The sequence below is a fragment of the Rhodovulum sp. FJ3 genome (assembly GCF_032918305.1).
Lineage (GTDB): Bacteria > Pseudomonadota > Alphaproteobacteria > Rhodobacterales > Rhodobacteraceae > SAT37.
In genome coordinates this window covers 57466-115136 of the sequence record NZ_JAWJUU010000005.1, presented here as the reverse complement: position 1 = coordinate 115136, position 57671 = coordinate 57466, and the positions used below count along the sequence as shown (strand labels likewise).

52 protein-coding genes and 1 tRNA gene (2 of these 53 only partly in view) are annotated in these 57671 nt (G+C 60.5%); 23 read left to right on the top strand and 30 right to left on the bottom strand.

Annotated elements, in window-relative coordinates; translation table 11 throughout:
* The 3 genes from R1W00_RS14505 to R1W00_RS14495 all read left to right on the top strand — a co-directional run.
* Positions 1–105 carry the 3' portion of a trypsin-like serine peptidase gene (locus R1W00_RS14505; RefSeq protein ID WP_317263481.1) on the top strand. Its footprint begins 720 nt before the window's first position, so 105 of the gene's 825 nt are visible here — the last part of the coding sequence; its start codon lies beyond the left edge, outside the window; it ends in the stop codon at positions 103–105.
* Between the two features lie 138 nt (positions 106–243).
* The gene (locus R1W00_RS14500) at positions 244–708 is read left to right on the top strand and encodes an Hsp20 family protein (RefSeq protein WP_317263480.1); all 465 of its coding nucleotides are present in this window, start codon (positions 244–246) and stop codon (positions 706–708) included.
* 134 nt (positions 709–842) lie between these two features.
* A complete protein-coding gene (locus R1W00_RS14495) occupies positions 843–1265 on the top strand; it encodes a contact-dependent growth inhibition system immunity protein (protein WP_317263479.1) in 423 nt (140 codons plus the stop codon).
* 555 nt (positions 1266–1820) lie between these two features.
* Here R1W00_RS14495 and R1W00_RS14490 read toward each other — a convergent pair.
* Positions 1821–3983, bottom strand: a complete 2163-nt coding sequence (locus R1W00_RS14490; protein ID WP_410901563.1) for an esterase-like activity of phytase family protein — start codon at positions 3981–3983, stop codon at positions 1821–1823.
* Positions 3984–4143: 160 nt separating this feature from the next.
* Between R1W00_RS14490 and R1W00_RS14485 the strand changes: the two genes are divergently transcribed.
* Entirely contained in the window at positions 4144–5352 is a 1209-nt protein-coding gene (locus R1W00_RS14485; RefSeq protein WP_317263477.1) for a PLP-dependent aminotransferase family protein, read from the top strand.
* A gap of 51 nt (positions 5353–5403) precedes the next feature.
* Here the strand turns inward: R1W00_RS14485 and R1W00_RS14480 are convergent, their stop codons facing one another.
* Together R1W00_RS14480 and R1W00_RS14475 are read right to left on the bottom strand one after the other, a co-directional pair.
* Positions 5404–6867, bottom strand: a complete 1464-nt coding sequence (locus R1W00_RS14480) for an NAD-dependent succinate-semialdehyde dehydrogenase (RefSeq protein WP_317263476.1) — start codon at positions 6865–6867, stop codon at positions 5404–5406.
* Positions 6868–6975: 108 nt separating this feature from the next.
* Positions 6976–7965: a P1 family peptidase gene (locus tag R1W00_RS14475; protein ID WP_317263475.1), complete on the bottom strand. Its 990-nt coding sequence runs from the start codon at positions 7963–7965 to the stop codon at positions 6976–6978.
* Positions 7966–8265: 300 nt separating this feature from the next.
* Here R1W00_RS14475 and R1W00_RS14470 point away from each other — a divergent pair, with 300 nt between their 5' ends.
* From R1W00_RS14470 to panC, 3 genes are all read left to right on the top strand, one after another.
* A complete protein-coding gene (locus R1W00_RS14470; protein WP_317263474.1) occupies positions 8266–9489 on the top strand; it encodes an aminopeptidase P family protein in 1224 nt (407 codons plus the stop codon).
* Positions 9490–9637: 148 nt separating this feature from the next.
* Positions 9638–10462, top strand: coding sequence for a 3-methyl-2-oxobutanoate hydroxymethyltransferase (panB, locus tag R1W00_RS14465; RefSeq protein WP_317263473.1), 825 nt, complete (start codon positions 9638–9640; stop codon positions 10460–10462).
* Positions 10459–11301, top strand: coding sequence for a pantoate--beta-alanine ligase (gene panC / locus R1W00_RS14460; protein WP_317263472.1), 843 nt, complete (start codon positions 10459–10461; stop codon positions 11299–11301). The genes panB and panC overlap by 4 nt, the downstream gene beginning before the upstream one ends.
* Here panC and R1W00_RS14455 read toward each other — a convergent pair.
* Positions 11298–12599: an acetylornithine deacetylase/succinyl-diaminopimelate desuccinylase family protein gene (locus R1W00_RS14455; protein ID WP_317263471.1), complete on the bottom strand. Its 1302-nt coding sequence runs from the start codon at positions 12597–12599 to the stop codon at positions 11298–11300. The two genes, panC and R1W00_RS14455, sit on opposite strands and share 4 nt — an antisense overlap.
* A 124-nt stretch (positions 12600–12723) precedes the next feature.
* Between R1W00_RS14455 and R1W00_RS14450 the strand changes: the two genes are divergently transcribed.
* Positions 12724–12990 carry a hypothetical protein gene (locus R1W00_RS14450; RefSeq protein WP_317263470.1) on the top strand — a complete coding sequence of 89 codons (267 nt, stop codon included), beginning with the start codon at positions 12724–12726 and terminating at the stop codon, positions 12988–12990.
* A 15-nt stretch (positions 12991–13005) separates the two neighbouring features.
* Positions 13006–13662, top strand: a complete 657-nt coding sequence (locus R1W00_RS14445) for a DUF1523 family protein (protein ID WP_317263469.1) — start codon at positions 13006–13008, stop codon at positions 13660–13662.
* Here R1W00_RS14445 and R1W00_RS14440 read toward each other — a convergent pair whose 3' ends face one another.
* A complete protein-coding gene (locus R1W00_RS14440) occupies positions 13663–15270 on the bottom strand; it encodes a choline dehydrogenase (RefSeq protein WP_317263468.1) in 1608 nt (535 codons plus the stop codon).
* A gap of 111 nt (positions 15271–15381) precedes the next feature.
* Here R1W00_RS14440 and R1W00_RS14435 point away from each other — a divergent pair, with 111 nt between their 5' ends.
* The 3 genes from R1W00_RS14435 (at position 15382) to R1W00_RS14425 (ending at position 17783) form a co-directional block, all read left to right on the top strand.
* Entirely contained in the window at positions 15382–16281 is a 900-nt protein-coding gene (locus tag R1W00_RS14435) for a LysR family transcriptional regulator (RefSeq protein ID WP_317263467.1), read from the top strand.
* A 68-nt stretch (positions 16282–16349) separates the two neighbouring features.
* Positions 16350–17606: an NAD(P)/FAD-dependent oxidoreductase gene (locus R1W00_RS14430; RefSeq protein ID WP_317263466.1), complete on the top strand. Its 1257-nt coding sequence runs from the start codon at positions 16350–16352 to the stop codon at positions 17604–17606.
* A 102-nt stretch (positions 17607–17708) separates the two neighbouring features.
* A tRNA-Phe gene (locus tag R1W00_RS14425) sits at positions 17709–17783 on the top strand.
* A 273-nt stretch (positions 17784–18056) separates the two neighbouring features.
* Here the strand turns inward: R1W00_RS14425 and R1W00_RS14420 are convergent.
* The 3 genes from R1W00_RS14420 to R1W00_RS14410 form a co-directional block, all read right to left on the bottom strand.
* Positions 18057–19292 (bottom strand): hypothetical protein, encoded by a 1236-nt coding sequence (locus R1W00_RS14420; protein ID WP_317263465.1) that lies wholly within the window; start codon positions 19290–19292, stop codon positions 18057–18059.
* 354 nt (positions 19293–19646) lie between these two features.
* Positions 19647–20057 carry a hypothetical protein gene (locus R1W00_RS14415; protein ID WP_317263464.1) on the bottom strand — a complete coding sequence of 137 codons (411 nt, stop codon included), beginning with the start codon at positions 20055–20057 and terminating at the stop codon, positions 19647–19649.
* A 274-nt stretch (positions 20058–20331) separates the two neighbouring features.
* Positions 20332–21342, bottom strand: coding sequence for a LacI family DNA-binding transcriptional regulator (locus R1W00_RS14410; RefSeq protein WP_317263463.1), 1011 nt, complete (start codon positions 21340–21342; stop codon positions 20332–20334).
* Positions 21343–21616: 274 nt separating this feature from the next.
* Between R1W00_RS14410 and R1W00_RS14405 the strand changes: the two genes are divergently transcribed.
* The 9 genes from R1W00_RS14405 (at position 21617) to R1W00_RS14365 (ending at position 32267) form a co-directional block, all read left to right on the top strand.
* The gene (locus R1W00_RS14405) at positions 21617–22885 is read left to right on the top strand and encodes an ABC transporter substrate-binding protein (protein ID WP_317263462.1); all 1269 of its coding nucleotides are present in this window, start codon (positions 21617–21619) and stop codon (positions 22883–22885) included.
* 86 nt (positions 22886–22971) lie between these two features.
* Complete coding sequence (locus R1W00_RS14400; protein ID WP_317263461.1) at positions 22972–23817, top strand: sugar ABC transporter permease; 846 nt, start codon at positions 22972–22974, stop codon at positions 23815–23817.
* Positions 23814–24647, top strand: a complete 834-nt coding sequence (locus R1W00_RS14395) for a carbohydrate ABC transporter permease (protein ID WP_317263460.1) — start codon at positions 23814–23816, stop codon at positions 24645–24647. The genes R1W00_RS14400 and R1W00_RS14395 overlap by 4 nt, the downstream gene beginning before the upstream one ends.
* A 23-nt stretch (positions 24648–24670) precedes the next feature.
* Entirely contained in the window at positions 24671–25714 is a 1044-nt protein-coding gene (locus R1W00_RS14390) for an ABC transporter ATP-binding protein (protein ID WP_317263459.1), read from the top strand.
* An 8-nt stretch (positions 25715–25722) separates the two neighbouring features.
* Complete coding sequence (locus R1W00_RS14385) at positions 25723–27003, top strand: amylo-alpha-1,6-glucosidase (RefSeq protein ID WP_317263458.1); 1281 nt, start codon at positions 25723–25725, stop codon at positions 27001–27003.
* Between the two features lie 85 nt (positions 27004–27088).
* A complete protein-coding gene (locus R1W00_RS14380; RefSeq protein ID WP_317263457.1) occupies positions 27089–27961 on the top strand; it encodes an alpha/beta hydrolase in 873 nt (290 codons plus the stop codon).
* Positions 27962–28135: 174 nt separating this feature from the next.
* Positions 28136–29206 (top strand): TIGR03032 family protein, encoded by a 1071-nt coding sequence (locus tag R1W00_RS14375; RefSeq protein WP_317263456.1) that lies wholly within the window; start codon positions 28136–28138, stop codon positions 29204–29206.
* On the top strand, positions 29203–30963 hold the full coding sequence (locus tag R1W00_RS14370) for a type I secretion system permease/ATPase (protein ID WP_317263455.1): 1761 nt from the start codon (positions 29203–29205) through the stop codon (positions 30961–30963). The genes R1W00_RS14375 and R1W00_RS14370 overlap by 4 nt, the downstream gene beginning before the upstream one ends.
* Positions 30960–32267, top strand: coding sequence for an HlyD family type I secretion periplasmic adaptor subunit (locus R1W00_RS14365; protein ID WP_317263454.1), 1308 nt, complete (start codon positions 30960–30962; stop codon positions 32265–32267). Before R1W00_RS14370 ends, R1W00_RS14365 begins: the two co-directional genes overlap by 4 nt.
* Before the next feature lie 5 nt (positions 32268–32272).
* Here R1W00_RS14365 and R1W00_RS14360 read toward each other — a convergent pair whose 3' ends face one another.
* The 20 genes from R1W00_RS14360 to R1W00_RS14265 all read right to left on the bottom strand — a co-directional run bounded on the left by R1W00_RS14360 (position 32273) and on the right by R1W00_RS14265 (position 53979).
* A complete protein-coding gene (locus R1W00_RS14360) occupies positions 32273–33574 on the bottom strand; it encodes a TolC family protein (RefSeq protein WP_317263453.1) in 1302 nt (433 codons plus the stop codon).
* 17 nt (positions 33575–33591) lie between these two features.
* On the bottom strand, positions 33592–36861 hold the full coding sequence (locus tag R1W00_RS14355; RefSeq protein ID WP_317263452.1) for a hypothetical protein: 3270 nt from the start codon (positions 36859–36861) through the stop codon (positions 33592–33594).
* Positions 36862–37147: 286 nt separating this feature from the next.
* On the bottom strand, positions 37148–38896 hold the full coding sequence (locus tag R1W00_RS14350) for a hypothetical protein (protein ID WP_317263451.1): 1749 nt from the start codon (positions 38894–38896) through the stop codon (positions 37148–37150).
* A 39-nt stretch (positions 38897–38935) separates the two neighbouring features.
* Positions 38936–39547, bottom strand: coding sequence for a serine protease (locus R1W00_RS14345; RefSeq protein ID WP_317263450.1), 612 nt, complete (start codon positions 39545–39547; stop codon positions 38936–38938).
* Between the two features lie 116 nt (positions 39548–39663).
* Entirely contained in the window at positions 39664–40515 is an 852-nt protein-coding gene (locus R1W00_RS14340; protein WP_317263449.1) for a hypothetical protein, read from the bottom strand.
* A 28-nt stretch (positions 40516–40543) separates the two neighbouring features.
* The gene (locus R1W00_RS14335) at positions 40544–42451 is read right to left on the bottom strand and encodes a formylglycine-generating enzyme family protein (RefSeq protein WP_317263448.1); all 1908 of its coding nucleotides are present in this window, start codon (positions 42449–42451) and stop codon (positions 40544–40546) included.
* A gap of 2 nt (positions 42452–42453) precedes the next feature.
* Positions 42454–43638, bottom strand: coding sequence for an FtsX-like permease family protein (locus R1W00_RS14330; RefSeq protein ID WP_317263447.1), 1185 nt, complete (start codon positions 43636–43638; stop codon positions 42454–42456).
* A gap of 31 nt (positions 43639–43669) precedes the next feature.
* Positions 43670–44410, bottom strand: coding sequence for an ATP-binding cassette domain-containing protein (locus tag R1W00_RS14325; protein WP_317263446.1), 741 nt, complete (start codon positions 44408–44410; stop codon positions 43670–43672).
* Positions 44407–46833, bottom strand: coding sequence for a vWA domain-containing protein (locus R1W00_RS14320; RefSeq protein ID WP_317263445.1), 2427 nt, complete (start codon positions 46831–46833; stop codon positions 44407–44409). Before R1W00_RS14320 ends, R1W00_RS14325 begins: the two co-directional genes overlap by 4 nt.
* The gene (locus tag R1W00_RS14315) at positions 46833–47615 is read right to left on the bottom strand and encodes a hypothetical protein (RefSeq protein WP_317263444.1); all 783 of its coding nucleotides are present in this window, start codon (positions 47613–47615) and stop codon (positions 46833–46835) included. The genes R1W00_RS14320 and R1W00_RS14315 overlap by 1 nt, the downstream gene beginning before the upstream one ends.
* The gene (locus R1W00_RS14310) at positions 47612–48169 is read right to left on the bottom strand and encodes a hypothetical protein (RefSeq protein WP_317263443.1); all 558 of its coding nucleotides are present in this window, start codon (positions 48167–48169) and stop codon (positions 47612–47614) included. The genes R1W00_RS14315 and R1W00_RS14310 overlap by 4 nt, the downstream gene beginning before the upstream one ends.
* A 33-nt stretch (positions 48170–48202) precedes the next feature.
* Positions 48203–48745 carry a hypothetical protein gene (locus tag R1W00_RS14305; RefSeq protein WP_317263442.1) on the bottom strand — a complete coding sequence of 181 codons (543 nt, stop codon included), beginning with the start codon at positions 48743–48745 and terminating at the stop codon, positions 48203–48205.
* Entirely contained in the window at positions 48742–49653 is a 912-nt protein-coding gene (locus R1W00_RS14300) for a hypothetical protein (protein ID WP_317263441.1), read from the bottom strand. The genes R1W00_RS14305 and R1W00_RS14300 overlap by 4 nt, the downstream gene beginning before the upstream one ends.
* Positions 49644–50309 carry a hypothetical protein gene (locus tag R1W00_RS14295; RefSeq protein ID WP_317263440.1) on the bottom strand — a complete coding sequence of 222 codons (666 nt, stop codon included), beginning with the start codon at positions 50307–50309 and terminating at the stop codon, positions 49644–49646. Before R1W00_RS14295 ends, R1W00_RS14300 begins: the two co-directional genes overlap by 10 nt.
* Positions 50306–50779, bottom strand: a complete 474-nt coding sequence (locus R1W00_RS14290; RefSeq protein ID WP_317263439.1) for a hypothetical protein — start codon at positions 50777–50779, stop codon at positions 50306–50308. The genes R1W00_RS14295 and R1W00_RS14290 overlap by 4 nt, the downstream gene beginning before the upstream one ends.
* A gap of 3 nt (positions 50780–50782) precedes the next feature.
* Complete coding sequence (locus tag R1W00_RS14285) at positions 50783–51436, bottom strand: MotA/TolQ/ExbB proton channel family protein (RefSeq protein ID WP_317263438.1); 654 nt, start codon at positions 51434–51436, stop codon at positions 50783–50785.
* Positions 51433–51807, bottom strand: a complete 375-nt coding sequence (locus R1W00_RS14280) for a hypothetical protein (RefSeq protein ID WP_317263437.1) — start codon at positions 51805–51807, stop codon at positions 51433–51435. The genes R1W00_RS14285 and R1W00_RS14280 overlap by 4 nt, the downstream gene beginning before the upstream one ends.
* 4 nt (positions 51808–51811) lie before the next feature.
* Entirely contained in the window at positions 51812–52429 is a 618-nt protein-coding gene (locus R1W00_RS14275) for a hypothetical protein (protein ID WP_317263436.1), read from the bottom strand.
* 27 nt (positions 52430–52456) lie between these two features.
* Complete coding sequence (locus R1W00_RS14270; RefSeq protein ID WP_317263435.1) at positions 52457–53107, bottom strand: hypothetical protein; 651 nt, start codon at positions 53105–53107, stop codon at positions 52457–52459.
* A 2-nt stretch (positions 53108–53109) separates the two neighbouring features.
* A complete protein-coding gene (locus R1W00_RS14265) occupies positions 53110–53979 on the bottom strand; it encodes a hypothetical protein (RefSeq protein ID WP_317263434.1) in 870 nt (289 codons plus the stop codon).
* A gap of 233 nt (positions 53980–54212) precedes the next feature.
* Between R1W00_RS14265 and R1W00_RS14260 the strand changes: the two genes are divergently transcribed.
* Positions 54213–55310 (top strand): hypothetical protein, encoded by a 1098-nt coding sequence (locus R1W00_RS14260; protein WP_317263433.1) that lies wholly within the window; start codon positions 54213–54215, stop codon positions 55308–55310.
* Positions 55311–55469: 159 nt separating this feature from the next.
* On the top strand, positions 55470–56036 hold the full coding sequence (locus R1W00_RS14255) for a hypothetical protein (protein WP_317263432.1): 567 nt from the start codon (positions 55470–55472) through the stop codon (positions 56034–56036).
* A 37-nt stretch (positions 56037–56073) separates the two neighbouring features.
* On the opposite strand, the gene R1W00_RS14250 is transcribed toward R1W00_RS14255, so the two are convergent.
* A complete protein-coding gene (locus R1W00_RS14250; RefSeq protein WP_317263431.1) occupies positions 56074–56856 on the bottom strand; it encodes a hypothetical protein in 783 nt (260 codons plus the stop codon).
* 94 nt (positions 56857–56950) lie between these two features.
* Positions 56951–57671, bottom strand: partial view of a CHAT domain-containing protein gene (locus tag R1W00_RS14245; protein WP_317263430.1) — the end only. The gene runs 1628 nt beyond the window's last position; 721 of the gene's 2349 nt are visible here — the last part of the coding sequence; the start codon falls outside the window, past its right edge — the gene reads right to left on this strand; the stop codon is at positions 56951–56953.

Here is a 57671-nt window from a genome sequence, read left to right as displayed (position 1 = left end):
AAGATGGGCGAAAACGTGTTTTTCACGGCGACGCCGGTCGTGCGCCGGTTTGGTCAGGGTGCGTCGGCACAGACCTCTGGCGGGGCGAAATTCGTGCGTCCCTAAACGCGCGCACCGGGGTCTTGAAACCCCGAAAATCCATTCCCACATTGAGGATGCGGGCGCCAATAGGGCCCGCGAAATGACCAAGGTCCCGTCCATGCGGAGGGGCCGTACCATACATCGCTCAATGGAGGATGACCTATGCGAAACTATGATCTTTCGCCGCTTTACCGTGCCACCGTCGGTTTTGACCGTGTGGCCGATTTGATGGACCGCGTGCTGGCCGGTGAAACCACCCAGCCCACCTATCCCCCCTATAACATCGAAAAAACCGCCGATGACGCCTATCGTATCACGTTGGCCGTAGCGGGTTTTTCGGCCGAGGACCTGACCGTCGAGGTCAAGGAAAACGCCCTCGTCATCGCCGCCAAAAAGGCCGAGGACGACGCGCCCCACAGCTATCTGCACCGTGGCATCGCCACCCGCGCGTTCGAACGCCGGTTCCACCTTGCCGATCACGTCAAAGCCGTTGGCGCGACGCATAAGGACGGGTTGCTGCACATCGATCTGGTGCGCGAAGTGCCCGAAGCGCTCAAGTCCCGCCGCATCGAAATCACCCGTGGCGGTCAGATCGAAGGCAAAGCCGTCGAGACCGCCGAGGTCTAATCGCATAGCTGCGAAATATGGAAATGAAACGCAGCCCCCAAAGGAAACTTTGGGGGCTGCTTTGTTTGTCAACGCGCCGTCATTCCGATCAGCTTGGCGTTGACCGTTTCCGGCTCGTTTGAGAACGTGTGGCCATGAAAAATATTGAACACATGACCTTGGAACAGTTGGAAAAAGACGTTTGGCCAGAGCCTGGTTTCCAATCAAACCTGACCATGACCTGCTACGAACTACGCAAAAAGGAACTGTCCAAGTTCACGGTGGAAGATCTGCGCATCATGCTGGGTCAATCCATTGGTGCAAAGTATTTGCTTCCGATGGCGATAAAGATTTTAAAGGAAAATCCGTTTGCCGATGGTGACTTTTATGAGGGGGATTTGCTGGACGCCATTTCAAGGCACCCCAAAGATACGCATTTTCTGACACCCCCCGAGAAAGAAATTTTGGCTGGTGCTTGCGAAGTCGTGCTTGCGTCGAACACACTGCCCGTCAAATCGGGGCCGCAAGTCGAAGAGTTGCTGCAGTACATACGTGGCATAAACGAGCGTTTCAATTGAGCTGACAAAACCGCCGTTGATCCGCGCAATGGCAATGACAGCTAACGGAACACTACATTGTTGCTGTAATAGCTCCCCGCCAGTACGAGTATTCAATGACCTTTATTCTGACCAGCATGGCAAACAGTTCCAGCGACCTTCAACTCAGGAACATAGACTGGCGGCCCGTAGCTTCCGAAATTGTTCGGGCAGGAATTATAGACGACGAGCGAGGACAGACGCTTGCGTACCATCTAGGTACACAAGTGACCCCGTCAGAGGCGGCTGCGATCTGCGAACACCTGACGAGACTTATCAGCGCTGACGCTCTTCCAGATGACATTGACAAGAAGACGGCGGCGTTTGTGGCGAAATTCGCCGGAGCATCATCTGGCTTTGACGTTAGCTAGCTGCGGTTTCAGACCTGCCATTCCGGCAGCCCGCAGCATCGGTCACTCTGGGCTCAAAGCGGTCAATGGCTGCGTCGCGTGTTTCGGGATGACGCGGGCCGGTTTGCAAAAGGAAAAGCGGGGCCGGGGCCCCGCTTTGTTGTTTTTGTTGGATTGGCGCGCTTGATTAGCGGACGGCGCCAATCGACCAGAAGAAGGTTTCGCCCGAGCTGTCGTCGACACCGTCGTTGTCGGTCGAGACGAACATTTCACCGGCGGGGGTGATGGCGAGGCCTTCGACCTTGTCCACGACATAGCCGTTGTAGGCGGCCAGATCGGGGATCAGGTCGCGGACCAGTTCCTTGGACACGGTGGGCAGATCGCCGCCCAGCGGGGCCGCAACCATGTCAGTCGCCGGAATGCGGTAGACCGATTTCACGGCGGCGTTCGCGCCGATCTGGTTGTCGCGTTCGATGACGTAGAACCAGTCACCGTCGGCCACGATTTCCGACAGACCGACCCAGCCCTTTTCGGCCGCGTTCGTGGGATAGCGCACGGCGCCCCATTCTTCGGTCTCGATGTTGTAGGACACCAGTTTCACGGTGTTCTCGGGGTCGTTTTTCCACTGACGCTGAATAGCGATCCAGAGGGTGTCGCCGACGCGGGTGATGCCCTCGGACGCCCAACGCTTGGACACGTCCAACAGTTCGGCAGGGAAGGGGATTTCCTTTTTGATCTGGCCCTTGGCGTTCACGTTATAGATCGCGTGGGGGACCAGGCGGTCGGGGCGGCCCTCAGAAGCGATCCAGAACCCGCCTTTGCCGTCCAGCGTGATGCCTTCCATGTCCAGTTTCTGGGCGGGGAAGCCTGCGCGCGTCACCTCGGTTGCGGCAGTGATGCGGGCCGGTTTGGTCGAGGGATCGATGGTAAAGATCGTGGGCTGGTAGCCATAAAAGCTATCGTTGACCGCGTAGATCAGGCCGTTTTCGTCGGCAACCATGCCCGACAGCGCGCCCCAACCGATCAGGGTTTCGGCGCCGGCGGAGGTCAGCGTCGGGTAGACCGGCGCGGCGTCCTGATATTCGAAAAGCATGACGTGGCTGCGGATGCCGCCATCCTCAATCAGGTCGACCTCATTTGCGGAAACCAGCAGGTTACGCTCGGGGATGGCGACATAGCCTTCCGGTCCGATGCCCGAGGCGAGGATCTGTTTCAACACTGGGTTGGCCAAATCGGTGACGTCATAAACGCCCACGGCCGAGCCGCGCTCCGACCCGACGAACACATAGGGTGTGTCGCCAAAGGTGGCGGTTTCGATCGACTCGGGCTCAACCCCTTTGCTGTCCGAGCGTTTGTCGGGGTAGTGGCCGATCTGGATCAGGGCGTGCTCGAACGAGGTGCCGGATTCATAGACCACGGTGCCGTTCTTGTTGAAGATGGTCCAGCCGCGGGAGCCACCCTCATAGTCACCTTCGTTGGCGGTGGCGAAATGGTTGTCGTCGATCCATTTGACCGCATCGGGTTCGCGCTTGCGGCCCTCTTGGGTTTCGGTGAAACGCAGCGCGCCGCGCTCATCCGTGGCGTCGATGCCGGTCAGGTCAACCGCACCGGCGGAGAAATGGTTGATGACGTGACCCTGTGCGTCGACAACCGCAAGGTGGTTGTTTTCCTGCATCGTGACGACGGTTTCGCCAAGGCCGTTGACGTCCACGAACTCGGGTTCGGGGTCGGTGGGGGCGACGTCGGCCAGACCGGTCATGTCGGCGGCGACGTGTCCGTCACAGGTCAGGTTGCCGTCGGTGATGCGGAACATGTCCAGCGTCCCTGCAGGGGCCTGCGGGATGATGCCGTCGTTCAGGTCTTCGTCACGCTCGTTTTCGATGGCGACCACGACGAACGAGCCGTCCTTGGACAGGGCGATCGAGTCCGGCTGACCCGAGGTGGCACAAGAGGCCAGTTCTTCGCCCGATTTGACGTGGATCGCCTTGAGCATCCCCGAGGGCGACACAAAGTCGGGCGAGGTGTTCACGCCGACAAAGGCCACGTCGCCCAGAACGGCAACCGAGGTGGGCTCACCCGGCAGGGCGATGTTGCCGGCGGGTTTGGGGGCGTGGGGATCGGTGATGTCGATGCGACCCAGAACCTCAAGCGGGCTGTCGGTATAGACAAGCATCATGCCGTCGGCGGTGACGTCGATGATCTCGGCCGAGCTTTCACGTTCGTGATCCTCGCCAGCGGCCATGTTTTCGACGGTCGAAAAGGCCGAGATGCGGTTGAAGTTCATTTCGGCATGTGCCGCACCAGCGCCAAGCGCCAGAGCCGAACACGCCATCAGCAGACGATGCATGATATGTCCCCGTGGGTTGCGAATGGTAAATCCGTCTTGCAGGTGCACGCGGGACGTTTCGGTTTGGTGACGGAAATGTTTCGGATTTATGAAATCCTGAATTTATGTCAGCATGATTGACTTACCTTGCGGAATCGGCACAGATACGCCATCGGAGGATGCCATGAATCTGCAATCCATTTTTGCCAGTCGTATATCGGGCATGAAAGCGTCCGAGATCCGCGAGCTGCTCAAGCTGTTGGATCAGCCCGACATCATTTCTTTTGCTGGCGGGATCCCCGATCCGGCGCTGTTTCCGCAAGAGGCGTTTCAGGACGCGATGCAGGCGGCACTGACTGGGGCGACGGGGCGGGTGGCCCTGCAATACGCGCCGTCCGAGGGGTATTTGCCCCTGCGCCAATGGATCGCGGATCATATGGGCACGCTGGGCATTCCTTGTGATGCGGATAACATCCTGATCACGGCGGGCTCGCAACAGGCGCTGGATTATCTGGGCAAAATGTTCCTGAACAAGGGCGACACGGCGCTTGTGGGCTGGCCCACCTATCTGGGCGCGCTAGGGGCGTTTAACGCCTATCAGCCGCGCTATGACCGACTGGACCCAAGCGCGAACCGCCCTGTGACCGACATCATGGCCGATGCGGCGGCGGGGGGCGGCACGGTGAAATTCGCCTATGTCTCACCTGACTTCGCGAACCCCACCGGCGTGACCTTGAACGCCGTTCAGCGCGGCGCGATTTTGGACATGGCCGCGCAGATGGATTGCGCGGTGATTGAGGACGCGGCCTACCAATCCTTGCGCTATCGCGGCGATGACATTCCGCCCCTGTTGGCGATGGATATCGAGCGTTCGGGCGGGATCGAAAACACGCGCACGGTGTATCTTGGGTCGTTTTCGAAAACCCTGTCGCCCGGTTTGCGGGTGGGCTGGGCCGTGGCGGCGAAACCGGTGATCCAACAGATGGTTCTGTTGAAACAGGCGGGCGATCTGCAAACCGCGACGTTGAACCAGATCGCGATCGCCGATGTAGCGCGCCGCGTGTTTGACCCGCATATCCGTGTGCTGCGCGAGGCTTATGGCACGCGGATGCAGGCGATGCTGGCCGCGCTCAGCCGCACCATGCCCGAGGGCGTGACGTGGACCGATCCGGATGGCGGCATGTTCATCTGGGTGACGTGGCCCCGCGCGATGGACGCCAAGGTGGTGTTGCAAAACGCCCTAGCGGCCAAAGTCGCCTTTGTCCCCGGTCAAGCGTTTTTCGCGGACGGGTCGAACGAAAACTCTCTGCGCCTGAACTTTTCACTGGCGATCGAGGACACGATCAACACCGGCATTGAACGTCTGGCCGGTGTGATTGCAGACATGATGTGAAAAAGGCCGGGTGCGATGCCCGGCCCTTTTGAAGTGCGTTCACTCTGCCCGTCAGACCGACATGCAGATGTATTTCAGCTCCAGATAATCCTCGATCCCGTGGTGCGATCCCTCGCGCCCTAGACCCGATTGCTTGACGCCGCCAAACGGCGCAACCTCGGTCGAGATGATGCCGGTGTTCACGCCGACAATCCCGTATTCCAAGGCCTCGGCGACCTTGTAAACGCGGCTCAGGTCATTGGCGTAGAAATACGAGGCGAGACCAAAGATCGTGTCATTGGCCATTTCGATCACATCATCCACCGTGTCGAATTTGAACAACGGGGCAAGGGGGCCGAACGTTTCATCCGTGGCAAATTGCATGTCCTGCGTCGCGCCGGTCACGATGGTCGGCTCAAAGAACGTCCCGCCGAGGTCGTGGCGTTTACCGCCTTGGATCACGGTCGCGCCTTTGGCGGTGGCGTCGGCGATGTGCTCTTCGACCTTGTCGACGGCCTTGGGCGTGATCAGGGGGCCCAAATCCGCACCGTCAAAGCCGCTGCCGACCTTCATCGCGGCGACGGCGGCGGCCAGTTTCTCGGCAAAGGCATCATAGACCCCCGCCTGTACGTAGATGCGGTTCGCGCAGACACAGGTCTGGCCGTTGTTGCGGAACTTGCACATGATTGCGCCCTCGACCGCCGCGTCCAGATCGGCGTCGTCAAACACGATGAACGGCGCGTTCCCGCCTAGTTCCATGCTGCACTTCATCACCTGCGCCGCTGCTTGTTCCAACAGGATCCGACCCACCCCGGTTGACCCGGTAAAGGTCAGTTTGCGCACGGTCGGGTTTTCGCAGAACTCCTTGCCCATGCCGATCGCGTCGGTGGTGGGCAGGATCGACAGAAGACCGGCGGGCAGGCCCGCGCGCTCGGCCAAGACCGCAAGGGCCAGCGCCGACAGGGGCGTCTCTGCCGCGGGTTTCACAACGGCGGCACATCCGGCGGCCAAAGCGGGCCCCACCTTGCGCGTGATCATCGCGTTGGGGAAATTCCACGGCGTGATCGCGGCCACAACGCCGATGGGTTGCTTGATCACGGTGATGCGTTTGTCCGCCTGATGGCCCGGAATGGTTTCGCCATAGATGCGGCGCCCTTCCTCGGCGAACCAGTCGATGAACGACGCGCCATAGGCGATTTCGCCGCGCGATTCCGCCAGAGGTTTGCCCATCTCGGCGGTCAGGATGATCGCCAGATCCTCTTGGTTCGCCATCATCAGATCATACCAGCGGCGCAGGATCACCGCGCGATCCTTGGCCGTACGCGCGGCCCAGTCCTTTTGCGCAATGCGGGCGGCCTCAATCGCGGCGGCGGTGTCGTCGCGGGTCATGTCCGGAACGGCGCAAATTACCTCAGCCGTGGCCGGATCATCGACATTGAACGTCGCGCCCGATTGCGATTGCACCCATTTCCCCGCCGAATAGGCGTCCTGCACCAGCAGCGTTTTATCAGATAGACGATCGATCAAAGCGGTCATGGTGTTCCCTTCCTTTGGGCCAAGGCAAATCACGCGCGGCCCGCCATGTCCATATGATCATGCGAACCGCATGGGGTCATTTTTACGTTAGGTCATTTTCCGCGCAGATCATCCGCCAAACCGCTGGGACCATGCGGGTTGAACATCGTTCTCTGCTGGTGTCGCGGCATAAGCACCCCGCGCCACGGCGCGCGACAAACAGGTCGCTGCCGCCTCGCCAATGCGTAAAACATCGTAATCCGGCGCGGCCACTTTGCGCCGCCCACTGGCCGCCGCAAACACCAAATCACCGTCAAACATCGTATGGCTGGGAATAATCGCGCGGGACAATCCATCATGCGCAGCAACGGCCACGCGATGCGCCTGCGCCTGCGTTAGATCGGCGTCGGTTGCCACAATCGCGATGGTGGTGTTCTCAGGGCGCGCGCCCTTGATCACAGTTTCGGCCAGCGGGTCGTTCCGCCCGATGCCACGCCCGCCAAACTCGCCCCCGATTTCAAACGGCGCGGCCCAAAACTCCGGCCCGCCACCCATCAACGGGCTGCCTACTGCGTTTACCGCCACCATGGCCCCAACGGTGATCCCGCTTGGCAAAACCACGGACGCGGTCCCGAACCCGCCCTTTACATCGGCACAGGTCGCCCCCAACCCCGCACCGACACTACCAATCGCGACATCGGCCCCGACGGAGGACACGGCGCGCCGCCCCAAATCCGCGTAAAACCCGTCACCGAAATCCTTCTCCCCGCCGTTCAGCAAATCAAACAGGATCGCCGCAGGCACAATCGGCACCCGCATGTCGCCGACGGCATAGCCGCGCCCCATCTCGCGCAGGGCATGCGCAACCCCGCTCGCCGCCTCAAGCCCAAGCGCCGAACCGCCCCCCAACACCAACGCATCGACCTTTTGCACCAAACGATCCGGTGCCAACAGGTCCGTCTCACGCGTCCCCGGTGCGCCGCCCATCACATGGACCGCCGCCACAAACGGGGCATCCGACATCAACACACTGACCCCGGTTTTGACCCGCGCATCCCCCGCGTGACCGACCAGAAACCCGCCAACATCCGTAATCGCATTCCGTGGCCCGGGACCCATCGCACACTCCTCTCTTCATCTTGGCAAAAATACTCAACGGCCCAGACCTGACCAACGGCGCGCCGCGCGGCAAAGGCCCTGAAACTGTGCACCGAAATTCCACCTCCGCCAATGGGCCTCACGCGATGCAAAATTCCTTGCCAAACTCCACGCCTTCGGCAAATCTCGCCCCAAGCTGTGGCGATGGCGTCGCCACGGGGTCCCTGCACCCCCGCTTGGCAGAGGTATCTGCCTGTCGTCCTGAACGCCGGGACCTTTTTCGCGGTGCGCCGCAAAAGGCGCCCGTTTCAGGAGGTCATGATGACACAACCAACCGTTTCAACCCGCACTGAATTCTATCGTTTGCACAACGGGCAAAAGGTGCCGCTGCCCTTTGCCGATCAGGAATATGAAAACCGTCTGATGGGGCTGCGCACGATTATGGACCGCACCGGCGTTCAGGCCGTGGTCCTGACGTCCATGCACAACATCGCCTATTACTCGGGGTTCCTCTACTGCAGCTTTGGCCGCCCCTATGGCCTTGTGGTGACGGCCACCGAAGCCGTAACGATCAGTGCCGGTATCGACGCGGGTCAGCCGTGGCGCCGCTGTTACGGGGACAACATCACCTATACTGACTGGGGCCGGAATAATTTCTGGCGCGCGGTGCGCTCGGTCGCTGGCACGGGCCGCGTGATCGGGGTTGAGGGCGATCATATGACCATGGCTGCGCGGATGCTGGTGGATGAGTTCCTGTCCCCGTCCCAAGTCATCGACATCGCGCCCGATACGATGCGCCAACGGATGCACAAATCCCCCGCCGAACTGGACCTGATCCGCGCGGGCGCGAATGTGGCGGATGTGGGCGGCTATGCGATCCGCGATGCGGTGGCCGTGGGCGCCCGTGAGATCGACGTCGCTATGGCAGGTCGCGACGCGATGGAACTGGAAATCGCGCGCCGTTTTCCCGATGCCGAATATCGCGACACATGGGTGTGGTTCCAATCGGGACTGAACACCGACGGCGCGCATAACCCCGTGACCGCGCGGGCGCTGGAACGCGGTGATATCCTCAGCCTCAACACTTTCCCGATGATTTCGGGCTATTACACCGCGCTGGAGCGCACGATGTTCGTGGGCGAGGTCGATCAGGCCTCTCTGGACATCTGGCAGGCCAATATCGGCGCGCATGAATTGGGCATGTCGCTGCTGAAACCCGGTGCGACCTGCGCCGAGGTCACGCATAAGATCAACGATTTCTTTGCCGAGCGCGACCTCTTGCAATACCGCAGCTTTGGCTATGGGCATAGCTTTGGCGTTCTCAGCCACTATTACGGGCGCGAGGCGGGGCTTGAACTGCGCGAGGATATCGACACCACCCTCGAACCCGGCATGGTCATTAGTATGGAGCCGATGCTGACCATTCCCGAGGGGCAGGCGGGCGCGGGGGGCTACCGCGAACATGACATCCTGATCATCACCGAAGACGGGGCCGAGAACATCACAGGCTATCCCTATGGTCCCGATTTCAACGTCGTAGGTTGATCCCTGCGTGGGGGCGTTTCGGCGCCCCCGAATGCGCCTAACGTCACGCTTGCACCCCCATTCGAAACCTATGGATAATGCGAAAGGGCTGTTATTTCTGCAACGCAGCGCTATAACACGCCGACGCAAAAGGATGGGAGGACAGCCTGTGAGCGCCACCAATGTGATCAAATCCCTGACCGCCTCGGACATCCGCGGCATGAAGGGCGATACGCCGATTGTCTGCCTGACGGCCTATACCACGCCCGTGGCGGAAATCGCGGACACCGCCTGTGACCTGATCCTTGTCGGGGACAGCGTGGGTATGGTGTTGCATGGTCTGCCCTCGACCTTGGGCGTGACGATGGACATGATGGTCATGCACGCCAAGGCCGTTGCCCGTGGCACCAAGCGCGCCCTGATTGTCGTGGATATGCCCTTCGGCTCGTACGAGCAAAGCCCCGAGCAGGCGTTCGAAAACGCATCGCGTTTGATGGTGGAAACCGGCTGTGGCGCGGTCAAGCTGGAGGGCGGTGTCGATATGGCCCCGACCATCGCGTTTCTGGTCAAACGCGGCATCCCCGTGATGGCGCATATCGGTCTGACCCCGCAGGCGGTGAATACCTTTGGCGGGTACAAGGTTCAGGGCCGTGGCGATGATGGCGACCGTCTGATGGCGGACGCCCGCGCCGTGGATGAGGCCGGTGCGTTTTCGGTGGTCATCGAAAAGGTTCCTGCGTCCTTGGGCGATAAAATCACCGCCGAGATTTCTATCCCGACCGTGGGCATCGGTGCGGGTGCCGGTTGTGACGGTCAGGTTCTGGTTGTGGATGACATGATGGGCATGTTCACGAACTTTAAACCCAAGTTCGTCAAACGCTATGCCACCGTCCGTGCCGAGGGCGAACGCGCCGTGGCTGAATACGCCGAAGAAGTGCGCGCGCGCACCTTCCCTGGCCCCGAACATACCTTTGCCGACGAGGTCAAGAAATGAAACGCATCCGCGTTTTGAGCGAACTGCGTGCGCTGAACCGCACGTGGCGTTGTGATGGCGCAACGGTGGGGGTCGTCCCGACCATGGGCGCGCTGCATCAGGGGCACCTCAGCCTTGTGAAACAGGCCAAGGCCGCCTGTGACCGCGTCATCGTGACGGTGTTTGTGAACCCCAAACAGTTCAACAATGCCGAGGATCTGGACAAATATCCCCGCACCGAGGACGCCGATGCCGAGGCATTGGCCCCGTTTGATGTGGATGTGATGTACCTGCCGACGCCGGATCAGATTTACCCCGACGGGTTTTCCACCAACGTGTCCGTCAGTGGCGTCAGCGAGGGCCTGTGCGGCGCGCATCGCCCCGGTCATTTCGATGGCGTGGCGACGGTTGTGGCCAAACTGTTGCTGCAAACCGGTGCGGATCGCGCGTTTTTCGGGGAAAAGGATTTCCAACAGCTGCAGGTCGTCAAACGTCTGGTGCGTGATCTGGACATCCCGACCGAAATCGTCGGCTGTGCCACCGTGCGCGAAGAGGACGGTCTGGCCCTGTCGTCGCGCAACGTCCGCCTGTCCGAAACCGCGCGCAACACCGCGCCGCGTCTTTATGCGATCCTGCAGGATGTCGCGGATGAGTTGCGCCGTGGGGCCACCGCCGAGGCCGCGATCTATACCGCCAAGGCCCGTATCGAACTGGCCGGTTTTTCCGAGGTCGAATATCTGGAACTGCGCGCCGAGGATGGATTGACCCCGACGACGGTTCTGGATCGGCCCGCGCGCCTGTTGGTGGCGGCGTGGCTGGACGGGGTGCGGTTGATCGACAACATCCCCGTCGCGCCCTAGGGCGTCTCGGACCCTTCGGGCAACAACAATTCGGCCAGCGTCAGGGCCATGACCTTGGCGCTGTCCACCATGTCATCAATCCCCACATATTCGTCGGGCTGATGCGCCAGATCCAGAATGCCCGGACCATAGGCGATGCAATTGTGCAGCCGCCCGATCCGGTCGATATGTTTCTGATCATAGGTGCCGGGCGAGACGACAAACTCCGCCTCACGCGACAGGACCTTGGAAATCGCACCGGCGACCGTGCGCACGATCGGGGCGTCCTGATCGGTCATCGTGGGTTGCACTTCGAACAGATCGCGGATGTCATATTCGAATTTCGGGCGCGTTTTCTTGATCTTTTCCAACATTCCCGTCAATTCGGCCTTCACCTCGGTCAGGTCTTCCTCGATCAGGAACCGCCGGTCGATGACGATGCGACAGCGGTCTGGCACACAGGGCGCGGGCAGGCCGGTATAGTCGGGCCCCTGATCCGGTTCGCCCCCGTGGATCGAATTGATATTCAGCGTCGATTGCCGCGCCCCTTCGGGCACCACGGGCATGGCGGTGGTTTTTGTGGCCAACAGCGGGAACAGCGTCTGTTCCATCTCGTCAATCACCGCCCCCATATGGCGCACGGCGCAATCGCCCAGAAACGGCATGGACCCGTGGGCGATACGGCCCTTGGTCTCGATCTCGGCCCACCAGACGCCGCGATGGCCCAGACAAACGCGGTCCTTGTTCAACGGTTCGGGGATGATCACGTGCTGGACCCGCTGGGGTGAAAACCAGCCCTGCTCGGCCAGATAGGCCACCCCGCCATAGCCGCCGGATTCCTCATCCGCGGTCGCGCTGATTTCAATCGCGCCAGCGTAATCGGGATGGGTGGCGATAAAGGCCTCGGCGGCGATGATGCTGGTGGCCAATCCGCCCTTCATGTCACAGGACCCGCGCCCGTAAACACGCCCGTCGCGCACGGTTTCGCCGAACGGATCGGTGGTCCAGCCATGGCCGACCTCAACCACGTCGTGATGGCTGTTGAAATGCACGCAATCCCCCGCGCGCGGCCCCGTATGACGCGCCACGATGTTCCAGCGCGGGTAGGTCTCGCTATCGGCAGGGGCGCCATGCGCGCGGATCAGATCGACCTGAAAGCCCAGTGGTTCGAACCGCGCCGCCAGCATCTCACATATCTCGCGGTACCGCGCACCGGGCGGGTTCAGCGTCGGAATACGCAACAAATCCTGTGTCAGCGCGATCAGATCGTCGCGCCGGGCGTCAATGGCGGCATGCAAGGCGGATGTGGGGGCGGTCATGATGCCAACCCTAGTCACCGATTTGCCGCGCGTCTATCGCCCCGTGCGCGCCCCACGGGCATTTGTGATGTCCCTTACGTGATCCCGCGCTATGGTCGGGACGAATTGAGTACACGGGGGCGATATGCGCTTTGTTCTGATCCTGATTTTGATCTCGGCGGCCTTGTATTTCGCGGTGCGCCTGTTCTGGGCGTCCACCCAGACCGAGCGGTGGGAGGACATCGCGGATGAGCGGATTGCCAACGGCACCCTCGCATCCGAGGCGCGCGAGGACTATATCGAACAACAACGGCGCAGCGCGAAGCGATCCATCCTGTGGCGGATGATGTGGATGGTGGCGGCCATTCCGGTCGGGGTGGTTGCGGCGTTGATTTTTGTGATGAACTTTTGACGGGATGTTTGGCGAATGCGCTATGTGAAATGGGGTTTGGTGATCAGCGTGCTGCTGCTGATCTTGGGGTTTTTCCACTATACGTTGCCCCAGCGCGATATCGTGCGCATCGTCAACACCGAGGTGCGGCGCGTGGATTTCGGGGCGAACTCGATCTTTTGGGCGAATTCGGACACGGGCGCGGATGGCACGACCGTCAACCGCGACGTGCGGTTCATCGAAACCATCGACCCCGATGGCAAACCGATTGTTTACCGCAATGAGGACACCGGTTGGGGCTGGCCGCCGTATTTCAAGCTGGATAGCTCGAACCTGCAGGCCGAGGCGCGCGATCTGGTCTCGACATCCGAGGCGCCGAAGTGGGTGGCTGTGCGCCATTACGGGTGGCGCAACGAATTCCTGTCGATCTTTCCCAATGCGGTTGGTGTGAAACCCGTTGCCGGTCCCGATGTGCGCCTGTTCCCGTGGGGCAATGTGGTGATCCTGTCCGTACTGGCGATTGCCCTGATCTTTGTCTGGCGCGCGTGGGTCCAGTTCCGTGAGCGCACCATCGACCCCCTCTGGGACGACGCCGAGGACGCGATGGACGCGGTCGATCAAAAGGCCGATCAGGCCAAGGCCCGCGCCCGCGGTCTGTGGTCGCGTGTGCTGGGGCTATTCCGCAAAAAATGATCAGGTCCGCGCGTCGGCCTTGATCATATCGGCGGCTTTTTCGGCGATCATGATGGTTGGCGAATTTGTGTTGCCCGAGGTGATGCGCGGCATGATCGACGCATCGACCACGCGCAGGCTCTGTACCCCGTTCACGCGCAGGCGTGGGTCCACCACCGCGTTCGCGTCCGTGCCCATCCGCGCCGTTCCGACGGGGTGAAAGATGGTCGAGGCGATGTCGCCCGCGCCTGTGGCCAGTTCGGCGTCGGTTTGAAACGCGGGGCCCGGTTTGAATTCCTCGGGCGTATATTGGGCCAGCGCGGGTTGGGCCATGATATCGCGGGTCAGTTTGATCGCGCGGGCGGCGACGATGCGGTCGCCCTCGGTCGACAGGTAATTGGGTTGAATTTCCGGCTGCGCGGTCGGATCGGTCGAGGTGATGCGCACATGGCCGCGGCTTTCGGGGCGCAGGTTGCAGACACTTGCCGTGATCGCGGGGAAGTCATGCGGGGCCTGTCCAAAGGCCTCAAGCGTGACGGGCTGTACGTGGTATTCCAGATCGGGCGTCGCCACATCGGGTGAGGAATAGGCGAAGGCGCCCAGTTGGCTAGGGGCCATCGACATCGGGCCCGACCGGCGCAGGGCGTATTCCAGACCGATCTTGGCCTTGCCGAACAGGGTCGCGGACATGGTGTTCAGGGTCAGGGCATTCTGCACCTTATAGGCACAGCGGATTTGCAAATGGTCTTGCAGGTTGCCACCCACATCCGGGGCGCCGTGGCGCACAGTGATCCCGTGTTGGCCCAGAACATCCGCCGGACCGATCCCCGACAGTTGAAGCAGTTGGGGCGAGCCGATCGCGCCCGACGACAGGATGACCTCGCCATTCGCGGCGACGGTGGCCGGTGCGCCCTTGTGGCGGAATTTGACCCCGCTGGCGCGCATGCCGTCAAACAGGATTTCCTCGGCCTGTGCGTGTGTCACAACATGCAGGTTCGGGCGGTTCTTGGCGGGGCGCAGGAACCCCTTGGCCGTGGACCAGCGCCAGCCTTTACGCTGGTTCACCTTGAAATAGCTGACGCCATAGTTGTCGCCACGGTTGAAATCGGCGGTTTCGGGGATGCCCGCCTGAACCGCCGCATCGCGCCACGCGTCAAGGATGTCCCAGCGCAGGCGCTGTTCCTCGATCCGCCATTCGCCGCCGGTGCCGTGTTCGTCGTCCGCGCCGCCGTAGTAATCCTCGGATTTCATGAAATAGGGCAGGACATCGTCCCACGACCAGCCGTCATTGCCCATCTGCCGCCAGCCGTCGTAGTCCGCCGCCTGACCGCGCAGATAAAGCATCCCGTTGATCGACGAGCACCCACCCAGAACACGGCCACGGGGATAGAGCAGGGATCGACCGTTCAACCCGTCACAAGGCGCGGTTTTGAACCCCCAGTCGGTGCGCGGGTTGCCGATGCAATAGAGATACCCGACGGGGATGTGGATCCAGTGGTAATTGTCGCGCCCGCCCGCCTCAAGCAGCAGGACCTTGGTCTTCGGGTCCTCGGACAACCGGTTGGCCAGAACACAACCGGCCGAACCTGCCCCGACAATCACATAATCAAACGCGCCGAAATCTTTCATCACACCCTCCCGCTTTGACGTGATCAAAATAGAAATCGGGGGGCGATTTGAACTAACGGTTTTGCACATATTATGTCTATAAACGTTCAATGGATGTGCGCGGGTGGGGCGATGGATTTCAACTGGGACGATATGCGGGTGTTTCTGGCGATTGCCCAAACCGGTCGGCTAAGCGCGGCTGGGCGACGTTTGGGCGTGTCGCACACCACCGTGGCGCGGCGTCTGCGCGACCTTGAGGCGCGCCTTGGGATTTCCCTGTTCGATCATGGGGAAAACGGTCTGACCCTGTCCGAGGCGGGGCAGGTGATCCTGAACCAAGCCCGCGGGATGGAGCGCGCGGCCTCCACCATCACCGACCGCCTGTCCGCGATGAGCGGGCGTGCGGCGGGGCGCGTACGTGTCGGTGCGCCTGACGGGTTTGGCAACGCGATCCTGTCCCGCCTCTTGCCCGAACTGCTGCAGAACGAACCCGATCTTGAGGTCGAACTGGTCCCCGTGCCGATCACGCACAAGCTTTGGCGGCGCGACGTCGACATCGCGATCAGCCTTGATCGCCCCGAACGCGGGCGTCTGATCATGCGCAAGCTGACGGATTACGACCTGCGACTCTATGCGGGCGCGGGGTTCTGGGACCGGCATGGTGGGACGCAGCCAACCGCGCTTGAGGATCTGAAGACCCTGCCGTTCGTGGGCTATATCGACGATCTGCTCTATACGCCCGAGCTGGACTTCAACCGCATCCTGATGCCCGGTTTGCGGATCGTGTATAAGGCCGCAACGGTCAAGGCACAGGTTGATGCGGTCGCCGCCAATGTCGGGCTGGGGGTTCTACCGTGCTTTATGGCCGATGACGATTTGGTGCCGGTTCTGCCCGATGACATCCGGTTCACGCGGACCTATTGGCTGCTCTATCCCGAGGATTACCGCGATCTTGAACGTATCCGCCGCGTTGCCGATTTCATCCACACGCGGGTGCAGGCGATGTCGGATGTGATGGCCTATCGCGGCTGATCGGGGCCCTTGCACCCTGCGCCAAACGTGACAGACTGCGCCGGTGATTTGCGCCAAGGTGTCCGCCCATGTCGTTCCCGTCCATGCCCAACCCCGACGTTGTGATCATCGGTGCCGGTATCATCGGCATCAACTGCGCGCTGGCGTTACAGGCGCGGGGCAAACGTGTTCTGATGCTGGACCGCAGCGGCATCGCGGTTGAAACGTCCAGTGGCAATGCCGGTGCCTTTGCGTTCCCCGAGGTCGAACCGCTGGCGACGCCCGGCATCATGTTGAAGGCGCCGAAGTGGTTGTTGGACCCGCTCGGGCCGCTGTCGATCCCGCCCGCCTATGCACCCAAGATCGCGCCGTGGATGTTGCGGTTCTGGCGGGCAAGCTGGCGTGACCGCTATGACGCCTCGGTCACCGCGCAGGCCGCCCTGATGACCCATTCGCGCAGGGCGCTGGACCGTGTGGTCGCGGATGTCGGGGGCGAGGCCTTCATCCGCCGTGAAGGGCAGTTGCAATTGTTCGAGAGTGCACGCGCCTTTGCCGCCACGGAACGCGCCCGCACGCGGCGGGAGGAACTGGGGATTCCGTTCGACGTTCTGGACGGCCCCGAGGCCATCTCCGAGATCCAACCGGGGCTCAGCCCGCGCTTTACCCACGCGATTTTCACGCCCACATGGATGAACGTCACCGATCCGGCCCTCTGGGCGCGCCACCTCGCTGCCAAGGTGCTGGAACGCGGAGCTGCGTTTGAGCAGGTCACGGTGACCGGCCTGCGCCGTGACGGGGCAGGGGCCACAGTCCTGACCGAACGCGGCGCGATCCGCGCCCCCAATGTCGTGGTCGCGGCGGGCGCGTGGTCGCATAAATTGGCCCGCGATCTGGGCGACCGCATCCCGCTCGAGACCGAGCGCGGCTATAACACGACCTTCCCCACGGCCAGCGTCGACATCAAAACGCATCTCACCTTTTCCGAGCACGGCTTTGTCGTATCGCGCATTGGCGACGGCCTGCGTGTGGGCGGCGCGGTTGAACTTGGCGGTTTGGACTGTCCACCGAACTACGCGCGGGCGCAAACGCTTCTGAACAAGGCCGCCGCGTTCCTGCCCGGGTTGGAAAAAACGGGTGGTACGCAATGGATGGGCTATCGGCCGTCCTTGCCCGATAGCCTGCCCGTCATCGGCCGCGCGCGCCATGCGCCTGATGTGATTTATACCTTTGGTCACGGGCACTTGGGTCTCACACAGTCGTCGGGAACGGGGGATTTGGTGGCCGCGTTGATCGATCAATCGGGGCCGCAATTCGACCTGAACCCCTTCCGCGCCAACCGGTTCTGAGGGGGGCGTGAGGCGAATGTCAAAAAGATGCAAAAAAGCTCTGGACACCGCCCGCCACCTCGCCTAGAACGCGCCCACCCGAATGAGACATCATTCTCCCGTGCCCGGGTAGCTCAGGGGTAGAGCAGTGGATTGAAAATCCTCGTGTCGGTGGTTCGATTCCGCCCCCGGGCACCATTTTAGCTGATTGGAAAAGCTGCAGGCGTGTTGATCGCGAGTTGAATGTTTCGGTCCAGTGGGGCGTACCGGAAGGTTTTGAACATATCGATCATGTGTGAGAGCTTACCCCGTCCGGGACATGCCCAAAGTATTTACATTTACCATCCTGAACTGTGCCATCGTCATAGCACGATGTTCTTTCCTTGAGCCCCTTTTGAGTGCATCGGTAGAGGGGCCTTGGGGGATCCGTCAAAGACGATATCCGGAGCATGACCCGATGGCCGGGGGTGATCAGAAGGGTTGAAAGGCCCGTCCGTTCCACCGAATTTCCCCTTGATTTCCTCCATGGCCCCAAATGCTGATGAGGGGGATTGGATCGTTGCTTAGGTCAGTAATAGTGCCCAGAATTTCGACTTCTTTCGCAAGGGTTCCGTCGCGTTGCAGAAAAAACTCTGTGGTGCACACTTGTGCCCCGCAACTGATATTTCTGCCATTTGTGCACTTCACGCCGCCGTGATCCAGTATCAAATCTTGAGCGCCGTCGCCATCAAGGTCTTTGACATAGGTTGAGGCCTCTGACATTTCGCCACCGGCACCCATGCAAGCATAATCAATCGCTTCGGAAACTCGCAGTTGAACCATTCTATCTAAGTCGCTCTGAGCCCTGTTTGTTTGTTTTTCAAGCGCTTCGCACAGTTCTATATCTCTAACGCGATACTGATAGAGTCCGCTCGAATTGTTTTGTCCCAAATATTCGGTGGTACTTGCGTTAATAACGCCAATCACCGAAGTGTTGGCATAGGCAGTGCTGCCCTCTGACTTATGCAGAAAATATTTGAAAAGGTCGCTCTCGTTCGTGAGACAAGAGCCTTCGACATCACCCGTGGCACTTGGCACTGGTTGCTGTGCCAAGTGCCACAGGTTGCGAATACCTTCCTCCAGCTTCCAGTTTTCATTGGACGGCAAAATGTCTGAAGCCGCGCGAAGGTTATCTGGTGTCGGATTAAGTGTTAACTGACCTTGGATTTTCTGAAGGAACGTCGTATCTTGTCCAAGTAGTTCTGCGGGTTCATTGTCTGAAGGCAGGATCGAATTGATGCCAGGAATCGAAAATCCGACCTGAGCGACCAGATGAGATACTTGTTCGCAATCAATGGGTTGTGATCGCGCGTGTTGGATTGCGCGTTTTGCAAGGAGCTCTATCTTTTCGTCGACGATGACCTCGTAGGCTGATCCACCAAGTAGTGAGCCAAACGATTTTTCGACCCCTTTTTGGGCAAGGCCGTCGACCATTTTTGCCGTGATTTCTTCTAGTGTATTTTCCAGTTCTTGGCGCCGTTCTGGTGTGATCCAGTCCTGATCTACCGAGGAAAGGGTCGCTGAAAACGCATCACACATAGAGCTGTATTCTACGCCGGCAAAAATGACTTGGGCTGTGGCGGAATATGGAGACGTGGTCGCAAGAAGCGCGGCAAGAAAGAGCGTTTTTTTCAATGACGCGGATTTAAAAATAACGCTGGTTTTCATTTTCACTCCTTACTACGCGCAATACGCCTTTATTTCAAAGTGCGTGACTTGGCCATGTTACACATGGGTAACTCATGGAGGGCAAGTAACAGTTTTGCGCGAATGCAATTTGAGCATCAATTTTCCGATCAATTACGCAATTTTTGTATGATTGGCTGTGCTTGGGTGACGTAAATGCCAGGGCCCGGCCTGTTTTAAGAGTTGTTATGAAGCAGGCGGCGCTGTTTGGGTTTTGAATCGGGATGGATTTGAGTTGCGCGATTAATTTGCAGGTCTATCCGCAAAGGGCGAACCACCGCTTCCACGCGACTCGGATCCCGGCGGCGGACATAAGTGCCCCGCAATGGCGTATCTCTATTGCAGGATCGAAAGCGAAAGGCCTATGTCCGTTGGTGCCCAGAACAAAATCCCCTGCGGCAAAACCCAATGCAGCGACGATCTATCTTTTGCCTGTGTAAGCGGCACGCCGTTTAGCAAAGCCGTCGGTTGAAACGCCATAGGGGCACTCAGTGTCTCATCACCCAGGACCAGCCAGACGTTCAGCCCCTTTGCGAGGACAAATTCGACATTGTGCAGCACGGTCCAACCACCTTGGATGGCGCGGCGTGACAGGCCGTCGAGCAGGACGTTCACAACAATGATCCGATCGTAGGTTTCCCAAAAGGCATCGCCCGCAGGAGCCTTCAGCGGGCAGCAGGTGGAAATATTTCTCGTCAGAGAAGTCCGAAAGCTGGTTGAACGGGGCGAATTCGCTGGGATCTGCACGCTTCATCCCAGGGAAATACCCCCGCGCCGACATCTCGGAAAAAATCAGCTCAAATTAGTTTTCAGGCAGTAGCCAAGGGCTGGCAACAATGCGCCCGAGTTTCTGCACGCGACATTCAGGCAAACTTTAAGGTCTCAAAATAACTTTCGAGCTTGCCGACAATCTGACCTTACACACTTTTCTACGCTGAACGGGAAGTTTGAAGCTTTGTTTCTTATATATTGCAAACTGGTGCAGAGATGGCGGGCATGCTCGATGCACCCTGTCATGGGATCAGTCGCAAATGCGCGCCGCAGTGGTGTCGCGGATGACCAGATCCGCAGATACTTCGGACACCGTGGCGGGCATATCTGGTTCTGCAATCCGGTCCAGCAGTACGCGGGCAAGCTTGCGTCCCAGTTTTTGCGGATAGACCGCCATCGTGGTCAGGGGCGGGGTTGAGACCGCCGCGTCCTCAATATCGTCAAAGCCGATGATCGACACATCCCGTCCCGGTGTCAGGCCCAAACGGTTCAGGGCCAGACAGGCCCCCAAAGCGACCGTATCCCCGTTGCATACAAGGGCGGTGATGTCGGGGTGTGCGTTGCGTAGGGACATCGTGGCCTCCATTGCGGCGCGTTTGTTGTCCTCGCAATCCCAAACCAGATCATGCGCCAGGCCCCGTTCCGCCATCTTGGCGCGATAGCCCGCGATCCGTTCCATGCGCACGTTGGATCGGTCATTGCCCCCGAGATACGCGATTTTGCGGTGCCCGATGTCGGCCAGATAGGCGGTCGCGTTGCCTGTCGCCTCGGCATTGCGGATTCCCACGTGATCCACGTCACGGCGCACATGGCGCAGGAAGGTCACCACGGGAATACGCTGGGCCCTCAACAGATCGAATGTCTCGGACGGCGTGTCATGGGCGGGCACCCAGATCAGCCCCCCGCGCCCATGGCGGATAAAGGTGTTCAACTGGCGGCTTTGGCGTTCGGGGTCATCGCGGGTGTCAACGATCGACACCAGATATCCCTCGGCTTCAAGTAGGTCGACAACCCCCGCGACCACCTCGGCATTGAACGGGTTTTGCAGGCGGTTGATCACGAACCCGATCTCGCGGTTCTCGCCCGAACGCATCGCCGCCGCCCGTGAATCCGGCACGTAGTGTAACCGCTGGGCCGCGCGCAGAACCTTTTCCCGCGTGCTCTCGGAAATCCGGCCCGTGCCCCGCATCACCTGACTGACGGTGGGGACAGAAACTCCGGCCTCGCGTGCGACGGTTTCCAAGGTGGGTTTGCGGGACAAAATGACCTCTGGGCATAGCTATAACGTTATCGCAGTTGCCAGCCAAAGATCGCCAGGCAGGGCAACGGCGTTGCCTATATTACCCATAAACACCCGAAAAATAAGCAGTTATTTTCGATTGACGTTCGATATAACGATATACCAAACTTTCGTATATTGAACAGATTCGTCTGCGGCCGCGTGGCCTGTTGGCGCATGTGTTCGGAAATCGCCCGCAGAGGCGAAAACCGGGTGACGGCCCAAGCCGCCCCGAGTGCATAGTCTGGGAGGACACATGAATTACTTTTCCAAATTTCTGGGCGCGGCCTCTGCTGTCGCCTTGTCTTGTGCCGCTGTTGCCGCGCAGGCCGAGACCCTTTTCTGGTCGACACAGGCCAAACCTGTCGAAGAAGCCCAAGCCATGCGTGAGCAGGTCCTGTCGGGCTTTGGCGGCGGGGTGGATTATCAGCCCAACGATGGCGGTCCGTGGTTGACCCGTTTGCAGGCGGAATTGCAGGCCGGATCGGGCTCGATCGGGGTGCTTGGCGCGCTGCATGGTGATTTTTCGGCGATGGACCCTGCCGATCTAGTCGATCTGTCTGATCTGGGCGTCGCCTCGGCGTCGGACACGTTCAACGGTCTGGCGAAACTGGGCACCGATAGCCTGCAGTACATCCCGTGGATGCAGGCCAGCTATATCATGGCGGCCAACAAAGAGGCACTTCAGTATCTGCCCGAGGGCGCGGACATCAACGCCCTGACCTATGATCAACTGATCGCATGGGCCGCCAATGCCCATGAGGCCGCCGGTGAGCCCAAGTTCGGCTTTCCCGCTGGTCCCAAGGGTCTGAAACACCGGTTCTTCCAAGGATACCTGTACCCGTCCTACACCGACGGGGTGGTGCGCACCTTTGCCTCTCCCGAGGCGGTGACCGCATGGACCAAGTTCAAGGAACTGTGGACCCACACCAACCCGTCCTCGACCAACTTCTCGTTCATGCAGGAACAGTTGCTGTCGGGGGATGCTTGGATCGTGTTCGACCACACCTCGCGTCTGGCACAGGCGTTTAACGAACGCCCCGATGACTTTGTTGCCTTCCCCGCACCTGCAGGTCCGACCGGTCGCGGGTTCATGCCGGTTCTGGCCGGTGTCGCCATTCCCAAGACCTCGCCGGATATGGATGCGGCCAAGGAACTGGTGGCCTATATGCTGAAGCCCGAAACGCAGATCGCGACCCTGCGTGCGACGAACTTCTTCCCCGTGGTGGACGTAGCACTGCCGGATGATCTGCCCCCGTCGGTCAAGGCCGCCGGTGACGCGGTCGCCAAGATGTCGGGATCGGCGGATGCGAACCCCGGTCTGCTGCCTGCGGGTCTGGGTGACAAGGGCGGCGATTTCAACCGCGTCTTCGTCGACACGTTTGAGCGGATCGTTCTGGCCAATCAGCCGATTGAACAGGTGCTTGAGGACCAAAAAGGTCGCCTTGCCGCGATCATGCAGGAAACCGGCGCACCGTGCTGGGCCCCTGATGCCCCGTCCGAGGGTGCTTGCCCCGTCGAATAAGACGCATCTGATACGTATTGGTCCGGGCGGCGCATGACGTGGCCCGGATTTTTCTTCTGTCCCGCTAGGTCAAAGGAGTGTTCGCCATGAACGCTCGGTTCTTGCCATATGTGTTGATCGCGCCGGTCACGTTGTTCCTGTGTTTGTTTTTCCTGTACCCGTTCGTTTTGGTCGCCAAACAGGCGTTTTCGACGGGCGCAGGGTTCACGATGGACAATTTTCGTGACGTGGTCAGCTATTGGAAATTCCCGATTTCGATGAAGAACACGCTGCTGTTGGCGGCGGCGGTGGTGCCGGTCCAACTGGCACTGGCGCTGTTGATGGCGACCATGGTCAACAAGATGAAACGGGGTCGGGATCTGGTCCTTTATGTCTGGACGATCCCGCTTGGGATTTCCGATCTGGCGGCGGGGATTATCTGGCTGGCGATTTTTGAACAGTCGGGTTTTCTGAATTCTATGATGCACGGGCTTGGCTTGATTGATCGGCCTGTGAACTTCCTCAGCTATCAGCATCCGGGCGTTGTCTTCCTTGCAATTGCGCTGGCTGAAATCTGGCGGGCGACGGCGATCATGCTGGTGATCTTGGTCGCGGGGATCGGCCTGATCCCCAAAGAATATTACGAGGCGGCCGAGGTGTTTGGCGCCTCACCGTGGAAACGGTTCACGCGTATTACCCTGCCTCTGCTGCGTCCGTCGTTGCAGACCGCCTTGGTATTGCGCGTCATTCTGGCGTTTGAGGTATTCGCGGTGGTCGCGGCCCTTGGCGGGACGTTGTTCCCCGTGCTGATGGGCGAAACCTATGCCTATCAATTTGACCTTTTGAACGGCGGCGCGGCGGCGGCGATGGCGTTGATCATTCTGGCCATTTCGATCGGCTTTACCCTGATCATTCTGCGCCTGCTGCGTGTCCCGAAAGGAGCCACGATATGACCGCCGTCACGACCCAAGCCCCTGACACCCGTCGGGCGGGCCGTACAGTCTATGTCGCGGCGGTGGTTCTGCTCTGCGCATGGGTGTTGGTGCCGCTCTACTTTCTGTTCATCAACACGCTGTCCTCACCGGATACGGTGAACAGTTTCCCCAAGCCCTTTGTGCCCGAGTTCGATACGGGATCCTTGGCGTTTTTCGCGGGCTTTGCGGGGATGTTGAGCGCGCTCAAGAACTCGATCCTTGTGGCGGGGATGACCATGATCATGTCGATCCTGATTGGTGCGCCTGCGGGCTATGCCCTGTCGCGGTTCGACTTTCGCGGCAAAGAGGTGTTTCGCCTGTTGATCCTGCTGACGCGGGCCTTTCCCTTGCCGTTGCTGGCGCTCCCGTTGGCGGTGATGTTCATTCGCACGGGTCTGGATGACACGGTGTTCGGTCTTGCCTTGGTGCACACGACATTGGCGGTGCCCTTTGCCGTTCTGATCACCTTTTCCCTGTTCTCCGGCATCCCGATGGAGCTGGAAGAGGCGGCGTGGACCCTTGGCTGTACCCGCCTGACGGCCTTTACCAAGGTGGTGCTGCCCCTGATCCTGCCGGGCATCACGGCCAGCGCGATCTTTGCCTTTGTGATCTCGTGGAACGAGGTGTTCGCGGCGGCGGTGCTGACCATCGAAAACCGCACCCTGACCGCGTTCCTTTTGCAAAATCTGGATACATCGCCCCTGCATCTGAAATTTGCGGGCGGCTTTATTCTGGTCGTGCCTGCTCTGATCTTCATCTTTGCGGTGCGCAAATATCTCTTTGCCATGTGGGGCATCGCCAACCGCTAGGCGGTGGCGTGAAAGGACAAACAATGGCTGTTATCGAAATCAAGAACGTCGCCAAACGGTTTGGAAATTACCAAGCGCTGTCAGACATCAACCTGACCATCGAAGATCAGGAATTCATGGTTTTGCTTGGCGCATCGGGGTGCGGGAAATCGACCCTGCTGCGGATCATTGCGGGCCTTGAGACCGCCAGTGAAGGCGAGGTTTGGATCGGCGGGAAACGCATCGACCACCTGCCGCCCAAGGATCGTGGCATCGCGATGGTGTTTCAGAACTATGCCGTCTTTCCCCACCTGACCGTGTTTGAAAACATCGGCTTTGGCCTGCGGATGCAAAAGCTGCCCAATGACGAAGTGACCCGCCGCGTCACACGCGTGGCCGAGTTGATGCATATCGATGCGTTGCTGAAACGCTATTCGGGAGAGCTTTCGGGCGGGCAACGCCAACGCGTCGCGGTCGCCCGCGCCTTGGCCATGGAGCCCGACGTGATCCTGATGGATGAACCTCTGTCAAACCTCGACGCGCTGTTGCGCATGGAAATGCGCGCCGAACTCAAGGGCGTCTTGGCCGAAAGCAACACGACCGCCATCTACGTCACCCATGATCAGGTCGAGGCCATGTCGATGGCCGACCGGATCAGTGTGATGCATCAGGGCAAAATTGTTCAGGCGGCATCGCCGATTGAGGTCTATCGCAATCCCGCCGCCGAATTCGTGGCCGGTTTCATTGGTAACCCGCCGATGAATTTCCTGACCGCCACGCCCGCCGGTGCGGGGCAATGGCAGGTCGCCGGATTGGCGTTGGACGGGCCGCAATCGGGGGCCGAGACCCTGAACTTTGCGATCCGGCCCGAAGATCTGCGCCTGTCGGAAACGGGCATGCAGGCCAAGGTCAAGATCGTGGAACCCCTTGGCGCGCATCTGCTTGTGACCTGTGAGGTGGACGGCACCCTGTTCCGCGCGGTTCTGGACAGTGATCTGGCGGTCAAGCGGGGTGACACCCTGACCCTGACGCCGCAACCCGACCGTATCCGCTGGTTCGATCCCGTATCGACCCGCGCTGTCGCCTGAGGCATGTGATGCAGAAATCCGATATGCTGAACCACGCGCGCACCGTGCTGCGTGACAACGATCGTGGCACCTATACGGTGCCGACCCATGGCCTGTATCCGTTTCAATGGAACTGGGACTCGGCCCTGAGTGCGCTGGGGTTTTCCCATTTCGATGAGGCACGCGCATGGACCGAAATCGACACCCTGATGGCGCATCAGTGGGACGACGGCATGGTCCCGCATATCATCTTTCACGAACCCGATGACGGCTATTTCCCGGGCCCGGATGTGTGGGGGACGAACCGGCCCACGCCGACATCGGGCATTACCCAGCCGCCCGTCGCGGGCTTTGCGGTGAACCGCATCTTTTCGCGCGCCACGGACCGTGATCTGGCCGAGCGGATGGCGCGGGCCTTGGTCCCGAAAATCCACGCGTGGCATCAATGGTTCTATCGATGTCGCGACCCACAGGGGACGGGGCTTGTCGCGCTGTTGCACCCGTGGGAATCCGGCCGTGACAATTCGGCGGATTGGGACGACGCGTTCGCGCGGGTGCCGACCGACGGCGTTGGCACCTTTACCCGCCGCGACACCACCCACGCCAACCCCGCGCACCGTCCCACAGATGATCAGTACAAGCGCTATATCTGGCTGGTGCAAAAGTTCCGCAGCCTTGATTGGGATAACAGCAAACTGCACGATGCGTCGCCGTTTCAGGTGGTCGATCCGGGGTTCAACGCGATCCTGATCCGGTCTTGCGCCGACCTTGCCGATCTGGCCGAGACCCTAAAGCTGCCCGATATCGCCACCCAGTCACGTGCGCTTGCGGATAAGGCATTGGCGGCGATGGACACGCTCTGGAGCGAGGCGGCAGGCCAGTACCTGTGCCTTGACCGTCGCCTTGGCAGCTTGATCCCCAGCCTGTCGATTGGCGGCATTCTGGCGGCCTTTGCGCCGCTGCCCGTGAACCGCGTTCAAGCCCTGAGCGCGCGGATCGAAACGCTTGCTCAATCCTGCACCTATCTGGTCCCAAGCCACGCCCCAACCACTCCCGAATTTGAGGGGCTGCGCTATTGGCGCGGGCCTGTGTGGTTGATCGTGAACTATATGATTGCGGATGGCCTGATCCGTGCGGGTGAGGGCGCAACGGCCGAACGGATCATGCAGGATTGTGCCCGTCTGATCGTCAAAAGTGGCTTTGCCGAATATCACGACCCGATCACCGCCGAACCCTGCGGGGGGGCGCATTTCACGTGGACGGCGGCCATGATCATCGAAATCTTTAGTACGCGCGATTTGGTCACCTGAACCGTCGCGCATGGGGCGGTGACTGATTGATCGCGTCATACAAATCGACACTAATGCCCCTTGGGGGCATTAAGTGGAGGATGCGATGTTCAGTGGATTTGAAGAAATCGATATCCCGCTGACGGGGGCGACCATCCATGCGCGCGTTGGCGGGGCGGGTGAGCCGCTTTTGCTGTTGCATGGCTATCCGCAGACCCATGTCATGTGGCACGGCATCGCTGATGAGCTTGCGAAAACCCATCGGGTGATTGTGCCGGACCTGCGCGGCTATGGCGATTCAATCGCGCATGACACGGATTTCAGTTTCCGCGCGATGGCGCGCGATCAGGTCGAACTGATGCACGCGCTGGGGCATTCACGTTTTGACGTCGTCGCGCATGACAGGGGCGCGCGTACGACCCACCGAATGACGCTGGACCATCCCCATGCGGTGCGGTCGGTTGCTCTGATCGACATCTTGCCGACGTTGGACGTGTGGCGGACGATGGATGACTGGTTGGCAAAACGCTATTACCACTGGATGTTTCTGGCCCAGCTTGGCGACATGCCGCACCGCCTGATCTGTGGTGATCCGATCCTGTTTTTGCACTCGGCCCTGATCGGGTTGTCGGGCGCGGTTGACCTGTTCCACCCCGATGCGATGGCGGCCTATGAACGGGCGGCCAGCAACCCGTCTGTGGTTGCGGCATGGTGCGGTGATTATTCGGCCGCAGCATCGATCGATCTGGACCATGACCGGAAGGATATGGGGCGCACCAACCCCATCCCGTGCCTCGTCCTGTGGGGCAGCAAGGGCGTTGTGGACCATCACCTTGATCCTGTCGCGACATGGCAGGCATGGTTTCCAAACGCTTCAGGGCACGCGATTGATGCGGGCCATTTCCTTGTCGAAGAGCGGCCCGCCGAGGTTCTAGAGGTCTTGCGCCACCACCTAGGCCAGACCGGTTCTGCGTCTTGATTGGCCGGTCTGGGCGGGGTCATCGCATCAACGGCACAAACGGGTGTCAAGCGGGGCCTTGATGCTCGTAAAGGTGCATTTTTGGTCCATTTCACAACATCTTAACGGCGCTGTGATTGGTGCTCCCGTGGGGCGTAGGATACCTCTTTTGCAAGGTTAGAAGAGGGATTTGAAATGAGCGCCCAGCCACAGATCATGATCTCGGGGTCGCGCTTGTTTGCGCGTTGGCTTGCCGATGCGCGCGCCAGCCTCGCCTTTACGACATATCAGGCGGGCAAGGTGCTGTTTGTCGGCCTCCAGCCCGACGGCAAACTGTCGGTGTTTGAGCGCAGTTTCGACCGCTGTATGGGGCTTGGCGCGCGTGATCGGTCGCTGTGGATGGCGACGCGCACGCAGATGTGGCGCTTTGAGGACTATCTTGAACCCGGGACCCAGAGAGATGGCTATGATGCGCGTTTTGTGCCGGTGGCGGGGCATACGACCGGCGACGTGGATGTGCATGACGTGCATCTGCGTGCTGACAAGCCGCCCTTGTTCGTGGTGACCCGTTTCAACGCGATTGCGACGCTTGCCCAGCGGGGCAGTTTCGAGGTGGTGTGGATGCCGCCGTTCATCGACCGTGTCGTCGCCGAAGACCGGTGCCACCTGAACGGCATGGCGGTTGAGGATGATCAGCTGCGTTTTGTCACCTGTGTGGGCCGCTCGAACGTGTCGGACGGGTGGCGCGATCACCGTGTGGGCGGTGGGATGCTGATCGATGTGGCCACGGGGGAAACCGCCTGTGCGGGTCTGTCGATGCCCCATTCCCCGCGTTTGCATAGGGGCGCGCTCTGGCTGGTGCAAAGTGGTACGGGGGAATTCGGGCGGGTCGATCTTGCGACCGGTCGGTTCGAACCGATCTGCTTTATCCCCGGTTTTGCGCGCGGGATTTCCTTTATGGGCAATTACGCGGTCATCGGCATGTCCCGCCCGCGCGAGAACCGGACGTTCACCGGCCTGCCTCTGGATGACCGTCTGGCGCGAGAGGGGGCACGGCCCAAATGCGGGCTTGCCGTTGTGAACCTTGAGACTGGCGCGTTGGAACATCAGTTGGTTATCGAGGGGATCGTGGAGGAACTCTATGACGTGGCCGTCCTGCCCCAGATCATCCGCCCGATGGCGCTTGGGTTCCGCAATGACGAGATCGCCTATTCAATCCGTCCCGAAATCGCGCCGGACGTTGCCGACAGGTTAGCGCGCCGATGATCCGTCTGCTTGGTAAATGTGGGCGGGGGATGGGCCTGCTTGCGCTGTTTTCGGCGGTTGTGGCGGCGCTTCAATTCGTTGTGCCGCTCTATATGATGACGATCTACAACCGTATTTTGCAGACCGGATCGCTTGAGACGCTACAGGCGGTTTCGTTGATTGCGGCGGGGTTGCTGTTGGTTTTGGGGATCGCCGAAACGGCGCGCTCGCGCATCCTTGCCATGATGGCCAAACGGATTTCGGCCTATCTGAAATCCGATGTGTATCAGGCGGTCGTCTCGGGACCTGCAAGCGTTCTGGCCGATGCACTGCAAACCACCGAAAACGGTGAGCGCTCGGAAACCACGGCCCGCAGTCAGGCGGTTCTCGATCTGCGTACCTTGTCGGGCTTTGTCGCCTCTGGGGCGATCAACACGTTTTTCGACGCGTTGCTGGCGCCGGTGTTTCTGTTGGCGCTGTTTCTGCTGCATCCGTTTCTGGGGTGGATCGGACTGGGCGCGGCGGTCTTTATCCTGTCGCTTGCCATTCTGGCCGAGGTCATCGCACGCGATTCAAACGCGCAGATCAACAAGGCCGAGGGACGGGCGCAGGCGCGGATCGAACGCCTGATGGGACAATTCGATGCGGTCGCGGGCATGGGGATCGCGCCCAATCTCTATCAACGCTGGGATGCGGACCGGGATGAGGCCGATGCGCTGAGCCTGCGCAGCCAATCCATCGTGGGCGCAATTGGCGGTCTTGCCCGTGCCGCGCGCATGGTGGTTCAGATTGCTGTGCTGGGGATTGGCGCGTGGCTGGTCCTGACGTCCGAGGGGTTTCTGGCGGGAGCGATCATTGCATCGTCCATCATCATGACCCGCGCCCTTGCGCCGATTGATCAATCGATCAGCGTCTGGCAACGCTTTGTGCGGGCCCGTGCAGCCGCCGCCAATCTGATGCGGATTGTCGATGCGGTGAACGCCTTGCCAGTGCGGCCTGCGACGATGATCGGCGAGAGTCCGTCTCTTCGCCTCGACAAGGTCACTCTGGTGTTTCCGGGACAACGCAATGCGATGTTGCAGGACGCCTCGCTCCGGATCGCGGCGGGGGAGACCCTTGGCGTGCTTGGCCCCGTGGGGGCGGGTAAAACCACGTTGCTGCGCACAATGGCGGGTCTGCACCGTCCGCGCACAGGCAGTGTTCTGTTGGGCGACACCCCTGTGGATTTGTTCGCCGAAAGCGCGCGGCAAACCTCATTTGGCTATCTGCCGCAGGACATTCAGTTGTTGCCGGGGACGATCCTTGAAAACATCTCGCGCTTTGCGCCCGACGGGGCAGAGACGCGCGCGCGGGTGCAAACGGCCCTGTCGCTGGTCGGCGCGCTTGGCTTTGTCGAGGCGTTGCCCGAGGGCATGGGCACCCAATGGCGGGCCGAACGTCTGTCTGCGGGCCAGACTCAGTTGCTTGGCTTGGCGCGGGCCTTTTACGGCGATCCCGCGCTGGCCCTGCTGGATGAACCCACCGCCAATCTGGACGCCGAGGGCAAGGCCACCGTCGCGCGCGCCATTGCCGCCCGCGCCCAAGCGGGGCTGATCACGGTCTTTGTGTCCCATGATCGCGACCTTTTGGCGACTGCGCCGCGGCTCCTTTATATCGCGTCGGGGGTGGCCAAGCTGGGCCCGACACAGGACGTGTTCGCCTATCTCGCCGAACGTCAGCGCCAAGCCGCCGAAGCGATTGCCGCGGCGCCCACCCCGAACAGAGGGACCGCCGCATGACCGTCTCCCGCCCGTCCGAGACCCGATATCTGCGCGATCCGTTCGTCGTCTTTTGCATGGCCTTGGTGGGCATCGGCATGGCGGGATTTGTCTATTGGTCGTCCACCGCGCAGCTGGCCCAAGGGATCACCGCGGGCGGGGTTCTGATCGCCGAGACGCGCCGCTATCCCGTGCAACATCTTGAAGGCGGGATCATCCAAGAGATAACCATTACCGAGGGCGATACGGTGTCCGCAGGGTCCGTTGCGATGGTGATCACCGACGCCACATCGGCGGCGCGCCTGTCCCAAGCGCGGGCCGAGATGTTGGGCCTCTTGGCGCTGATCGACCGGCTGACGGCCCAGATCACCGACGCGGACAGCTTGGATTTCCAACGCCTGCGCCAGAACGCCGATGCCGAGACCCGCGCAGAGATTGAGGCCCTGAACACGCGCCTGTTTCAGGATGAAACCGCCGCGCTTGAGGGCGAACGCGCGCTGATCCGTGCCAAAATCGCGCGGCTGGATGCCCAGCGGGCCGTGCTGGACGTGCGCCGCGCGGGCAAGCGGCGCGAGATCACCGCCCTGAACGAAGAGCAATCGGTGCAAAATCAGGCGCTGGACCGGCAATTGGGTAATGTCAGCCGCGTGAACGAACTGGAACGTCTGCTGGCCGTGGCGGAAACCGCGCTGGCCGAGATCGACGAGGATGAGCGCGTGAACGCCCAAGCCGTGATCGAGGCGGAACTGGAATTGCGCCAGATCGACCTGCGCGCCCGCGCAGATCAGTCCGAGGCGCTTGAAGAGGCAACGCGCCAATTGGCCGTCGTGACCGAGGAGGTCACCGCGCTAGAAGATCGCCGTTTGCGCAGCAGTGTGGTTGCGCCCGTCGATGGCGAGGTGATCGATCTGGCCTTTGCGGCGGAGGGCGGTGTGGTCGGGCCGGGCGAGCGGCTGTTTGACATTGTGCCCTCGGACAGCACCAAGGATGTCGAGGTGCGCTTTTTGCCCGGTGATCGCGACGATCTGCGGATCGGGCGGGCGGTCAATCTGCGCTTTGGAACGCTGGACCCGATCAACCCGCCCCAAGTGGGCGGCGTTCTGGAACGCATCGCGGCGGATGCGACCCAAGACCCGCAAACGGGCAGCTATTATTACCTCGCCACGGTGTCGATTTTGCCCGAGGCCTGGGACGAGCTGGAGCAGTACGAGATCACGGCGGGCATCCCGTTGGAGGTGTTCTTTGACAAAGGCACGCCGCGCACGCCGCTGTCCTATTTCATCGAGCCGATTGCGGAAATGATGCGCCTCGGGATGCGGTCCTGAGGCGTCTACGGCACCAAAACACCGCTGAGCAGTAGGATCTCGGCCTCGGCTGTCCGGGCGGCGGCGCGGCTTTCTAGCGCGGCAAGCTCTGCCTCAAACATGTCCACACGTGCCTCGATCACGTCGGTATAGGGGGCCAGCCCGTTCTGCACCTGAAACCCCACATCTTCGATCCGCATGCGCAGCAGGGCCACGCTTTTGTCCTGTTGGGCGGCAAGGCGGCGTTGGGATTGTGCACGGCTGGCGGCGCGGGCGATGGCCGTTTGTGCATCGCGACCGGCGCTGTCGATTTCGGCGTCGATGGCGGGCAGTTGCGCGCGCGCCTCGGCCAAGTCATCGTCGAGGTCCCGACGGTGGAGCGGCACGTCAAGGGTCAGACCGATGCCCGTCGCGTCCGAACTGCCATCAAGCGCCAGAGCCGCATCCGCAGAGATCGTCGGACGGCGGCGCAAACGCGCGCTTTGGACCTCGGCCTGTTGCAGAATACGCGTCGCGCGAAGCTGACGAATGCTCGCCCCGTGGAATAGGGCGGCCTCTTGGGCGGCGGTCGTCGTCTCGACACCGGCCACACGGCGCAGCACGCTGGCATCGACCGCGCTTGGTACGGGTTTCGCGCCCATCAGCGCGGACCAGCTCAGCCCTGCGTCGGTCAGGTCGGCCTCGGCACTGGTCAAATCGACCTGTGCGCGCTGCCCCTCGACGGCGGCCAAACGCAGCTCGGTCGCCGAGGCTAGGTTCAGATCGACCAGATCTTGCGCTGCGCGCTCGGCCTCTCGGTATTCGGCGATCTGACGGCGGTGCAGTGCGATCCGCGCACGCGCATGACGGGCCTCTTCGATCGCGGCAAGGGCCTGCGCAAGCAGGGCAGAGCGCGCGGCGGCGGTCTCTTGCTCGGTCAATCCGCGCGTCGCAGACAGTCGCGCGATTTCCGCGTTGCGTTTGCCGAAATCGATCAGGGGCTGTGTCGCGCGCAGGGTCAGGTTGCCCTCACCGATGGTGCTGCCGATGATGCTGAAATCCGGACGGAAGGGATTGGCAAGGGATTGCGCGCGCGCCTCAATCGCCTGCCCCCTGAGCTGCCCCGCCCGCAGGCGCGGGTCTTGGGCATAGAGCAGGGACAGATCACGCAGGAACGCGGCCTCAGCCGCCGGAGCCTTGGCCGCAAGCGCGCCAAGCGGATCGGCGGCCGGTGTGACCGGCGCCGGGACCTCTAATGTGCCGCCCCCGGTTTCAGGGGCGGGAAGGGGTGCGGTGGCACAGGCGGTCAGCGTCAGACCAAGAACAAGGATCGATCCGACGCCGCGCATTTGCTTCGGTGTCAAAACTAGACAGCGATGCTGATGACCGAAACCGCGTCATCGACCAGCAGTTCCGCCGCGCCATTGGTGAACACGTCAAAAGTGTCGCCATCAACGTCGCGTTGGCCGCTGCTTGTCCAGTCGCTGAGATCGTTGAGGATGACCGCATCCCCCGCATCGCCGCGCACGGTAAAGGTGGTGATCCCGCCCGAGGTATCCTCGGACAGATCCAGCAACGACAGCCGGTCGAGGGTCAGACTGTTGTCGCCCGTGCCGGTAAGGTCGATCAGCTCAAAGTTCTCCACATCGGTGCGTGCCCCAGTCAGGTCGAGGTTCAGCCCCGCGCCGTCAAGGATCAGGCTGTCCGTGCCGTGGCCCCCGTCAACGTCGGCGAAATCAAGAGAGGTGATCGTGATCACGTCATCGCCCGCGCCGCCGCGCACCACATCATCGGTCCCGATGTTGCTAAAGCTGTCCGCGCCCGCATTGCCGGTAAAATTATCCGCCGCCGCCGTGCCGGTCTGCGAAACGACCTCCGTGCTCTCGGTCTCTGTCGCGCCGCCGTAGATCACAAAGGCCCTGCCCGTAACAACGCCATCATCAACATCAAATGGGGCGCCGATTATGAGATCGTCAAATCCGTCGCCATTCACATCCCCCGCCGAGGACACAGAAACGGCAATTCGACTGTTCGCTACATCACCTTGGATGATAAAGCCTTGTGCCTGTGTCAGCGTGCTGAGGTCGACATTGGTCCCCGCCGCGCTGCCATAGACCACATAGGCCTCGCCCGCATTGTTTCCTCCGTCATCGCCTCCTTGAGCGCCGATAAGGAGATCGTCGAACCCGTCGCCGTTCACATCCCCCGCCGAGGACACGGCGTCACCAGCGAAATCACTGAACGTATCACCTTGAATGATAAATCCTTGTTCAGGAGTTAGCGTGGTCAGATCGATGTTACTCCCGGACGCACTGCCATAGATAACATAGGCCTCGCCTGCGCTGGTTCCTCCGTCATCGCCTACGTATGCACCAACGATGAGATCGTCGAACCCGTCGCCGTTCACATCCCCCGCCGAGGACACAGACGTACCCGCCAAATCACCCGCCATATCACCCTGAATGATAAAGCCCTGCGCAGGTGTCAGCGAGCTTAGGTCTACATTGGCCCCGGTTGCGTTGCCGTAGATCACATAGGCCTCGCCAGCATCAGTGCCCCCGTCATCGCCACGGTCTGCGGCGATGATGAGATCGTCGAACCCGTCGCCGTTCACATCCCCCGCCGAGGACACAGACGTGCCCGCCCGATCACCCGCCTCATCTCCTTGGATAATAAAGCCCTGTTCAGATGTCAGTGTGCCGAGGTCAATGTTGGTCCCCGTCTCACCGCCAAAGATCACATAGGCCGCGCCCGTACCGAGGTTGGCAGCTCTGGCGCCAACGATGAGATCGTCAAAGCCATCACCATTCACATCCCCCGCCGAGGAAACTGAGATACCTGCAAAATCAGCATTCCGATCGCCGATGAAAACAAAGCCTTGCGCGCTTGTCAGCGAGCTGAGATCGATGTCCACCCCCGTCGCACTGCCATAGATCACGTAGGCCTCGCCCTCAGTGCCGTTGGCAAAAGGGGCGCCAACGATGAGATCATCAAACCCGTCGCCATTCACATCCCCCGCAGAGGACACGGAATAGCCCGCCCGATCAAACGCCTCATCGCCTTGGATTCTGAAACCTTGGGCGTTTGTCAGCGTGCTGATATCGATATTGGCACCGGTCGCGCTGCCATAGAACACATAGGCATCGCCAGCAACACCGCCGCCATTGTCGCTATTCGGGCTGCCAACGATAAAGTCGTCGAATCCGTCGCCATTCACATCCCCTGCAGACGAAACAGAAGAACCCAGCCGGTCCGAAAAGGCAGCGCCCTCGATGATAATCCCCTGCGTTTGTGTCAGTGTGCTTAGGTCGACAGTTTCACTGATCATGTTCGTTACAGTGATCGCAACGTTCTGATCGACTGTTTGCCCGCCTGCCGTGGCGGTGACCACAACATCATAGACATTGTCGCCACCTGCATCGCTGGGGGCCTCGAAATCGGGTGCGGAAACGAAGGTCACTGCTCCGGTGGTGCTGTCGATCTCAAAGAGCGCGGCATCGGTGCCCGACAGACTATAGGTAACCGCGTCGCCATCCGCGTCCGTGGCAACTGCCGTATAGGCTGCCGTCTGGTTTTCGATCACGCTTGCCGTTGTGTCGGACGAAAAGGTTGGCGTGTTATCGTTCTCGTTGGTGACAGTGATCGTAACGGCCCGACTGATGGATGCCCCACCCGAACTAGCGACAACTTCCACGTCATAGGTATTGTTCCCGCCAGAATCGCCGGGAGCTTCGAAATCGGGCGCAGCTATAAAGGTGACGACACCGGTTGCACTGTCGATCTCAAAGAGCGCGGCATCGGTGCCCGACAAGCTGTAGGTGACCGCGTCGCCATCCGCGTCTGTGGCAACTGCCGTATAGGCCGCCGTTTGGTTCTCGGCCACACTGGCCGTGGTGCCCGAGGAGAAAACCGGCAGGTTGTCATTTTCATTGGTGACGGTGATCGTGACATTCTGGTTGGTTGTTCGCCCACCAGCCGCGGCTCTTACCACAATGTCGTAGGCATTGTTCCCGTTCGCGTCGCCAGGGGCCTCGAAGTCGGGCGCGTCTCTAAAGGTGACCTCGCCGGTCGAGCTGTCGATTTCAAAGAGCGCAGCATCTCGACCCGACAGGCTGTAGGTGACCGTTTCGCCGTCGATATCGGTGGCAACGGCGTTATACGCGGCCGTCTGGTTCTCGGCGACGCTCGCCACGGGGCCAGAGGAAAAGGACAGTCCGTTATCGCCCGAACTACCACCGCCACCACCGGCCGCGCCAAGGGCAACAACCCCGCCCAGAATCGCAGGCAGGGATCCAACGCCCCCCTCAGCGGCAACCGTTTCCGCACCCGCCAGATTGAGGTCCGCGACAACCGATTGGCTGAGGACGATCTGGCCATCGACGATCTGATAGTCGGCAGCGTTCACAACAACCGTCCGGCCATCCGACAGCACCAGCTGTAGGTCGCCATTCGCAAGTTGATTGGTGCTGGTCACAGTCGACTGGGCGTCCTGCGCCTGCGCCTGTGTTGCCAGCGACGCGGCCAAAGCAGAGGCCAGAGCCGATGTTGCGACATGTGACTTGCGCGATGTCTTGTGATTTTCGCGCGTGCCGGTCTGTCCGGCGGCCTCAGGCCCAACAATCTGATTTTGCGACATGATATTCCCTACACCTTGGCCATGGGGATCGCCTCTAGTCGGATCACACACGGACATACGTTCTGTACAGGGCTCTTTAATCACGCTTGAGCAGGCGGTGTTTAATAACAGTTGCGTGTGTTAAATCACCGTTCCTTGAGCGCGGATATCAGCACCCACACTTTGTGCGATTTGGGGCTGTCGGAATGTGGATCGCGTTGAGTGAGATGCGTTGGATTTTCGTGGAGATTTCATTGATCGATCGGGTCTCTGGCCCGACTGTTCGGGCCAGAGACAGGAGGCTAGTTCACCCGTCAACCGTGGCTTGCGGCTTGCCCGCCAAACCAAATGCCAAGATCGTGGTCAGCACTGAACGCAAATCGGAGTTGGTCACGGTATTCGTGATCTCAAACACGCGCTCCGGAGCGAACTCCAAGCCCTCTACAATCAGCATTGGATCGGCCTTCACAATCTGGTCGGCATTCGCAACAAGGGTTTCGAACGCTTCGGCAGACAGTTCGTGCAGGCGCGTTTTCAAGTTGGTCCGGTCACAAGATCCATTCGGACGTTCAATCCCTACGGTTTGGTAGCCATTGATCGTAGGAATGATCTGGGGATATCCGCAGGCTGCGGCGGCGTTGACGACATCATCGCGCCCGACTGGACGGTCATAGGACTCGGCATTTGGTTCGAGTTTTTCGGCGGCGTCGCTCAGAAACCCCTGCAGGTTTTCGCTGGCGCCACGGGCACTGGCAACCGACACCGCAGCGCGAAATTGGCGGTCATCTTCCAAAGTCACATTCGCGATTTTGCCTTGCGACAATGCCACGCCCGTCGCCCAAGCGTCCTCTAGGTATTCGTGGATTTCGACGGGGGTCAGGATGGCCCTGACCTTATCGAACTGCGCGCGATCTCCTTCGTAGGCCACCGCGATCAGGGGAGCATAGACGCGCAGGTTGTCCCATTTCATGACCTCGCGCTCGCCAAGGGTATCGATCAGCGCCGTCAGATCCGGCCCTGTCAGGTGAACCGCACCCGCCATCAACAACAGGCTCAGGTCGCGCGCCTCGGTTTCGGGGGCGGCAGCAATCTGCAAGAGGTGCTTGCCCACCGCGTCTTTGGCGAACAGACCAAAGATATATTCATATCCCTTGTCCCCGTAGTCCGCGAGATAGAAATCCAGCGCGGCCTGATCCCCGAATTTGTGTTTGAGGATCGTGATGAACATGTTTTCCGACGTGACTTGGCCCGTAGACGCAAGGAACTCTTCGGCGCCTCGGAAAATGTCCCAGTCGATCTGATCCTCACCCAGGCTGTCGATGTGTTGAACGAAGGTTTCTAGATTTTCGGCGTTGTCCGAAAGCCCGAGCAAGGATTGACCCGACTGGCCAAGCTTTACGATTTCGCGCGCCTCGTCGCTGGTGTCGCCGGCAATCACGTCAAAGGCGGCAAGGACCGACATCATCTCGGTGGTGTGGTAGTCCCATGACGCGGTGTCGAGGTTCTTTAGGTACGGCGCAACGACAGACGCGTCGCCGAAAGACAACAGTTCGGCCGCTGGTTCGGTCGATGGGTTTTCCTTGAAGATCGCGTTCACAAGGTCCGTATCGCCCGCCGCCATTGCCAAGGCGCTTGCCATTGACGGGTCCGTATCCAGCAAGAATTCCTTGCGGGTTTCGTACCCGCTGTCGCGGGCCAGACGTTCGATGACACAGGTTGGGGTCGGGACCTGATCGCACAGCTCGTATTCGCGCTGGGCTTCGAGTTCGACGATTTGCTGCTTGAGGCTGGTAGACGAAAAGGCACCTACCGATCCACCCGCCGCGATTTCGAGGCCGAGGTCGGTTTTGCCATAGTCCTGAACGATCAGGGTCAGCGCTTGCTCAACGGCTTTGCCGGCCTCAAGACGCGCCTGCGTGTCGCCCGCGGTATCTTGCATCTGGGCATAGTTTTGCAGGGCCTCTGCAAGGACCTCTCGTGCCTTGTCCTCTTCGGACTGACAGCCCGCAAGGATTAGGACGGTGGCCAAGCCACCTAATGTTGCTTTGATCCGCATTGGTTTCTCCGGGTTGGATGGTTGACGGTTGAGGATGGGTCAGAAATTCGAAAGACCGGTCGCGTCGGACATTTGGGCGACGCCGGATGTTTGACCTTGGCCACGGGCGCTCAGGATGCCGACAAGCGCACCGTTCTGGACAATCGGTGCGCCCGACCAGCCGAGGTTCACGGCGCAGGACAGTTCGACAAGGGCGCCGGACCTGCCAAGAAACCCGCAAGGCACGCTTTGCAATTCGCCCTCGGGTGTTAGCGCAAGAATTTCGACGGGTGCAGGGTCCGCTGGACGGGCCGCAAGGACACCCGTGGACGCATCGGTTGCGGGAACACGTAGTTTCGCCAGATCCCAGCGCGCGGCGGTGTCTGGCGCGGAAATCTCGTATCCCGGATGTTCAAGCGGGTCGGGCGCAAACAGGGCCTTGCCGTCCTCGAAAACGGTGATGCCAGTTTGATCATGCACACAATGCGCCGCCGTTGCTATTGTTTGATCGTCCAGACGAACCGCGTTGCAGGTTTGGCCTTGGTCGGTCTGTAACAACAGAGGACGCGGCGCACGAAGTTGCGATGCGACCGTCGCTTGGGTGTCGGTAAACGGCACGAATGCGCAACCGGTTGTAAGTGTCGCAATGGCAAACGAAATTGGTCGTATCATAGGGTCTATCCAAACTTGAAATGGGCCCCGCGCGGATGGGCAACCGCGCGGGGCGGGCCCTTGCAGTGGGGCAACCGCAAGGGCGTTCTGCGTGCTGGGGACACGCAGAAACGGGGTTAGATCAGCAGCGCGTTGAGCTCATCCAAGGCCTTGTCGATGGTCTTGACGTGGGCCGATGCGCCAGCGCTCAGCTCTTTTTCCGCATAGCCAAGGTTGGCGACGGCGTTCGAGGTTTTCGGGCGGCTGGACTTGCTGACCTGAAGCGAGGTTTGCTGGGCGTTGCTGACCTTGGGTTTGTATTGTTGGATCGACTCCACATAGTTTTCGGTGTCTGCGCCGGATTGTTTGAGCGCACCAATGTAAAGGTTGCGCGTCCGCGTCAGATCGCCGACGGCGGCCTTGATCACACGGTTGTCGATGTCGACCTTTTTCTGGATGCGGTTGATTTCGGCTTTGGCGCTGCCTTTGTCGCCACCTGCCCGAACCGAGCGTTCGACCTTGTCGATCTGCGCCAGACGGCATTTGTTCAACGAAGTCATCGCCGAGACAAGTTTGTCGGTTTCGCGCAGGTCGCGCGACGCATCACCGTTGACTGCGCGTTGCAGGCCCGCCGTCGAGGACGAGCGTTTGTTCAAATCTGCCAGATAACCCGCCGATGCGCCAAGGACCGCCCCCGCGATAATCCCGACAACCAAACCTTCAAGTTGGCTGTCGCCACGGTTCTTCGCGATGTTCTGACCAAGGGCTCCGCCGACGGCTGCGCCCGCAGTTGCATACTTCTCGATCCGGGCGTCACGTTCGTTGGACAGCTTGGTGAACGGGGTGCGATAGCGCGAGCATTCATCCTGTGTCTCGGCCAGTTCCTGAGCCGTCGGCGCGACGGTACAGCCTGAAATGACCAATGCCGCAGAGAGGACCACCACATTTGCGGCCTTAGCGGATCGCCCCAGAAAGTTCCCGATTTTCATTGTTGTTCTCCTATGTGTGCTAACTGGATTATTGGGATTGATTGCGCAGTCGCGCCCGTGTTGCGCGCGCGCTGTCAAAGAGGGGGAGGTAGGCCGCGAACAGGTCCGCGTTGGGATCTTCCTGAAACTCGGCCAGCGCTTGGTTGAACAAGGGCCATGCGCGCTCTTCATAGAGCCACAGGCCCTCGGCACTGATGTCATCGCGGACTTGATTGACCACCTCGCGCACCAGATCGGGATCTTCGAGAGAGACGGCTCTGATCAAGCTCAGCACCGTGCGGGTCTGGCTGTCGATCATGGCTAGGCGGGCATTCAACTCACGTTCGGAGGTTGCGATGGCCTCGCGGATGCGTTCGCCGACGGAATGTTCGGCCACCTCTCGGTTCGCCTCGGCGGTCTCGCGGAGTTCGGCAAGACGTTGTAGGAACGTCACCCCGATCACGCCGTTCACGCGGATGTTCAGAATGCCGGTCGTGGCCGAGCGGACAGTCGCGGCCAGTTCCGCGCGACGGGCCTCGTTGATCGCGCTTTCCGATTGCTCAAGGGCGATTTCCACGCGCTGGAGCTGTTCTTGGAGCGCGGCGTCGCTGGCCCCGCTCTCGCCCACAGCGGCCAATAGGGCGCGGGCCTCTTCGCGGAACGCCGCGCCGGGAGTTTCGCGGATTTCGACAAGCGCGCTGTGGGCGGTTTCGAGATCATGCTCGAACTGGGTGTTTTGCAGATCGCTGCGGAACTCTCCGGGTTTCGGGGTGCCCGCCGTCAGGATCGGCGGGTTGAGGACCAGACGCAGCCCCGCTGGCGCCGGAGCGACCTCGCCATCTAGATCGAAAAAGGCGGCCTCGGCGCGATGGGCGACCCCCGACAGGGCCTTGGGCGTCAACGCATGTCCCCCGCGCAGGACAAACCCGCCGCGCGCCCCGTGCAAGCTGTCGGGACGCACCATTTGGAACAGGTCCTGTGTGATTTCCGACGCATTGCCGACCATGTCGTAGAGACCGGCCAGATTGGGGGCCTTGCTGCCGACGGACCCGAAGGTGCGCCGCGATGTGCCGTCGCTAATGACAGCGATTTCGTCGATCTCGGCGGCGCGGACTGCGCCTGTGTCCGCGTCTTTGATGAGGTAGGTCGGGATCTGCGCATTGACGCCGATGCCGACTGATCCACCCCGCGCGGCGAATTCCCATTCGGCCTCGGACGGGAGGCGCATAAAGCCGGGCGAGCCACCTTGCCATGGAACCAGCGGGCCGTCGCCTCGCGCGATGCGGCGACGGCTTTCTGCGGAGAGATATGCGTTCAGCGCGCGGATGCGGTCAAGGGCATCGAAATAGCTCAGGCCGGTCTTTGGGCCGACGTCGCGCCATCTGGTTCCCTTGGCAAGTTGTTCCGGTTCCGCGCAGACAGCCGCGTTTTCCTCAGCCGAGGGTGCCTCGTCGCCGGACCATGCGGCGAGGGCGCCACTGGTGAACAGGCTGTCCTGCAGTTCGGTCCATTCGTGGCTCTGGACATAGATCGCGCGCGCCAACAGGGCCTGCCCGTCACTGCCCGAGATCGTATATCCCCCTGCGATCGCGGCGGTTCGGCTCCCCTGTAGATACCGTTGCCGCAAACCGCCATCGCTTGCGCCGCCAAAGCTGCCGACCACATGGTCAAGCACATTGCCGGCCGGCGTGTCGATCCGGCGCAGGGCAAGGCTGCGCCCGCAGGGCAAGGGGATGACAAGTTGATCCGGCAGGTCCGCCGCGGGAACGGCCGCGGGACAGGTTGGGGTGTCACTGCCTCGCATCGACCGGTAGACACCTGGTGCATCAAGCTCGCACCAAGCCTCGGGGACCGACGGGGGTACGGCCTCTTGCGCTGATGCGGCGGTCCCGCCACCCAGAGAGGCAAAAAGCAATGCCAGTGCGCTTGCCGGGACGTTGATCCGAAGTGTTCGCATGCCTAATCTCCGCGCAGCGCTGTTGAAATGTCGTCCAGCCGCAGGGTGAAAGCCGCGCCGATCCCCGCCACCGCGCCGAGCGTGATCGCGACGATCGCGCCCAAGGCAAAGGGCAGGGCGTCGGGTGTCTGGATGTCGGTCGGGGTGGTCAGATACCCTTGGACGATGGTTTCGATCGGGGCCTGTGCGGCTGCGGCCAAGAACAGGGCGATCGCGCAGGCGCATGCCGTCATCAAGCTGCCCTGCACCAAGGGAAACACCGCACGGTCCGATGCGTTCATCCCGATCACGGACATCAGGGCAAAGTCGCGTTTTTTGCGCACGACGCTCAGCCATTGCAGCAGGCAAGTGGTGATCACAAAGGCCGTAGCCGACAGGATCAGAACGATCGTGAAAATCTGCCGCAGACCTGTTTCCAGCTTTAGAATGCGGTCCACCTGATCGGTCATCAGTCGCGTTTCGAACCCGAGTTGGTCAAGCTTGTCGCGTAGTGCTGTCGCCTGTGACACCTCGGGGGCGTAGACGCGCAACGACTGCCATGTGACCACGTCCAACGGGGGAATGTCGTCGGGTGTTTCGGACGCAAAGGTCAGCCATTCGCGAAACCCCAACAGCGTTTCAGCCTGAACAAAGCCGTCCGTTCCCGCCCATCTTTCGGGGGGCAAGACCGCCGCGACCCGCAGAGTGACAGGAACGCGTTCCGGACTGGCACCGGTTGGTGTGCGGGCCAGCAAAATAGTCACGCTGTCGCCTGCCGTGATCTCTAGACGCTGGGCTGCGCGCGCGGACAGGACTGTTTCCGTCGGGCCCAGCGGCATCTGCAACATGCCCTGCATGACAGGGTCGCGTGCATCTGTGGTCCGCAGGTTCAGGTCAATGGCCACGCCGCGCGCCTCTGCCTTGCGGGCGCGCTGGGTCGATACGAAGAACGAGGGTTCAGGGATGACAAACCCCGTTTCAGGCCAGTCTCCGATTTGCACCAGATCGTCCTGCGAAATCTTGTTCTCGCCGACGATGACCACTTCGCGGTTGCGAATGTCACGTGACAGATCCTGTGCCCAGGTTTCGACCAGACCGACCCGCAGCGTGTGCAAGACCACCGGCGGCGCGATGAGCGCGGCCAGCAAAACGATACCTATAATGGTCAGGAACCGATCATGGATCAGGTCCGCCATGGCGAACCGCATGGCAAGTTTTGCCCCGGCCCAGCGGGGGGCGTTATGCGACCGAGGTGTCATGCCGGAAGGCCTCTTTGCCAATCGGGGTCGGGGCCAACCGCCCGTTGTCGATGCTCATGACCGTGAATCCGGCAAAACGAGCGGCGACCACATCATGTGTCGCGATCAAAACCGCGCTGCCCTCTTCGGCGGCGACGGAACTCAGCGCATGGAGGGCGCGTGCGGCGGCGCGCTCATCCAGACCGGCCGTGGGTTCATCGGCGATCAAAAGGGTACGGGGAACGGTGAGACCGGCCAACAGGGCCACGCGCTTGCGCTGACCGCCGGACAATTCGGTGCGCCGTTTGTTCATGTGATCCAGTAGGCCAAGTGCCTCGGTAAAACGGTCCCGCCGTTTTCGGGTAGGGCGCAGGTTGTTCGACTGCGCCAGATACATCACGGCATCAATTTGCGCGCGCGCCGTCAGAAAGGGCAGCACGCCGCCCATCTGGGGCACATAGCCGATAGGGCCCTGACGCAGGTCGGACAGATCGCGACCGGTGTTCAGGTCAATCGGCGTGCGACCCGCACTGGGGTGCAGTCGAAAGCGCGCGACATCATCGGGACGGCGCAAGAGTGCGAGCACCTCAAGCAGCGTGGACTTGCCACATCCCGAAGGTCCGGACACAGCGATGCAGTCCCCACGGCGCAAGAAAAGGTCGGGCACCGACAGATGAAAGGCGTCTTCGCCGTCCCCGCCCGCCGAGATGCGCATATCCTTGATGTCGAGAACCGTCATCATGGCAAATCTCGCAGGGGCAAGGGATAGACCTGATCCTCGGATGAGCGCTCATCAAGGGTGATCCAGCCGTCTTCGGTGGAATAGATACGGGTGTAAGAGGCAAGCTTGGCCTCGACCTCTTGCAAAAGCTCGGTTTGGCTGGACTGGCCCAGACTGTCCCATGTGCTGGGCGTCATGTTGATGAATTTTGACCCGTAGGGCAGTTCGTCCAGATAGCTGGGAAGAAAGCTGCCAAAAGTGGGGTCTACGGCGGTCGATCCCGCTTCGGCCTGTACCGAGGAAAAGAAATCGCCCATACCGACCTCTTTTTCGTTGAGGCGCGTGACGATGTCGCCCAGCCGGTTCGCAAGGTCGCTCAACTGTTCGCGGGTGACGAAAACACTGACCTCAAGGGCACGGCGGTCGGGATGTGCGATGTCCTTGTCGACGGCCCAGCCTCGATAGAAATCGGGGGCTTCGACGCCGGATTTCGAGCCGAGGTATTCCGTTTGATACCGGAACAGTTCCCCCGCAACTGCGGCGGCGACCAAGGGCGCGCCCGCGTCGTCGTTCACCACGACGGGACCGCCTGCCGTGATGGCCTCAAGCAGCGGATCGTCGAGCACGTCGTCAGGTCTGGCCAACTGCCCCGCGCTTGAAAGCTGGCTCAACTGGTCGATCACAAGACCCGCCACAAGGTTAAGAGAGTCCCCAAACGCCTGTTCGGTGTGGCCTTGGACGCTAAAGTATTTGGAAATGGCCGCATCGCCGGTCTGGGCCATGCGCCCGTACAGGGTCTGGCCGCGCGCGGTGTCGTCATAGCCTTCGGTGGCGTTGCTGACCGACTGGGCCTCGTCCGTCTGCATGTGAAGCACAAACAGCGAGATATTGCGCTGGGCGGCGAGGGCGTTGATCGTCTCGGGACCCATGCGGCTGTCCGAGGCAAGGCTATCGCCAACGGACCGAGGCGAGGCATCCGTGATCAGGAACACAAGCCGCGTGTCGACCTCCCCCCAACTCAGGCCGTCGATCGCAAGGTCGATGCCGGCAAAGGCATCTTCGCGCCAGTTCGCGGTGGATGCGGTTGCGGGTTGCATCGCGTCCACCTCGGACAGCAGGGCGGCCTGTTCGCTAGACGTTCCGAAATCGCGAAAGACCTGGCGCAGATAACCGACGTTCTGTGCGGCCGAGGTGTTGTCGCGGTATCCGACAAGGGCAAAGTCGAAACGATCCTGCAGACCACGCTCGGCAAGGCCAAAGGAAATATCGCGCACAAAGGTTTTGGCGCGGTCGATATAGGGCCCCATTGAGCGCGTCGTGTCGATCACAAAGGCCACGCCGACGCGGAAATCGCGCGCGTCCGCCTCAACAGTGACGCGGTCCTGTCCGACCGGCTGTTCCCCCGCATTCGCGGTATCGGTGCTGTCGCGATTGAGGGCCGCCAATTGTAGGATCGTGATTTCGCCGTGGGTGTCCGTGTTGGTCTGGATGAAATCCAGGACCGGCATCAGATAGGGGCGCTCGACACTGTTGACGGTCAGGGCGGGCTCAATGGCCACGATGCGGGACGGATCATAGGTGCCGTCCGCGATCTGGGCGTGGATGTCCTGCATCGCCTGCGCGGCGCCTTCTTCTTGGTCCAGCACGTCAAAGACATCGTCCTCAGAGGCGAAAAAGACGGTGCGGTCCCGACCGGTGCTGGGCGCGTAAGACATCACCAGCATGGTGCGCCAATCCTCGGTCCGGCTGGCCTTGATCCAACCCTCGGCGCCCTTGGTGCCACGCCCGACCGCCAATAGCTGATCATCGCCGTCGCCGTGTTCGGCAAAAACATAGAGAACCGAAAACGCGGGCAAGGGGGTCGACTTGCCTGCATCGTCTACCATCGTGGCGTCGGGCCGGCTGAGCACGCGGCGGGCGCGGTCGCCAAAGGCCAGCGGCGTGTCCAGTCCCGACAGGGCGGGCAGGTCTGCCGTCTGCGCGATGGTGGCGGTCTGGTTTTCGGGGGTCGGTTCGGTGACGGGCGCATCCGTGGGATCAACCTGTGCGACAGCTGGTTCGACAGGGGACGGCGTCACGGACGGTGTTTCGTCTTTTGCAACTTCCGGAGCGGGGGGAGCCGGAGTCGGTTCCGGTTTCGGCGGCGCCACGGGAAATGCGGGCAACAGGTCTGAAATCTGGGCGACGGCCGTGGTGATCTGGGACTGGCCGTTGGCGATGACCGTTTCCTGGTTTTGCAGAGCGGCGTTAAGGTCGGTCAGCTTGGCCTGTGCCGCGCCCTCGCTGCCCTCTGGGAACGGGATGGCCTCGGCGGATTGGACCTGTGTCTCTAGCTGGGCCACCATTGCGGCAACGCTATCGACGTCCGTGGCCTGTGCCGATGCCTGTGTCGAAACCGTCAGGGCCAAGGCGGCACATGTGGTCATAAGTTTGCGAATGATCATCAGTACACCGTTCGGGATTGGCTAAGGACAAAGGCGAATTTGTCGGTCGGAGACCAAATCAGGGTGAATGCGCCGGTTTCGGCGATCCGTAGGACCGTCGTTGCCGTGTCGATGGTCCTGATCGTCAACTCGGCGCTGACCTTGGGTTGCGCGTACAGCGTTGTCTGCGCCTGCACATAGGCGAGCGCGATGTCTGGCGTGACCCCATCGGGGAGGCCGTCGGGTAAGCCCAGCGTCGGTTCAGCCGCAAGCTCGGCCGACAGGGCGGTGAGACTTTCGGCTTTCCAAGCGATCAACTGTTGCTGGCTTTCATTCGCGGTGATGGTCTGTTCGACAGTCGCGATTTGAGAGAGCGTGTCTTGCGAGGCTGTCTGGCGCATTGCGGTGTTCTGCGCCTCCCGCAGCTTGAGCGCCTCAAACTGTGCGCGCAGCGCGGCGACGACAGCAGGATCCGCAGCGGGGGAGGGCGCAGGCGCGGCGTTTCCCGGTGCGGGCGGGATATTGATAGGTGCCGGAACGACGGGCACGGCGACAACGGGCGGCGTAACGACCGGTGCTATGACGACGGGGGCCTCCACAACAGGCGGAACAACGACTGGTGGCGTCACGACCGGTGCGGCGACAACTGGCGGTGCAACGACCGGAGGCTGCACCTGAGCTGGTGGCGTCGGGGTGGCGGTCGCGGCCGCGGCGGGCGGCAAAGGGGTCGGGTCAGATTGCGCCGACGCCATACCGGCAAACAGTGCACCAGCGATCAAAAAGGGTTTGAAAGTGGGGGTCATGTCATCTGTCCGATCAAATCGAGAGAGGGCAGGGTGAGTAAGGCAAGGGCGGGCAAGGCGACATGCGCGCGCCCCGCCACCACGGCCAGAATGCAGAGGGAAAGAATGGCGCCGCCGATCACCGGCGTCCCGATCGCCCCCAGCGCCAGCGTGCAGGCCGCCAAGGCCACCGCCGCGCCCGAGATGCCCGCAAGTGCAAGGCCCGAGGCCAAAGTCACCGCGACAATCACATAGGGCGCGCCCTCTGTGCCCGTCGGCGCGTGTTCCGTCAGGAATTGGTGCAGATAGGGGTTCGTGTGCCCCGAAAGGAACCCCGTGATCCCCGCATAAACCAGCTGTGCGCCGCGGGTATCACGTCCGTCCAAAACGCAAACGGCAAAGGTTATCGCTGCCCATATCGCGACCTCGGGAAAGGGATTGGGGCGCATCAAGAACACGCTCACGGCCCCGGCGGCGGCCATAGTCCAAAGGGTTTCGGCCATACGTGCAAGGCGGAACGAGCATGTCAGATAGGCGGCAGATACGCCGATCAGGCCAGCGGCGAGAGGGATCATGGTGCCCTCCGCAAACTGGTGCGCAGTCGGAGGTCAGTCATAGATCCCCCCCAGAATTGAACAGCGGCTTTCAAGGGTGGCGTATTCCTCGATCAGGCGTTTGGCCCGGAATTCAAGGAACTGCGCCTGTTTGGAAATCTCGACCGCGTCTGTCTCGACTGCAAAGATACGTTGCTGGACCGCGCCCAGACGCAGGACCATTTGACTGTCGTTGCTTTTGCGGGCGGTCTCGATGTCGGTTAGAATGCGCTGATTGAAACTTTGCCCGCAGGCCAAAAGCTGATCTGTCTGAGCGGTGTCGAGATGATCTATGATCAACTGCGCTGCTGCGCTCTCGGCGCTGAGGTCGGCGGGGCAGGCATCGGGCGTCTTTGCGATGCGCGCGTCAAGGTCCTCATACGTGTCGAAAAGGCTGGCCAGATCGCGGGACAGCTGGCCGATTTTTGCGGTGTAGCTGTTGGTTGCCTCTTCGAAGGCGGAGAGTTTCAGGGTGCATTCCTGAGCCGTCGCGGCGACCGGCATCGCGCCGAGAAATAGCGCAGCAAGCGAGAGCCGCAGGATCTTGGGAGAGGTCATAGGTTGCTTTCCGTGGCTGAAATCATTCCCATCAATCCTTGGCGGATGATGGCGTCACAGGCCGATTGGCCCAAGGTGGCAAGCCCGTTGTGATAGGCGGTCAATGCGGCGGCGGGTTCACCGGTTTGGCGCAGGATCATCCCGCGCAAGAGGGCGGTTCTGCCGCTGATCGGCATGGCCTCAAGCGCGCGATTGAGGCGCTGAAACTGGGAGTCTTTCTGGGCCAGAGCCCCCAGTTGGATGACGGTTTCCAAGGTGCGGACCGCGTCGGTTTCGCAGGTGGCCGCATCGGTTCCCGTGCCTTGCGTGGAGAGAACGGCAAGTTGCTCTTGCGCGATCCACAGGCCCGGATCCAGTTCGACAGCACGGGCAAGTAATGCGGCGGCGGTCTGCGCATTTTCGGCCAGAGATGCCGCGAACACAGCCTCATCCGCGCGGCAGGTCGCGGGAACGTTGCGGGTTGCGGCGTTCGACAGGTGTTGACGGGCCGCGTCCTTGTCGTCGAGGCGCAGCGCGGCCTCAAGCAGCGCGATGTCGATCCGCCAACGGGTCTGATCATCCGGAGCCGTCTTAAGGAGCTCTTGTAAAAGGGCGACCCGCTGTTCTGGATTGTTGCTCAGGGTCGCCGCCGCAAAGCCGTGTCGCCATTTCTGATCTACGTCGGCTGCCATGCGCGGGCGCCGCATCAGGCAGGGGGTTGCGAAGGGTGCAAGCCCCGCCTCGTCGGCCGTTTCTTCGGCCTGTTCTTCTGCGGCGCCGCTTTGGATCTGCTCGATCAGCTCCTGCAACTCTTGTGTATCGGGATCTGACATGTCGACGGGCGGCAGGTCGGTCAGCGAAACAATGGCAAGCCCGAGGATCGCCAAAGATGTGCCCCGCCGCGCAAGGTTCTGGAGGGTCATTGCCATTTGATCCTCCGGGATTCAAAGTTCGAAACCCGTCGCGACAGGGTCAGTTGGGTCTGCTCGACAATAGGAACCCAGCGCATGGGCACCTCGGTCTCGCGCAGGGACCAGTAGAGGTCGGAAAAGCTCTCGGTGCCTTCGGTGAGAACGACGAGGGTCGGCAGGATGGCATCGCGTTCATAGGCCGTCTGAATGACCTCCGTGGCTGTCGCGATGCCTTCTGGCGTTGTCAGGGAGGTACCGGTTGTGCGGATCGCGCCCCAATCGGGTGTGATCAGCAATCGGTGGTCGTTCAAATCGCGGTAATTGCGACGATCCACGATCAGGGTCGCCTCGCCCTGAGACGTGCGGGCAAGTGTCGAACCGTCGGCCAGACCAGAGGCGAAGGCGTCGATATCAAGGCGGGTAATGCCGCCCTCGGTGATGAGCCAATAGTCGGTTTGAGGTGTCACCACCAAGTCAACCGGCGACGGGTAGAACAGGTCGGGACGCGCGTCTGTACGGATTTCTCCGCGCGGGACGGGCGGGGCCGCAACGGTCAACACCATCATGGTCGCAAGGATCAGCACGGCCAGAGCGTTCGCCGACACATCCAACATTCCGACCTCGGCGTCGGGAAAGTCGACCGGCCGCTTTTTGGAAATCGCGAGGAGGCTCATGAAGCGCCTCCAAGCTGAAAGCGCTGGATGAGGGCGTCGGTTCCGTGAGTGGTACCCAAAGGCGCAAATTCAAAGAGCGTGAGTGGTGACGTTTCGGTCGCGGGTCGTTCCGTGAGTTCTTCTTCCAGATCGACGAGCATCCGGTAAAGGCCGCCCTGTTGGGACTGCGCAAGGCAATCGCGCCCAAAGGCGATCAGAACGCGACCGCTTTGGATGAGTGTGCCCAGACGGCCATTGCGCAGCTCGTCTTTGTTCAACGTGAGTGGTTGATCTGGTCCCGCGCCATAGTAGGCAACGGTGTCGGCAGTTTCGCAGAGGATCAGGTGGTCATAGGGCGCGGGTTGCAGGTCCTGAGGTGGATCAAGATCCTGCAACGCGAACACGATGACAAACACCCCGATCGTGGCGAATAGGATATCAACAAGCGCTGTGTACTGCGCTTGATGGCTTATGGTGCGTGAGACCTTCACCCCTTAGGCCCCTTGCTTGGGCGCAAAGGTGCCGGCAAGGGCGGTGTCCCGCGCTGCGTCCGATTTCAGGGAAACGATGGTCGCAAGCGCCATTACGGGGATCACAAGGACAAGGCCCGCAAACGTGGTGTCAAAGGCAAAGCGCAGTGCCGCAAGAACCGAGGACAGTGCCTCTTCACGGTTGCTGTTGGCGAACACATCTCCCAAATCGCCGATCGCATCAGAAATACCGATCACCGTACCGATAAACCCCAGCAGCGGCAGTACCCACGTCGCATAGGAAAGCGGAGACATCCGGATCGCGGCCAGATGATCCCAGCGTTCGGTGAACAGGCCGGCAGACAGGGTCGGCTCGTCCGTGGAAATGGCCGGGCGGGGCGTGCCATTGTGTCCGGCCAGTTTCGCCATCAGGCCTGCATTCGGTGCCTGAAAGGCCCAGAGTTGGATCAGGCCAAAGAAAACCGCCCACAGACCGACAACACCGATCATCACAACAAATGGGTTCCCGAAAAGGCGCTGTGCCAGACCGAGCGCGTTCTCCTCGTCGGTTACTGGAAAGGCCCAGCCTCCTGCGGCGACACAGCCGATGGCAAAGAGGCCGGACAACAAAAGGGGCATGATCAGGTTTGCGCTGGGGATGCGGGGGAGTTCGGTCATTGGTCGGTACTGCCGTTTGCGTTGCTTTGGAGGCTGTCGAGTTGTTCCCGAAGCAGGGTCAGGGTCGCGGTCATGCCGTCGCGTTCGGTTTCAAGCTCGGTCAGGGTCAGGTTCAATCGGTCGATCACCAGATCCAACTGCTCGGCCTGCGTGTTTTGGCCTGCGTCAAAGGCGGCATCGCGCTGAGCGTAAAGCGCGTCCAATTTTGCCTCTTGTGCCTCGATCAACTCATCCAGTGTCGCAACATGCGCTTCGGCAGAGGTGACGACGGTCGCGATCTGGGACAGGTTGTAGGTCGTGGTTTCAGGCTCGGCGGCGGCGATTGTGCCGTCGATCATCAAAACCACTGCAAAAATGGACGCGCGTACCATCGTTTTATTCGGTCGCAACGTTGGCGGGGTCGGCAACGACGCCAGCCTGATTGACGATCGAGGTCATCTGATCATTCATCTGGCCAAGCTCGTCCGAAATCGCGCGCATGGTTGCCAGAGCCTGATCCGCCAACGCGGCCTCATAATAGGCGAGCACGACTTCGCGCTGGGCTTTGATCTGATCGATCAGAGCTTGGGATTCCGCCGACTGCTTGAGGATCTGTTCCCGCAGTTTCAGGGCCTCGTCGATGCGGGCCTGCCATGTCTCGGCAACGGGCGCCAAGGCAGGGTTGCTGACGGCGCGTTTGCGAAGATCATCGCGACGCTCACCCCAGACCGTCAGCATGTCGTTGATGTCGGTCCAGACCTGACTGTCGCGGCCGAGGTCGGTTTGCATCTGGCGCGCGGCCTCCAACATCTCGTCCAGCGCCTTGGCAGCAGCATCGCCATCGGTTGAGGCGGCAATGACCTCGCTCAGGGTCGAAACGCGGGTGGACAGTCCGGTGGCGATCGTGGTGACGCTATCGACCAGTTCGGCCATGTCCGGTTCTTGGGTCTGCGCGAACGCGGGTGCAGTGGTTGCCAACAGGGCGACCAATGCCGTGCGGATTACAAAGTTCATCTGGATTTCCTTTGATGTGTTTGAGTGTTAGTTGGCGGCGAGGCTGGCTTCAGGCGGGACCTCAACGATTGAATCGGAGATTTCCGCGAGGACATTGGCCATATCCTCAAGCCCGTCGGTCAGCGTGCTGAGGTCATCTACAAACCCCTGCACGGCACGCACCGCCCCGTTTTGGATCAGTTCGGCCCGCATTTGAGCATGCGAGGCGAGGAGCGAGGTCAAAGTCCCCTCAGCGGCCAAAATCTTTTGTGACTGCTCGTCAATGGAGGCCAACGAGGTTGTCAGCGCGGCGATACGGGCGTCGCGTGCGGGGCTAGGGGGCTCGCGTTCATTTTTCCGCAACAAGACGACAACGGTTGCGCGGGCGTCATCAAGGGCGCTCATGAAGGGGGAGGTGACCTTGATCTTGTCGATTACCTCGCGCGTTTCGGCCTCAATCGTATCAAGCGCGGCAAATGCCTGTGCGGTCTGTTCGTCGCCCGAGTAGTCCTGCAGGTTCTGCATCGACAGCATTGTCTGATTTACGGCCGTCTTCACCCGCGTCGAGATCCCGCTTAGATCAACGGTGAGTTCTTGCAGTTGATCCTGACGGGCCAGACCTTCTTGAGCGTGCCCAGGTGTCGCGGCGAAGAGCGCGCTAATCATTGCACAGGCGATCAGTTTTTTCGTGGGGTGCATCACTATTCATAATCTCCCTTGAGAAGTTGACACCGTTGGCGGATGCCTTCGGCTGCGGTCGTCAGACGCGCGCGGCGACGGTCATAGAAAACAAGGCTGCCAACAGCCGCAGACAAATCTGCGTCTGCTTGTGACCAGCGGTTCAGAACGCCCCCTAGGCTCAGTCGCTCGCGGGCGGCATTCAGATCACTGCTTTGGGCAAGTTCGGACATCCGGTTGTCGACGTCCTGTCGGCGATCCTGGGCGCATACGGACAGGGTTTCTGCCCCCTGAACCGTGGACGCGATTTCCAGCGCCGAAAGATCCGCGATCATTTTCTCGACATCCGAGACGAAACGCTTGGGGCATTCTGTGATGCTCTGGTCAAACGCATATTCACGGTCGAGCTTTTCCAGTTTTTCGAACCGCTCGCCTAGTTCGGCAATCGAACTTTCGATTCTTGAGACAGAGACCGAATAGGCTTTGGCGCTTTCGGCGACTTCGCTGATGCTGCGTGGGCATTCCTGATCTTCGAGGATCGGCAAAAAGGCAAAGTCGTCGCCGTTTGTCGCCGCCTGCTCTTGACCGCCGCCGTTTGAGAAGCCCGGAGGTGTCTGGGTCAGGTTTACTGGGGGTGGCGCAATCGGTGGTTGCGGGTCTGTGGGCGTAACCTGATCCTGTTGGGGCGGGATAGGTGCGGCTGGAGAGGCGATCTCCTGTGCGGATAGAGAATTCTCAAGCGCGAGGAGAGCATTTTCGACACTTTGGAAGGTGACATCGGATTGAGGCCAAGCAGGAGACGAAAGGGCAAGAATGGAGGAGACGAAAAGTCCAATATTTTCAGGCTTTAGGCGGATTTTCGTATCCGAGGTAATTCTGCTAAATCGACGCACTTTTCCGCTCTCAAAAGTATAACTCTTGGGCGAATGAGTAATGGAAATTGATGCGGCTTGACTCCGGACCTGAGTCCGGAGAAACGCGATATTGCGTTTAAGTATGTGATAATGTTTTGTTTTTTAATGATCTTGTTTTGAGAGGTTTCTAATGTAGAGTTTTTCCGTCAAAAGTTTCCGCCGAACCTTTTGCACAAGGATTCGTTTTTCGACTTGGGATGAGGGAAGAGGTCTTGAACAAAGAAAGTCCGATTTTTTGGGAAAAGGAACTGCCCAATGCGTTGATGGGTGCAATTCAGGATGTGCGGAAATGGGGAGACGTTCTTGAAATTATCATGAACATGACGGGAGCAAAGGCGGCAATTATAACCCTGCGCGACAAATACACTTGCCAGATCGTAAATGACGTTGAGCTTGAGGCCAGATATCACTCACCTCTCATCCGTGGATTTTCAACCGAGGCGATTGTTCACTACCTCACCAATTTGCGCACTATCGATCCATGGGCCGAGTATCAGAGGACCAGCTACCCGTATCGCCCGACGCAGATGTCCAAGGTTTGTCCCAAGGACAGCGTACCCGGCAGCCGGTTCTTCGATTGGCTTGATACGCTGGGTTTTGAGGACACGGTCGTGTTCGAACTGGACCGCATGGCGGGCTATTGGACCGCAATCAATCTTTTCCTGGAAAAATCAGACTCGCGCGAGTCGAAGCGCGTTATGAATTTCGCGAACGAATATTATGACTTGATGCGAAAGGCATGGGTGGCATCGCAGTGCATGTCGCAAACGCGCCAGTCCAATGCCGCGTTGCTTGACCGCGCCGCAGGATCGAATGCGGCGACATGTATCGTGGGTCCGAATGGAGAGTTGCTTGAGTGTAACGAAAAGTTCCGAGCAGCCGTGCAAAGCGGCGCGGTCCGTGTGTCGGGGCAGCAAAGAAAGCTGAGCTTTGGCAAAGGCGTTCGGATTGTGGGATTGGACCGCTGGGAGCAGCACGACCTGTTGCGCCATGGTGACGAGGGTGGCGAGGCTACGGTCACGGCAACAGCCCTAGACCCGGATCCGATTTTCGCGGGTAAACGCGAAAAGCACTGGTTGTTGACCTATATTCCGGGAAACACCGCCGGTTCGATCTTGCCGAAACTGGGCGGGATCAATCTGAACGTTTTGACGCGACAAGAGCAGGACCTTTACGCGAAAATTGCGGCAGGGATGTCGGTCGAAGAGGCCGGAAGGTCAATTCGGCTCAAACGCTCGCGAAGCTTTGAGGTCTGGTCGTCGGTCAAGGACAAACTGGGCATCAAAACCGCGCATCAACTGCGTGCCTGACACAGGGCGCGTGATGCTGCGCGCCATTTTGCAGAAAATTTGAAAATCGCAACTGTGCGCAACCGCCGGATCAAAAACGGGGTTGCCTTCTTACTAGAGCTTTCTTGTCCGCATGCCTGTTCGGGCGTGCGACGTCTTTAGACAGTACGAGGAAGCCCGATGAAACACTTCAATTTTTCTAACTGGAAGACGCCTTGGACGCCGGTAAAAGGACGCGATCAGGGATCGACATTTTGCCTGCCCGAAGGTGTTGTCGAAACGCCAAACCCCCGCGCAGTGGCCTACCGCGTGACTGCGGCCTCGGTGCGCACCTTTGGGACGTCGGGGTATCCGTTCCTGACGTTTTATGAATTCGGCGATTTGGTGGGGTGGTATCGCGACACCTATTTCGCGCCTGATCACGTCGCCAACTATGCCTCGGATATCGGCCAGACCTATGCTGTCTGGACGCATGAGGTCTTTGCGGCGTATCGCCGGCACGTCCTGTTCGACGAAATGCCCGACGATGTTCTGGTCACGTTCGAAATTCCTTTCCTGACGTCGATGTCGTGGTTCCCGCTGCGGATTTGTGTGGTCGATCAGGACGGGCTGTATTTCCAGATGGACCAGAAGCTGGTCGTCGAACGCCTGTCTGAGGGCAAAGGTGCAATCACGTCGTGGAAGAAAATTCCGGTACTGCGTGAGGGTTTGCCACTTTTGCACGAACTGACGCGCGAGCGTGGCTAGTGAGGGGGCGTCTGCCCCCCATTTTTTTTAGGGGTGATCACTTTAAAAGGTATTCCCCAAAGGTGACGTGGGTCGCCGCCTTTAGGTCCCCAGATGCATTTTTGAGAAAGTCCACCAGTGCGGCCATATGCGCAGGGGTGAAATCGGGTACGGTGTCGGTTGGGTCTTTCAGGCCGACATAGGTGCCGAGATCGACGCTTGACTGGATGCCGTACATACAACGGTAGCCGGTCTCGCCCCCAACCGGAAACGTCAAGAGTCCCGACGCATGCTGGGGCAATGTCACAGTCTGGCCAGAACCGATTTCATCAGGAGCGTATTCGGACGGCATGAGGCAGGAGGTTGAGCGCCGCGCGGGGAAATCATGCAGCAGCAAAAGATACCGCACCGGATCAGGACTTGGGAACAACGGCACGCGCAGGGAGACGCGATCCCGCGCGGTCAAGGTGACGACTTTTGGGTCAGGGTCGCTATGGCCGATACCGCCTACGTTCATCGTCTTGTCGCGGTGGATGGTGATCGGTGCGGTGTGATCGATTTGCGCGCGCAGCACCTCGCGAAACTGCTCGGCGGCCGTCGCGCCATAGGTCCCGACACCACGGTCCTTAAGTTCGGCATTGAACGCATCCATTGCCAACAGAAAGACGCGATAATCCAATCCATAGCGTGCAAGGTCGAACATTTCGACAAAGTTGGACAGCTCCCAGTTCGAGGCGCGTCGGATGCCCGACTTCATCCTTGAAAAAGAGTATTTCGTACACTTCAGGCGGGCCTGCTGCACTTCGCTGTCAAAGACCTCTTGCGGCAGATAGGCGCCCAAGATGCCCTCTATATGGGCCAGTTTTTGCCCAAGATCCTCAATCGTGTGTTTTTCAAATTCCGAATACATTGCGGTGCCTCCTTGTAACCGCCTGCTAGCTATCAAGATTGTCCAACGTGGTTTGCTCCGTCGGTTGCAGGGGGTTGCAGTTTTCAAAGATCGCAAAGGCTGCCCAGTCTTCGGGCGTGTGCAGATGCGGCGCGCTGCCAATCCCGCCAGAGGTCGTTTGCCTGCGCGGGGAATGCCAGTATTCGGTCGCGTGGCGTGCCTGAATGGTGGCAAGGATTTGTGCAGCATTTCGGTTGGGGTCTGCGGATAATGCATCCATAAAATCCTGCACAAAACGTGCAGCGGCTGTTTCCGAAATGTCCCACAACGTCCCGACCACACAGCCTGCGCCCTTTTCAAGAGCCAGCGACACAAGCGAGGTCTCGCGTTGATCCGTGCTGTCGCCAATTCCCGAAGAGCAGGTCGCGAATAGGGCGATCCTGACCCCGTTCAGATCAAACGATGCATCAGCCAGATCCGACAGCAAGAGATGGGATTGGTCCCCGAGTAGCAACGCCGAGGCTTCGGGATGAGTCGGCTCAGTTTCAAGATGGGTCGCGATGGTCAGGACTACAGGGCGTTGTGCAAGCCCATCCAACACGGCTTGCCGTGTGAACGCCGTGCCAGTACGGGCGTTAAAGGGGACAGGCGTGTCAGGTCCGGCGCGCGGTGCGTGCGACAATGGGCCGGTGTCAAAGGCCGCGAAATGGGCGCCCCCTTGTCGTCGCGGAGGGCTGTGCGCCGGTCTGGCGACGTTCAACACATAG

What these genes read in the sequence shown, in the direction of transcription:
- R1W00_RS14305 (WP_317263442.1), bottom strand. Translation starts at nt 48,745, where the DNA reads ATGACCTCTCCCAAGATCCTGCGGCTCTCGCTTGCTGCGCTATTTCTC.
- R1W00_RS14485 (WP_317263477.1), top strand. Translation starts at nt 4,144, where the DNA reads ATGAATCTGCAATCCATTTTTGCCAGTCGTATATCGGGCATGAAAGCG.
- R1W00_RS14370 (WP_317263455.1), top strand. Translation starts at nt 29,203, where the DNA reads ATGATCCGTCTGCTTGGTAAATGTGGGCGGGGGATGGGCCTGCTTGCG.
- R1W00_RS14445 (WP_317263469.1), top strand. Translation starts at nt 13,006, where the DNA reads ATGCGCTATGTGAAATGGGGTTTGGTGATCAGCGTGCTGCTGCTGATC.
- R1W00_RS14360 (WP_317263453.1), bottom strand. Translation starts at nt 33,574, where the DNA reads ATGCGCGGCGTCGGATCGATCCTTGTTCTTGGTCTGACGCTGACCGCC.
- R1W00_RS14285 (WP_317263438.1), bottom strand. Translation starts at nt 51,436, where the DNA reads ATGACCGAACTCCCCCGCATCCCCAGCGCAAACCTGATCATGCCCCTT.
- R1W00_RS14450 (WP_317263470.1), top strand. Translation starts at nt 12,724, where the DNA reads ATGCGCTTTGTTCTGATCCTGATTTTGATCTCGGCGGCCTTGTATTTC.
- R1W00_RS14365 (WP_317263454.1), top strand. Translation starts at nt 30,960, where the DNA reads ATGACCGTCTCCCGCCCGTCCGAGACCCGATATCTGCGCGATCCGTTC.
- R1W00_RS14435 (WP_317263467.1), top strand. Translation starts at nt 15,382, where the DNA reads ATGGATTTCAACTGGGACGATATGCGGGTGTTTCTGGCGATTGCCCAA.
- R1W00_RS14475 (WP_317263475.1), bottom strand. Translation starts at nt 7,965, where the DNA reads ATGGGTCCCGGGCCACGGAATGCGATTACGGATGTTGGCGGGTTTCTG.
- R1W00_RS14455 (WP_317263471.1), bottom strand. Translation starts at nt 12,599, where the DNA reads ATGACCGCCCCCACATCCGCCTTGCATGCCGCCATTGACGCCCGGCGC.
- R1W00_RS14495 (WP_317263479.1), top strand. Translation starts at nt 843, where the DNA reads ATGAAAAATATTGAACACATGACCTTGGAACAGTTGGAAAAAGACGTT.
- R1W00_RS14280 (WP_317263437.1), bottom strand. Translation starts at nt 51,807, where the DNA reads ATGGTACGCGCGTCCATTTTTGCAGTGGTTTTGATGATCGACGGCACA.
- R1W00_RS14405 (WP_317263462.1), top strand. Translation starts at nt 21,617, where the DNA reads ATGAATTACTTTTCCAAATTTCTGGGCGCGGCCTCTGCTGTCGCCTTG.
- R1W00_RS14350 (WP_317263451.1), bottom strand. Translation starts at nt 38,896, where the DNA reads ATGCGGATCAAAGCAACATTAGGTGGCTTGGCCACCGTCCTAATCCTT.
- R1W00_RS14300 (WP_317263441.1), bottom strand. Translation starts at nt 49,653, where the DNA reads ATGGCAATGACCCTCCAGAACCTTGCGCGGCGGGGCACATCTTTGGCG.
- R1W00_RS14330 (WP_317263447.1), bottom strand. Translation starts at nt 43,638, where the DNA reads ATGCGGTTCGCCATGGCGGACCTGATCCATGATCGGTTCCTGACCATT.
- R1W00_RS14255 (WP_317263432.1), top strand. Translation starts at nt 55,470, where the DNA reads ATGAAACACTTCAATTTTTCTAACTGGAAGACGCCTTGGACGCCGGTA.
- R1W00_RS14380 (WP_317263457.1), top strand. Translation starts at nt 27,089, where the DNA reads ATGTTCAGTGGATTTGAAGAAATCGATATCCCGCTGACGGGGGCGACC.
- R1W00_RS14390 (WP_317263459.1), top strand. Translation starts at nt 24,671, where the DNA reads ATGGCTGTTATCGAAATCAAGAACGTCGCCAAACGGTTTGGAAATTAC.
- R1W00_RS14420 (WP_317263465.1), bottom strand. Translation starts at nt 19,292, where the DNA reads ATGAAAACCAGCGTTATTTTTAAATCCGCGTCATTGAAAAAAACGCTC.
- R1W00_RS14320 (WP_317263445.1), bottom strand. Translation starts at nt 46,833, where the DNA reads ATGATCATTCGCAAACTTATGACCACATGTGCCGCCTTGGCCCTGACG.
- R1W00_RS14470 (WP_317263474.1), top strand. Translation starts at nt 8,266, where the DNA reads ATGACACAACCAACCGTTTCAACCCGCACTGAATTCTATCGTTTGCAC.
- R1W00_RS14395 (WP_317263460.1), top strand. Translation starts at nt 23,814, where the DNA reads ATGACCGCCGTCACGACCCAAGCCCCTGACACCCGTCGGGCGGGCCGT.
- panC (WP_317263472.1), top strand. Translation starts at nt 10,459, where the DNA reads ATGAAACGCATCCGCGTTTTGAGCGAACTGCGTGCGCTGAACCGCACG.
- R1W00_RS14430 (WP_317263466.1), top strand. Translation starts at nt 16,350, where the DNA reads ATGTCGTTCCCGTCCATGCCCAACCCCGACGTTGTGATCATCGGTGCC.
- R1W00_RS14355 (WP_317263452.1), bottom strand. Translation starts at nt 36,861, where the DNA reads ATGTCGCAAAATCAGATTGTTGGGCCTGAGGCCGCCGGACAGACCGGC.
- R1W00_RS14375 (WP_317263456.1), top strand. Translation starts at nt 28,136, where the DNA reads ATGAGCGCCCAGCCACAGATCATGATCTCGGGGTCGCGCTTGTTTGCG.
- R1W00_RS14275 (WP_317263436.1), bottom strand. Translation starts at nt 52,429, where the DNA reads ATGAACTTTGTAATCCGCACGGCATTGGTCGCCCTGTTGGCAACCACT.
- R1W00_RS14385 (WP_317263458.1), top strand. Translation starts at nt 25,723, where the DNA reads ATGCAGAAATCCGATATGCTGAACCACGCGCGCACCGTGCTGCGTGAC.
- R1W00_RS14400 (WP_317263461.1), top strand. Translation starts at nt 22,972, where the DNA reads ATGAACGCTCGGTTCTTGCCATATGTGTTGATCGCGCCGGTCACGTTG.
- R1W00_RS14340 (WP_317263449.1), bottom strand. Translation starts at nt 40,515, where the DNA reads ATGAAAATCGGGAACTTTCTGGGGCGATCCGCTAAGGCCGCAAATGTG.
- R1W00_RS14480 (WP_317263476.1), bottom strand. Translation starts at nt 6,867, where the DNA reads ATGACCGCTTTGATCGATCGTCTATCTGATAAAACGCTGCTGGTGCAG.
- R1W00_RS14310 (WP_317263443.1), bottom strand. Translation starts at nt 48,169, where the DNA reads ATGATCCCTCTCGCCGCTGGCCTGATCGGCGTATCTGCCGCCTATCTG.
- R1W00_RS14270 (WP_317263435.1), bottom strand. Translation starts at nt 53,107, where the DNA reads ATGCACCCCACGAAAAAACTGATCGCCTGTGCAATGATTAGCGCGCTC.
- R1W00_RS14335 (WP_317263448.1), bottom strand. Translation starts at nt 42,451, where the DNA reads ATGCGAACACTTCGGATCAACGTCCCGGCAAGCGCACTGGCATTGCTT.
- R1W00_RS14295 (WP_317263440.1), bottom strand. Translation starts at nt 50,309, where the DNA reads ATGAGCCTCCTCGCGATTTCCAAAAAGCGGCCGGTCGACTTTCCCGAC.
- R1W00_RS14440 (WP_317263468.1), bottom strand. Translation starts at nt 15,270, where the DNA reads ATGAAAGATTTCGGCGCGTTTGATTATGTGATTGTCGGGGCAGGTTCG.
- R1W00_RS14325 (WP_317263446.1), bottom strand. Translation starts at nt 44,410, where the DNA reads ATGATGACGGTTCTCGACATCAAGGATATGCGCATCTCGGCGGGCGGG.
- R1W00_RS14345 (WP_317263450.1), bottom strand. Translation starts at nt 39,547, where the DNA reads ATGATACGACCAATTTCGTTTGCCATTGCGACACTTACAACCGGTTGC.
- R1W00_RS14500 (WP_317263480.1), top strand. Translation starts at nt 244, where the DNA reads ATGCGAAACTATGATCTTTCGCCGCTTTACCGTGCCACCGTCGGTTTT.
- R1W00_RS14315 (WP_317263444.1), bottom strand. Translation starts at nt 47,615, where the DNA reads ATGACCCCCACTTTCAAACCCTTTTTGATCGCTGGTGCACTGTTTGCC.